This window comes from Halopenitus sp. POP-27, assembly GCF_029889855.1.
Lineage (GTDB): Archaea > Halobacteriota > Halobacteria > Halobacteriales > Haloferacaceae > Halopenitus > Halopenitus malekzadehii.
This window is the reverse complement of record NZ_JARANU010000007.1, coordinates 57,672-112,452: the sequence shown is the minus strand read 5'-3', so window position 1 is coordinate 112,452 and position 54,781 is coordinate 57,672. Positions and strand designations below refer to the sequence as shown.

The 54,781-nt window shown below is 67.7% G+C and carries 57 protein-coding genes (2 of these 57 only partly in view); 28 read left to right on the top strand and 29 right to left on the bottom strand.

The window, feature by feature from the left end; all coding sequences use genetic code 11:
- On the top strand, positions 1-214 hold the 3' end of the coding sequence (locus OQF70_RS06335; protein WP_280536523.1) for a metalloprotease. Its footprint begins 455 nt before the window's first position; only the last 214 of its 669 coding nucleotides appear in the window; its start codon lies off the left edge, out of view; the stop codon is at positions 212-214.
- A 112-nt stretch (positions 215-326) separates the two neighbouring features.
- A complete protein-coding gene (gene purM, locus OQF70_RS06330) occupies positions 327-1,349 on the top strand; it encodes a phosphoribosylformylglycinamidine cyclo-ligase (RefSeq protein WP_280536521.1) in 1,023 nt (340 codons plus the stop codon).
- 205 nt (positions 1,350-1,554) lie between these two features.
- On the opposite strand, the gene OQF70_RS06325 is transcribed toward purM, so the two are convergent.
- Both OQF70_RS06325 and OQF70_RS06320 read right to left on the bottom strand, forming a co-directional pair.
- Complete coding sequence (locus tag OQF70_RS06325) at positions 1,555-2,094, bottom strand: CBS domain-containing protein (RefSeq protein ID WP_280536520.1); 540 nt, start codon at positions 2,092-2,094, stop codon at positions 1,555-1,557.
- 130 nt (positions 2,095-2,224) lie between these two features.
- Complete coding sequence (locus OQF70_RS06320; RefSeq protein WP_092814398.1) at positions 2,225-2,584, bottom strand: DUF555 domain-containing protein; 360 nt, start codon at positions 2,582-2,584, stop codon at positions 2,225-2,227.
- 392 nt (positions 2,585-2,976) lie between these two features.
- Here OQF70_RS06320 and OQF70_RS06315 point away from each other — a divergent pair, with 392 nt between their 5' ends.
- Positions 2,977-3,150, top strand: coding sequence for a hypothetical protein (locus tag OQF70_RS06315; protein WP_280536519.1), 174 nt, complete (start codon positions 2,977-2,979; stop codon positions 3,148-3,150).
- A gap of 214 nt (positions 3,151-3,364) precedes the next feature.
- Positions 3,365-4,084, top strand: coding sequence for an archaeal proteasome endopeptidase complex subunit beta (gene psmB, locus OQF70_RS06310; RefSeq protein WP_092814401.1), 720 nt, complete (start codon positions 3,365-3,367; stop codon positions 4,082-4,084).
- Between the two features lie 87 nt (positions 4,085-4,171).
- Here psmB and OQF70_RS06305 read toward each other — a convergent pair whose 3' ends face one another.
- Positions 4,172-5,722 (bottom strand): hypothetical protein, encoded by a 1,551-nt coding sequence (locus OQF70_RS06305; protein ID WP_280536518.1) that lies wholly within the window; start codon positions 5,720-5,722, stop codon positions 4,172-4,174.
- Between the two features lie 174 nt (positions 5,723-5,896).
- Between OQF70_RS06305 and ligA the strand changes: the two genes are divergently transcribed.
- Both ligA and OQF70_RS06295 read left to right on the top strand, forming a co-directional pair.
- Complete coding sequence (gene ligA / locus OQF70_RS06300) at positions 5,897-7,777, top strand: ATP-dependent DNA ligase LigA (RefSeq protein WP_280536517.1); 1,881 nt, start codon at positions 5,897-5,899, stop codon at positions 7,775-7,777.
- 103 nt (positions 7,778-7,880) lie between these two features.
- On the top strand, positions 7,881-8,600 hold the full coding sequence (locus OQF70_RS06295) for an MBL fold metallo-hydrolase (RefSeq protein WP_280536516.1): 720 nt from the start codon (positions 7,881-7,883) through the stop codon (positions 8,598-8,600).
- Between the two features lie 36 nt (positions 8,601-8,636).
- On the opposite strand, the gene msrB is transcribed toward OQF70_RS06295, so the two are convergent.
- Both msrB and aroA read right to left on the bottom strand, forming a co-directional pair.
- Positions 8,637-9,101: a peptide-methionine (R)-S-oxide reductase MsrB gene (gene msrB, locus OQF70_RS06290; protein ID WP_280536515.1), complete on the bottom strand. Its 465-nt coding sequence runs from the start codon at positions 9,099-9,101 to the stop codon at positions 8,637-8,639.
- A gap of 104 nt (positions 9,102-9,205) precedes the next feature.
- A complete protein-coding gene (gene aroA / locus OQF70_RS06285; protein ID WP_280536514.1) occupies positions 9,206-10,549 on the bottom strand; it encodes a 3-phosphoshikimate 1-carboxyvinyltransferase in 1,344 nt (447 codons plus the stop codon).
- An 85-nt stretch (positions 10,550-10,634) separates the two neighbouring features.
- Here aroA and OQF70_RS06280 point away from each other — a divergent pair, with 85 nt between their 5' ends.
- Positions 10,635-11,177 carry a multiprotein bridging factor aMBF1 gene (locus OQF70_RS06280; RefSeq protein ID WP_280536512.1) on the top strand — a complete coding sequence of 181 codons (543 nt, stop codon included), beginning with the start codon at positions 10,635-10,637 and terminating at the stop codon, positions 11,175-11,177.
- Positions 11,178-11,234: 57 nt separating this feature from the next.
- Here OQF70_RS06280 and OQF70_RS06275 read toward each other — a convergent pair whose 3' ends face one another.
- Positions 11,235-12,002 (bottom strand): DICT sensory domain-containing protein, encoded by a 768-nt coding sequence (locus OQF70_RS06275; RefSeq protein WP_280536511.1) that lies wholly within the window; start codon positions 12,000-12,002, stop codon positions 11,235-11,237.
- Between the two features lie 119 nt (positions 12,003-12,121).
- Between OQF70_RS06275 and tpiA the strand changes: the two genes are divergently transcribed.
- Positions 12,122-12,766, top strand: coding sequence for a triose-phosphate isomerase (gene tpiA, locus OQF70_RS06270; protein WP_280536510.1), 645 nt, complete (start codon positions 12,122-12,124; stop codon positions 12,764-12,766).
- A gap of 31 nt (positions 12,767-12,797) precedes the next feature.
- Here tpiA and OQF70_RS06265 read toward each other — a convergent pair whose 3' ends face one another.
- The 3 genes from OQF70_RS06265 to OQF70_RS06255 all read right to left on the bottom strand — a co-directional run bounded on the left by OQF70_RS06265 (position 12,798) and on the right by OQF70_RS06255 (position 16,504).
- Positions 12,798-13,688, bottom strand: a complete 891-nt coding sequence (locus OQF70_RS06265; protein WP_280536509.1) for a rhomboid family intramembrane serine protease — start codon at positions 13,686-13,688, stop codon at positions 12,798-12,800.
- Between the two features lie 110 nt (positions 13,689-13,798).
- A complete protein-coding gene (locus tag OQF70_RS06260) occupies positions 13,799-16,084 on the bottom strand; it encodes an AAA family ATPase (protein ID WP_280536508.1) in 2,286 nt (761 codons plus the stop codon).
- A gap of 141 nt (positions 16,085-16,225) precedes the next feature.
- Entirely contained in the window at positions 16,226-16,504 is a 279-nt protein-coding gene (locus OQF70_RS06255; RefSeq protein ID WP_280536507.1) for a UPF0058 family protein, read from the bottom strand.
- Positions 16,505-16,693: 189 nt separating this feature from the next.
- On the opposite strand from OQF70_RS06255, the gene OQF70_RS06250 reads away from it, so the two are divergent.
- Positions 16,694-16,885, top strand: a complete 192-nt coding sequence (locus tag OQF70_RS06250) for a hypothetical protein (protein ID WP_280536506.1) — start codon at positions 16,694-16,696, stop codon at positions 16,883-16,885.
- 273 nt (positions 16,886-17,158) lie between these two features.
- Here the strand turns inward: OQF70_RS06250 and OQF70_RS06245 are convergent, their stop codons facing one another.
- Genes OQF70_RS06245 through OQF70_RS06235 form a run of 3 tightly spaced genes read right to left on the bottom strand, consistent with a single transcriptional unit; the run spans position 17,159 to position 19,954 of the window.
- Complete coding sequence (locus OQF70_RS06245) at positions 17,159-18,442, bottom strand: amidohydrolase (protein WP_280536505.1); 1,284 nt, start codon at positions 18,440-18,442, stop codon at positions 17,159-17,161.
- 56 nt (positions 18,443-18,498) lie between these two features.
- Entirely contained in the window at positions 18,499-19,242 is a 744-nt protein-coding gene (locus OQF70_RS06240) for a hypothetical protein (protein ID WP_280536504.1), read from the bottom strand.
- 1 nt (position 19,243) lies between these two features.
- Positions 19,244-19,954, bottom strand: coding sequence for a DUF5058 family protein (locus tag OQF70_RS06235; protein WP_280536503.1), 711 nt, complete (start codon positions 19,952-19,954; stop codon positions 19,244-19,246).
- Positions 19,955-20,285: 331 nt separating this feature from the next.
- Here OQF70_RS06235 and OQF70_RS06230 point away from each other — a divergent pair, with 331 nt between their 5' ends.
- Both OQF70_RS06230 and lpdA read left to right on the top strand, forming a co-directional pair.
- Positions 20,286-20,918 carry a TRIC cation channel family protein gene (locus OQF70_RS06230; RefSeq protein ID WP_280536502.1) on the top strand — a complete coding sequence of 211 codons (633 nt, stop codon included), beginning with the start codon at positions 20,286-20,288 and terminating at the stop codon, positions 20,916-20,918.
- A gap of 184 nt (positions 20,919-21,102) precedes the next feature.
- On the top strand, positions 21,103-22,524 hold the full coding sequence (lpdA, locus tag OQF70_RS06225; RefSeq protein WP_280536501.1) for a dihydrolipoyl dehydrogenase: 1,422 nt from the start codon (positions 21,103-21,105) through the stop codon (positions 22,522-22,524).
- Between the two features lie 9 nt (positions 22,525-22,533).
- Here the strand turns inward: lpdA and ilvA are convergent, their stop codons facing one another.
- The 5 genes from ilvA to gcvT all read right to left on the bottom strand — a co-directional run bounded on the left by ilvA (position 22,534) and on the right by gcvT (position 28,294).
- On the bottom strand, positions 22,534-23,769 hold the full coding sequence (gene ilvA, locus OQF70_RS06220; RefSeq protein WP_280536500.1) for a threonine ammonia-lyase: 1,236 nt from the start codon (positions 23,767-23,769) through the stop codon (positions 22,534-22,536).
- Positions 23,770-23,942: 173 nt separating this feature from the next.
- Positions 23,943-25,370, bottom strand: coding sequence for an aminomethyl-transferring glycine dehydrogenase subunit GcvPB (gene gcvPB, locus OQF70_RS06215; RefSeq protein WP_280536499.1), 1,428 nt, complete (start codon positions 25,368-25,370; stop codon positions 23,943-23,945).
- On the bottom strand, positions 25,370-26,752 hold the full coding sequence (gene gcvPA, locus OQF70_RS06210; protein WP_280536535.1) for an aminomethyl-transferring glycine dehydrogenase subunit GcvPA: 1,383 nt from the start codon (positions 26,750-26,752) through the stop codon (positions 25,370-25,372). The genes gcvPB and gcvPA overlap by 1 nt, the downstream gene beginning before the upstream one ends.
- A 2-nt stretch (positions 26,753-26,754) precedes the next feature.
- Entirely contained in the window at positions 26,755-27,135 is a 381-nt protein-coding gene (gene gcvH / locus OQF70_RS06205; protein ID WP_280536498.1) for a glycine cleavage system protein GcvH, read from the bottom strand.
- Between the two features lie 4 nt (positions 27,136-27,139).
- Positions 27,140-28,294, bottom strand: a complete 1,155-nt coding sequence (gcvT, locus tag OQF70_RS06200; protein ID WP_280536497.1) for a glycine cleavage system aminomethyltransferase GcvT — start codon at positions 28,292-28,294, stop codon at positions 27,140-27,142.
- Between the two features lie 210 nt (positions 28,295-28,504).
- On the opposite strand from gcvT, the gene OQF70_RS06195 reads away from it, so the two are divergent.
- The 4 genes from OQF70_RS06195 to OQF70_RS06180 all read left to right on the top strand — a co-directional run bounded on the left by OQF70_RS06195 (position 28,505) and on the right by OQF70_RS06180 (position 33,998).
- Positions 28,505-29,257, top strand: coding sequence for an IclR family transcriptional regulator (locus tag OQF70_RS06195; RefSeq protein WP_280536495.1), 753 nt, complete (start codon positions 28,505-28,507; stop codon positions 29,255-29,257).
- 792 nt (positions 29,258-30,049) lie between these two features.
- Positions 30,050-32,377, top strand: a complete 2,328-nt coding sequence (locus OQF70_RS06190) for a NosD domain-containing protein (RefSeq protein ID WP_280536494.1) — start codon at positions 30,050-30,052, stop codon at positions 32,375-32,377.
- Positions 32,374-33,132: an ABC transporter ATP-binding protein gene (locus OQF70_RS06185; protein ID WP_280536493.1), complete on the top strand. Its 759-nt coding sequence runs from the start codon at positions 32,374-32,376 to the stop codon at positions 33,130-33,132. Before OQF70_RS06190 ends, OQF70_RS06185 begins: the two co-directional genes overlap by 4 nt.
- Positions 33,129-33,998, top strand: a complete 870-nt coding sequence (locus OQF70_RS06180) for a copper ABC transporter permease (protein WP_280536492.1) — start codon at positions 33,129-33,131, stop codon at positions 33,996-33,998. The genes OQF70_RS06185 and OQF70_RS06180 overlap by 4 nt, the downstream gene beginning before the upstream one ends.
- 27 nt (positions 33,999-34,025) lie before the next feature.
- On the opposite strand, the gene OQF70_RS06175 is transcribed toward OQF70_RS06180, so the two are convergent.
- Complete coding sequence (locus OQF70_RS06175; RefSeq protein ID WP_280536491.1) at positions 34,026-34,526, bottom strand: ArsR family transcriptional regulator; 501 nt, start codon at positions 34,524-34,526, stop codon at positions 34,026-34,028.
- 202 nt (positions 34,527-34,728) lie between these two features.
- On the opposite strand from OQF70_RS06175, the gene OQF70_RS06170 reads away from it, so the two are divergent.
- Together OQF70_RS06170 and OQF70_RS06165 are read left to right on the top strand one after the other, a co-directional pair.
- Positions 34,729-35,052: a hypothetical protein gene (locus tag OQF70_RS06170; RefSeq protein WP_280536490.1), complete on the top strand. Its 324-nt coding sequence runs from the start codon at positions 34,729-34,731 to the stop codon at positions 35,050-35,052.
- Positions 35,053-35,253: 201 nt separating this feature from the next.
- Entirely contained in the window at positions 35,254-35,952 is a 699-nt protein-coding gene (locus tag OQF70_RS06165) for an SCO family protein (RefSeq protein WP_280536489.1), read from the top strand.
- Here the strand turns inward: OQF70_RS06165 and OQF70_RS06160 are convergent.
- From OQF70_RS06160 to OQF70_RS06150, 3 genes are all read right to left on the bottom strand, one after another.
- Positions 35,949-36,800: a sulfite exporter TauE/SafE family protein gene (locus tag OQF70_RS06160; protein WP_280536488.1), complete on the bottom strand. Its 852-nt coding sequence runs from the start codon at positions 36,798-36,800 to the stop codon at positions 35,949-35,951. The genes OQF70_RS06165 and OQF70_RS06160 overlap by 4 nt on opposite strands.
- A 4-nt stretch (positions 36,801-36,804) precedes the next feature.
- A complete protein-coding gene (locus tag OQF70_RS06155) occupies positions 36,805-37,389 on the bottom strand; it encodes a nitrous oxide reductase accessory protein NosL (RefSeq protein WP_280536486.1) in 585 nt (194 codons plus the stop codon).
- Positions 37,390-37,575: 186 nt separating this feature from the next.
- Positions 37,576-37,791 (bottom strand): cell surface protein, encoded by a 216-nt coding sequence (locus OQF70_RS06150; RefSeq protein ID WP_092814481.1) that lies wholly within the window; start codon positions 37,789-37,791, stop codon positions 37,576-37,578.
- A 172-nt stretch (positions 37,792-37,963) separates the two neighbouring features.
- Between OQF70_RS06150 and OQF70_RS06145 the strand changes: the two genes are divergently transcribed.
- Both OQF70_RS06145 and OQF70_RS06140 read left to right on the top strand, forming a co-directional pair.
- The gene (locus tag OQF70_RS06145; RefSeq protein WP_280536485.1) at positions 37,964-38,557 is read left to right on the top strand and encodes a sulfite oxidase-like oxidoreductase; all 594 of its coding nucleotides are present in this window, start codon (positions 37,964-37,966) and stop codon (positions 38,555-38,557) included.
- Between the two features lie 32 nt (positions 38,558-38,589).
- Positions 38,590-40,029 (top strand): isochorismate synthase, encoded by a 1,440-nt coding sequence (locus OQF70_RS06140; protein ID WP_280536483.1) that lies wholly within the window; start codon positions 38,590-38,592, stop codon positions 40,027-40,029.
- A 30-nt stretch (positions 40,030-40,059) separates the two neighbouring features.
- On the opposite strand, the gene OQF70_RS06135 is transcribed toward OQF70_RS06140, so the two are convergent.
- Positions 40,060-40,800, bottom strand: a complete 741-nt coding sequence (locus OQF70_RS06135) for a PAC2 family protein (RefSeq protein ID WP_280536481.1) — start codon at positions 40,798-40,800, stop codon at positions 40,060-40,062.
- Positions 40,801-40,943: 143 nt separating this feature from the next.
- Here OQF70_RS06135 and OQF70_RS06130 point away from each other — a divergent pair, with 143 nt between their 5' ends.
- The 3 genes from OQF70_RS06130 to OQF70_RS06120 all read left to right on the top strand — a co-directional run bounded on the left by OQF70_RS06130 (position 40,944) and on the right by OQF70_RS06120 (position 43,540).
- On the top strand, positions 40,944-41,894 hold the full coding sequence (locus tag OQF70_RS06130) for an RsmB/NOP family class I SAM-dependent RNA methyltransferase (protein ID WP_280536479.1): 951 nt from the start codon (positions 40,944-40,946) through the stop codon (positions 41,892-41,894).
- Positions 41,891-42,463 (top strand): hypothetical protein, encoded by a 573-nt coding sequence (locus tag OQF70_RS06125; protein WP_280536478.1) that lies wholly within the window; start codon positions 41,891-41,893, stop codon positions 42,461-42,463. Before OQF70_RS06130 ends, OQF70_RS06125 begins: the two co-directional genes overlap by 4 nt.
- A 186-nt stretch (positions 42,464-42,649) precedes the next feature.
- Complete coding sequence (locus OQF70_RS06120; RefSeq protein ID WP_280536477.1) at positions 42,650-43,540, top strand: cation diffusion facilitator family transporter; 891 nt, start codon at positions 42,650-42,652, stop codon at positions 43,538-43,540.
- Positions 43,541-43,559: 19 nt separating this feature from the next.
- On the opposite strand, the gene OQF70_RS06115 is transcribed toward OQF70_RS06120, so the two are convergent.
- Positions 43,560-44,288, bottom strand: a complete 729-nt coding sequence (locus tag OQF70_RS06115; protein ID WP_280536475.1) for an SOS response-associated peptidase — start codon at positions 44,286-44,288, stop codon at positions 43,560-43,562.
- Between the two features lie 100 nt (positions 44,289-44,388).
- Here OQF70_RS06115 and OQF70_RS06110 point away from each other — a divergent pair, with 100 nt between their 5' ends.
- Both OQF70_RS06110 and OQF70_RS06105 read left to right on the top strand, forming a co-directional pair.
- Positions 44,389-45,165, top strand: coding sequence for a ribonuclease H-like domain-containing protein (locus OQF70_RS06110; RefSeq protein ID WP_280536474.1), 777 nt, complete (start codon positions 44,389-44,391; stop codon positions 45,163-45,165).
- A 110-nt stretch (positions 45,166-45,275) separates the two neighbouring features.
- Positions 45,276-47,066, top strand: a complete 1,791-nt coding sequence (locus tag OQF70_RS06105) for a flippase activity-associated protein Agl23 (protein ID WP_280536473.1) — start codon at positions 45,276-45,278, stop codon at positions 47,064-47,066.
- A 53-nt stretch (positions 47,067-47,119) separates the two neighbouring features.
- On the opposite strand, the gene OQF70_RS06100 is transcribed toward OQF70_RS06105, so the two are convergent.
- Both OQF70_RS06100 and tcuA read right to left on the bottom strand, forming a co-directional pair.
- Positions 47,120-48,070: a transcription initiation factor IIB gene (locus OQF70_RS06100; protein WP_092814512.1), complete on the bottom strand. Its 951-nt coding sequence runs from the start codon at positions 48,068-48,070 to the stop codon at positions 47,120-47,122.
- Positions 48,071-48,166: 96 nt separating this feature from the next.
- The gene (gene tcuA, locus OQF70_RS06095; protein WP_280536472.1) at positions 48,167-49,573 is read right to left on the bottom strand and encodes an FAD-dependent tricarballylate dehydrogenase TcuA; all 1,407 of its coding nucleotides are present in this window, start codon (positions 49,571-49,573) and stop codon (positions 48,167-48,169) included.
- A 133-nt stretch (positions 49,574-49,706) separates the two neighbouring features.
- Here tcuA and OQF70_RS06090 point away from each other — a divergent pair, with 133 nt between their 5' ends.
- Together OQF70_RS06090 and OQF70_RS06085 are read left to right on the top strand one after the other, a co-directional pair.
- Positions 49,707-50,108: a hypothetical protein gene (locus OQF70_RS06090; RefSeq protein WP_280536471.1), complete on the top strand. Its 402-nt coding sequence runs from the start codon at positions 49,707-49,709 to the stop codon at positions 50,106-50,108.
- A 3-nt stretch (positions 50,109-50,111) separates the two neighbouring features.
- Positions 50,112-50,744, top strand: a complete 633-nt coding sequence (locus tag OQF70_RS06085; RefSeq protein ID WP_280536470.1) for an METTL5 family protein — start codon at positions 50,112-50,114, stop codon at positions 50,742-50,744.
- Here OQF70_RS06085 and OQF70_RS06080 read toward each other — a convergent pair.
- Both OQF70_RS06080 and OQF70_RS06075 read right to left on the bottom strand, forming a co-directional pair.
- On the bottom strand, positions 50,741-52,567 hold the full coding sequence (locus OQF70_RS06080) for a rhomboid family intramembrane serine protease (RefSeq protein WP_280536469.1): 1,827 nt from the start codon (positions 52,565-52,567) through the stop codon (positions 50,741-50,743). The two genes, OQF70_RS06085 and OQF70_RS06080, sit on opposite strands and share 4 nt — an antisense overlap.
- A 95-nt stretch (positions 52,568-52,662) precedes the next feature.
- Entirely contained in the window at positions 52,663-53,169 is a 507-nt protein-coding gene (locus tag OQF70_RS06075) for a halocyanin domain-containing protein (RefSeq protein WP_280536467.1), read from the bottom strand.
- 118 nt (positions 53,170-53,287) lie between these two features.
- Here OQF70_RS06075 and OQF70_RS06070 point away from each other — a divergent pair, with 118 nt between their 5' ends.
- Positions 53,288-53,743, top strand: a complete 456-nt coding sequence (locus OQF70_RS06070; protein ID WP_280536466.1) for a DUF5799 family protein — start codon at positions 53,288-53,290, stop codon at positions 53,741-53,743.
- Between the two features lie 98 nt (positions 53,744-53,841).
- On the top strand, positions 53,842-54,135 hold the full coding sequence (locus tag OQF70_RS06065; RefSeq protein ID WP_280536465.1) for a hypothetical protein: 294 nt from the start codon (positions 53,842-53,844) through the stop codon (positions 54,133-54,135).
- 47 nt (positions 54,136-54,182) lie between these two features.
- Here the strand turns inward: OQF70_RS06065 and OQF70_RS06060 are convergent, their stop codons facing one another.
- Complete coding sequence (locus tag OQF70_RS06060) at positions 54,183-54,332, bottom strand: hypothetical protein (protein WP_177167411.1); 150 nt, start codon at positions 54,330-54,332, stop codon at positions 54,183-54,185.
- Positions 54,333-54,402: 70 nt separating this feature from the next.
- Positions 54,403-54,781, bottom strand: the 3' portion of a protein-coding gene (locus OQF70_RS06055; RefSeq protein ID WP_280536464.1) for a metal-dependent hydrolase. 119 nt of this gene lie beyond the right edge of the window; 379 of the gene's 498 nt are visible here — the last part of the coding sequence; the start codon falls outside the window, past its right edge — the gene reads right to left on this strand; its stop codon occupies positions 54,403-54,405.

The following is a 54,781-nucleotide window of genomic DNA, read 5'->3' as shown; positions in this document are numbered from 1 at the left end:
TCTCGTGACCCAGTCGACGATCGTCTCGGTGCTTGGCGCGCGCGGCGTCGCGATCAACCTCTTTCTCGCGGCGTTCAATCTGATCCCGTACGGTCCCCTCGACGGGAAGACCGTGATCGGCTGGAACAAGCCGGTTTGGGCGGTCTGTTTCGTCGTCTCCGCGCTCGCGACGGTCGGGTTCCTGCTCGGCGGTGCCGGCGCGTACGCGTTCTGACCAACTGACCGTCGTCGGGGATGGAGCGCCACCGGACCTCGACGCCGACGACCCGGAACCGCTGCGGCCGGCAAGCGGTGTCCTTTTGGACCGGCGAGCCGCCTGCACGAGTATGACCGACGAGGATTCCGGACCGGACGCCGCGGCGGACGATGTGGCGGATGGCGACGGCGACGACGCGGAACTCACCTACGCGGACTCGGGCGTCGACATCGACGCGAGCGAGGCCGCGACGGCGGCCCTCATCGGAGCTGTCGGCGACTCCGAGGGCGACTACGCCGGCCTGCTCGACATCGGCGACCGCTATCTCGCGCTCGCGACCGACGGGGTCGGGACGAAGCTGCTCGTCGCCGAGGCGCTTGGCGACTACTCGACGATCGGGATCGACTGTATCGCGATGAACGTCAACGATCTCGTGGCAGCCGGGGTCAGACCGGTCGCGTTCGTCGACTATCTCGCCGTCGAGGATCCCGACGAGGACGTCTCCGAGCAGGTCGGACGCGGACTCGATCGCGGTGCCGACCGCGCCGACATCGAGCTGGTCGGCGGCGAAACGGCGGTGATGCCCGAGGTGATCCAGGGACTCGACCTCGCCGGAACGGCCGCCGGGCTCGCGGGGAAGGACGACGTCTTCGAGGGGGTCGCTCAACCGGGAGACGCCATCGTCGGGTGGCGATCCTCGGGGATCCACTCGAACGGGCTGACCCTCGCCCGGACGGCGGCGACGCGGACCCACGAGTACACCGACCCGTATCCGTACGACGACTACGAAACGATCGGTGACGCGCTCCTGGAGCCGACCCGGATCTACACGGACCTGCTTGACCCCCTGCACGCCCACGGTGTCCACGGGGCGGCCCACGTAACCGGCGGCGGCTGGACCAACCTCGAGCGGCTCGGCGACCATCGGTACGTGATCGACGATCCCTATGAGGCGCAGTCGGTCTTTGGGTTCGTTCAGGAGGAGGGGAACGTCTCGGACGAGGAGATGCACCGGACGTTCAACATGGGGACCGGATTCGTCGCCGCCGTCGATCCGGATCGGGCGTCATCGCTCGCCGACGCGAGCGGTGGTCGCGTGATCGGGCGCGTCGAGGACGGCGACGGCGTCGCGATCCGCGGGCTGGAGCTGTAGGCGATCGGGAGCGGTGACTCCGGATCACTGACGGACCGTCGATGGATCTTGATGGCGAACAGGGTACGCGTCGCGTGGATCCACTCCGGCGCGTACCGCACCCGTCCGGACCGGGAGTGGACGGTTCTCACCGCACAGGTGCGCTGGTTCGTACTGGCTTTTAAACGACGGGGCGATCCCGGATCGTGGGCTGGAGGACGGATCGCTATGAGAGATGCGCCGCGATGTCGGCTTCGGTGATGATGCCGACGGTCTCGCCGCCGTCGGTGACCATCACGGCCTTGTAGTGGTCGAGGAGGTTGCGCAGTTCGTCGACGGTGACGTCGCGGGCGACCGTGGGGAACGACTCGCTCATCACCTCGCTCACCGGATAGTTCCCGACGTCCTCGCCGGCCTCGTTGATGTCCGAGAGGCTGAGGGATCCGACCGGGATCCCGTTTTGGAGCACCGGGACCTGCGAGTACGCCTCCTCGTCCATCAGATCGAAGGCGTCGCTGACGCCGTCGTCGGGTGCGACGCTGACCACGGTTTCGTGCATCAGGTCCTCGGCACGGACGACTTCGCCTTCGGCCTCCTCGAGCGCATTGACGATCCGACGAAGCGTCGAGAGTCGCGGGTCGACGTCGCCGCCCTCGATCCGGGCGATGAGGGGCTGTGAGACGCCGGCCGACTCCGCGAGGGCGCTTTGGGTCAGTCCCAGGGAGGTGCGGCGTTCCCGAAGGTCCTGTGGCGTGGGTAGGTCCATAGGGGGGATAACTATGGGTTATACGAAAAGGTTTCGGCGCCGGTCGATCTCGCCCGCGAGATGGGTCAGATGGGCCGGCGATCGGGACTCCGTCGGCGATCGGGGATCGGTCCGCGATCGGCGTTCCCAGCTACTCGTCCTCGTCGGCCTCGGTCTCGACGATCTCGATGACCTCGAGGGGAACGTCACGGAGCGCGCCGCCGACCTCGCTTTTCGCGATCCGGGACGCGTGCTCCTCGCTGTCCGCGTTGAAGATCTCGATCTCCAGAAGGAGGCCGACGAGCGCGGTGCTGGCGGCGATGAACGCGGAGTCAAAGGGTTCGCCGCAGGCGGGACAGGGGGTCGCGCCGACCTCGACCTCCACGTACTGTTTGTCGGTCTCGTTGAGTCGCTTGCCGGCCTCACTGACCGCGACGCCGATGGCGTCATCGATGTCCTCGACGTCACGAACCAACCAGGCGGCCTCCATCGCGACCAGGTAGTTGCTCATACCCGTAACTGGATGCGGGAACACACGTGCTTTGCGGTTTGGGCTCGCCGTTCCGGCGGGGATCGATCGTCGGTACAGCAACGAGCGAGACCGACCGCGGAGTGGTCTTCACGACGATCGGAACGTGTCAGAAACACCCACGATGGAAGTGAACATATAAAATACACTTACGATCGGATCCGTTGATACGCGCACGACTCGACGTGCTTTTTCATACGTTATGAGAATAATACGAGGCGCCCAACCGTTCTATCGGCGTGGATCCGCCCACGGAGTGGTCGCGCGATCATCGTCGCGGTCAATCCGATAATCGACAGACTGCGGCGTGATCCGGCCGACCCGCCGGTGGGAAGGTTTATATATGTCCTCCGTCTGGTCCGGAGCGAAGATCGATGCTCAGCCGCACCCGACACGCCATCCGATTCGGACTCCATCAGCTCACCATCACTCTCGGTATCGCTCTGTTCCCGATCATCCTCGCGGCCCGCCAAGCCGGGATCCCGATCCCCATCGCGATCAGCCGGCTCGTCCGCGCAACGGGTGCGGCATCGGACGTGGCGAAGTGACGCCACCGATCGGTCTGCCGGACCGCTTCGGCGATCGACGATCGGCGCTCCCCGCTCGATTCATCCGCATGGATTCTGCTCCATCTAGCGTCGGCTGTGCCCCGCCATCGGCGCCGAATCGTTCTCCAGCTGTGTCGGACCGTGGTCTCGCCCGGCGTGGTCGCAGGGGACCGAAGGGTTGCCTTTATCAGCGCCCGTGGCGAACCGGTACCTAATGCGAACACCGACAGGCGACCTCTCGATGGAACCGTCGAGCGACCAGCCGGTCTTCGGTCCTGAGCTCGGCGAGTTTACCGATCGTGAGCAGCGAGCCGCCGAGGCGAACGACGGCGAAGGGATGAAGACCGGAACGACCACGGTCGGGCTCACGACCGACGAGGGCGTCGTGCTGGCGACGGATATGCGCGCCTCGATGGGACACATGGTCTCCTCGAAGGACGTCCAGAAGGTCGAGCAGATCCACCCGACCGGCGCGTTGACGATCGCCGGGTCGGTCTCGGCCGCCCAGTCGCTCATCTCGACGCTGCGTGCCGAGACGAACCTCTATGAGGCGCGTCGCGGCAAGGAGATGTCGATGCAGGCGCTCTCGACGCTTACCGGGAACCTGCTCCGCTCGGGCGCGTTCTTCATCGTCCAGCCGATCCTCGGCGGCGTCGACGAGGAGGGTGCCCACATCTACTCCATCGACGCCCTCGGCGGAACCACCGAGGAGGAGTACACGGTCACCGGCTCGGGATCGCAGTACGCGCTCGGTGTCCTCGAACAGGAGTTCGAATCGGGCCTCTCGATCGACGGCGCAAAGACCGTCGCCACGAAGGCCATCAAGTCCGCGGTCGAACGCGACCTGGCCTCCGGTAACGGGATCAACGTCGCGGTCGTCACCGACGAGGGCGTGGAGATCACGCGCCACAAGGACATCGACGGCCTGCTGTAGGTCGACAGTTGCGTCGGCGACGAGTTTGCTGTACAGCCGGGTTATGACTCAACCGTGATCGACGGGCACTACCCGTGAGCGACGGCGTTACCACTCCGTGAAGCTCCCGTCAACGAGCGTCTCCGCCTGCTTTTGAATGTACTCCCGTTGCGTCTCCACGACGGCGTCCTCGAAGGACGCGCCGTCGTCGAGTCGGTTGCGAACGCGCTCGCGCTTCCAGCGAGCCGGCGTCATCCGTTCGGTTGCCCGCCATCGGAGCGGTGCGATCCATCGTTCGGCAGTCGAGGGCGAACAGCCGGCCGACTCCAGGCCCGCGACCGCGTGGTCGAGGAGGTCGGTGAAGAGCTCCTCGTGGTCGTGGGTGAGCTCCCCGTGGTTGCCGATCCACGTCAACTCCGCGTCGATTCCGTCGGCGACGGCGGCGTCGAAGTTCTCGCGGGCCCGTTCCCACGGGAGATCGATGACGGGGTGTTCCCGGCGGGGCAGTTCCTCGAGCAAGCCGGCAAAGGCGGCCTGAAACGCGATCGAATCGCCGACGGTCGGCTGTGCGGGGATCGGACGGAATTCGATCCGCGCGTTCGCCGCCGATCGCGTTGCGCCGTCGAAGACTGGCCGAACCCACCGCCAGTAGGTGCCGTGTTTGCTCCGGAAGGTCGCGAAGTCGTCGTCGAATCTGGTTCCCGTCTCCGGATCGACGGGAACGAACGACTCGTCGGCGGCGATCCGGTCGACGGCCTCCTCGACCGTGTCGAAATCGCGCGGGAACCGGACCTTGGGCTCGACCGTGCGGCTGTTCAACACCGACTCGAAGACGTGGATCCGATTTTCGTGTGCGCCCTCGGCGAGCACCCGATCGCCGTCCCAGTCCTCGTCGTACAGCGACGGCGGGAAGAACGGCGAGTTGACCCCGAGCGCCAGCAGCGGTCCCGCGATCCGCAGCGCATACCTGAAGTGCACCGGCAACATCGCCGCCTGCGAGACCTGGTAGTGGGGCTGGATCGAGGTGATCAGACTTTCCGGCATCACCGTTTTCGTGGTCAGCGAGACGCCCGGCGCTTCGAGTTCGGTCTGCCGGCCGCTGGATCCGTCGGCGGTCGCGTTCGCCATCGCGTGATACCGGACCGCGTTGCTCATGTTCGTCGCGATGTGGACGCCGTCGATCTCCACGCTGTCGGTGAGATACTCGGTGGCGGTTTCGCCGGTCGGCGGGATCGTCCACAGACCGTCCGAGACCAGCCGCATCCCCTCGGCGGAGGCACACTCGAGTGCGGCCTGCAGACGGGCGCGCACCTCCGAGAGCTGCGCCTCGAGCCCGTGGTTCGAAAGCGGCTGCGGGCTCGTGGACATCTCGGCGTTGTGGAGGCCGAGCTCCTTTTCGAATCCCATCAGCTCGAGCAGGCGTCGCGGCACGCGCATCAGGGAGAACTCGCCGTCGTGGGATTCCGCGTTCCATCGGCCGTCGCCGACTGCGTAGAACTCGTACTCGAAGCCGACGATCGACTGATGATTGTCGAAGGCGCCGTCGCGGAGCCGCTGTTTGACGACCTCGGCGTCGGCCTCCGCCCGTGCGTGAAACGCCTCGATGTCGATGTCGAGGGCCTCACGGACGTGTGCGGAGAGCTCGTGGTCGGTGTCCATACAGGGTCCACACGCCCACGACGGTATAAATGTCCACGACCCGCGGCTCCCATCCCGTCCGACACTCGTGACGGCCAGCCACCGAGCTTGCCGAGTCACCGAGCCGCCGAACCACCGAGCCTCCGAGTCGTCTCCCATCGGCGTGTTTTTCACCGGGACCGGCGGATCCGGCGTATGGAGTTCGCCACGTTCGCCACCCGTGCCGAGGCGATCGAGAGGACCGAAGCCGACCACGCGACGACCCGGATCGTGGCGGATCTGCTCGCGGACGCCGACGAGGACCTCGAGACCGTCGTCCGGTTTCTGCTCGGTCGTGTCTTCCCGGCTCACGAAACGCGCACGATCGACGTCGGTCCGGCTCTCTGTCGGGAGGCGATCGCCAAGGCGGCCGGCCCGAACGTGGACACCGCCGACGTCGAGGACCGACTCGCCGACCGTGGCGAGATCGGTGCGGTCGCGGCGTCGTACGATATGGGTGGGCAGCGTGGTCTCGCCGCGTTCTCGACGGACGGGGCCGACGCGACCGTGGCCGTTGCCGACGTCGACGACACGCTTCGGGAGATCGCCGCCGTCGAGGGCGACGGCAGCGAGGGGACGAAACTCGACACGCTGTTCGGCCTGTTCAACCGACTCGACCCGCCGGAGGCCACGATCCTCGCCCGGCTCGTGCTTGGCGAAATGCGGCTCGGCGTCGGCGAGGGGACGATTCGGGACGCGATCGCGGAAGCGTTCCTGGCGACGGAGACGGAATCGGGATCGGCCGGTGAGGCGCCCGGCGATGTCGACGGAGCAGCGTCCGGTGACGGCGAGGCGGAGGCGACGGAGGATGGCGAGGATGTAGTACGCGAGGAGAACGACGTGCTCGCCGCGACCGAGGCGGACGTCGCAGCGGTCGAACGTGCCCTCCAGGTGACCAACGACTACGGGCGCGTCGCGACGATCGCTCGCGATCGCGGCCGGTCCGGGCTCGCGGAGCAACGATTGGTCGTGGGTCGGCCGGTGCAGGCGATGCTCGCGCAGGCCGGGACGGCCGCCGACGCGCTTTCGGAGTGGGACCGGGCGGCGGTGGAGACCAAGTTCGACGGTGCGCGCGTGCAGGTCCACTATGCGCCGCCGGCGAACGGCGATCCGCCGACGGACGAGAACACGCCGTCAAACGGCGACGTCGGCCCGAAACTCTACTCGCGGAATATGGACGACGTCACCGGACCGCTGCCCGAGGTCGTCGAGCTGATCGAGGACCGCGTCGACGTCCCGGTCATCCTCGACGGCGAGGTCGTCGCGGTCGACGCGGACGGCGATCCGCTCCCGTTTCAGGAGGTGCTCCGGCGGTTTCGCCGGAAGCACGACGTCGACCGGATGCGCGAGGAGGTCGACCTCCGGTTTCATGCCTTCGACTGTCTCCACCACGACGGCGAGGACCTGCTCGACACGTCGCTTGCGACGCGTCACGACCGGCTTCGCGAGGTGGTTCCCGACCTCGCGGCGACGCTCACGCTCGCGGACGACGTGGAGACGATCGAGGCGATCGAACGCCGGGCGTTGGAGGCGGGCCACGAGGGAATCATGCTCAAAGACCCCGAATCGCCGTACACGCCGGGGGATCGGGGCCGAAACTGGCTCAAGCGGAAGCCGGACGTTGAGACGCTCGATCTCGTCGTGACCGGCGGCGAGTGGGGTGAGGGACGGCGGGCATCGCTGTTCGGCACGTTCGAGGTCTCGGTCCGCGTCGACCGTGACGACGACGGGAACGGAACCACACACACGGACCGGCGGTTCGAGCCGGTCGGCAAGGTCGCCACGGGGATCACCGACGAGCGGCTCGCGTCGCTCACGGACCGGTTCGAGCCGCTCGTCCGGTCCGAGGAGGGGACGACGGTGGCGTTCGATCCGCGGGTCGTCTTCGAGGTGGGCTACGAGGAGATCCAGCGGTCGCCCACCTACGGGTCCGGCTACGCGCTTCGGTTCCCGCGGTTCGTCGGCGTCCGCGAGGACAAGGACGTTGGCGATGCGGATACGCTTGCGCGCCTCGAGCGGCTCGCCGACGCGCAGTGATCCGCGATCGACGTTGACCGATGCGGTCGACGACGATCCGTGCCTCGACTCCGGTGCGTCCCGTGACGGTAGCCTCAAGGCTGCGGCCCGCCGATCGCGACCAATGACGGTTCGGTACGGCGACCTGACGGTGGAGTGGCTCGGCTACGCGACCGCACGGCTGGAGACGGCCGACGGACTCGTGACCTACACCGACCCCGGTCGATACGGGGTGCTCGACGACTACTGGGCGCGGGACGGCGACCTCGTCGTGGTCACCCACGACCACCACTACGACCCGGACGGGATCCGGTCGGTCGCGGCCGCGGACGCGACGATCGTGGTCTACGACGGCGTCGACGCGGACCGGATCGACCGCAACGTCGAGCCGGTGGCCGATCTCGCGGCCGACTACGAGGTCGTCCGCGTCGACGAGACCGACCGGGTGATCGCCGGGGACGCGACGGTCTGGTCGGTGCCCGCCTACAACGAGCCGGACGGTCCCCGTGCCCGGTCGGACGGGACGGTCCCGCACCCGGAGGGGTTCGGCTGCGGCTACCTGCTGTCGCTTGCGGGGACAACCGTCTTCTGGCCGGGTGATTCCGACGCACTCGATGGATTCGCCGAGCTCGACGTCACGGTATTCCTCGCGAACATCGGCGGCGGGGTGGTCGCGGACCGCCACGAGGCGGCCGACCTCGCTGAGCGGCTGGATCCAGAGCTGGTCGTGCCGATCCATTACGACACGATCGAGACGCTCGCGACGGACGGGGGCGCCTTCGCCGCCGACGTCGCCTCGCGGTCGATCCCCGTGGCGCTCGACGAGCGCTCGGCGAACCAGTAGCGGGCGAATTCGCCGCTTTCCGGTCCTATAAACCTCCTACTCGGCGTCGTCGTCGAACGCCATCGCGACCGAGTTGATACAGAACCGCTTCCCGGTCGGCTCCGGCCCGTCCTCGAAGACGTGTCCGAGGTGGGAGTCGCAGTTCGCACACCGGACCTCGGTGCGGTGCATCCCGTGGCTCGTGTCGCGGTGGGTCGTGACCGCGCCGTCCTCGGCGGCGTAGAAGGCCGGCCAGCCGCAGCCGGAGTCGTATTTCGTGTCGGCATCGAACAGGGTCGTCCCGCAGGCGCCACACCGGTAGACGCCGTCGGCATCGTGGTCGACGTACTCGCCGGAAAAGCGCGCCTCGGTGCCGGCTTCCCGGAGAATCCGGTACTCCTCCTCGGAGAGCCGGTCGCGCCACTCCTCGTCGGTCAGCTCGTTCGGGTCAACGGTCTCCGTCGGGTCGGACTCGGTCGGCTCGGGATCGGTCCGATCGGGGTCGGCAGCGGAATCGCTCATACCCATCGTACTCGTCGGACGCCGAAGGGCGTTTCGGCGCTCGATGCCAGTTCGTGGCGGCTGCCGGTCGCTACTCCGGATCGACGATGACCTCGGATCGGCGGCTACTCCAGATTGACGTCGACGCCCAAATCCGCAAGCGTCTGGAAGAAGTCCGGGAAGGAGACGTCGACGTGTTCGGCGCCCTGAACGGTCGTCTCCCCGTCCGCGACCAGCGCCGCGACCGAGAGGGCCATCACCAACCGGTGGTCCCCGCGGCCGTCCACGGTCGCGCCGTGGAGGTCGCTCTCGCCGCCGTGGATCGTCAGCGTGTCCGGGTCCTCGGTGACGCTTGCACCCATCGCCGAGAGCTCCTCGGCCATCGCCGACACGCGGTCGGTCTCCTTGTACCGGACGTGTTCGCAGTTCACGATCCGGGTCTCGCCGTCGGCGACCGCGCCGAGCGCCGCGATCGTGGGGAGCAGATCGGGCGTGTCGCCGACGTCGACCTCGACCCCGGAGAGGTCGCTGCGGCGGGCGTGGATGGTCGCGTCCGCGCGGTCCCACTCGATGTCGGCCCCCATCCGGTCGAGAACGTCGACGATCGCCGTGTCACCCTGTGCGCTCTCGACCGCGCCCCGGACCGTGACGGCGTCGTCGGGGGCTGCCGCGACGGCGCCCGCCGCGGCGAGGTAGGAGATCGACGAGAAGTCCCCCGGAACCGTGTACGTCCCGTCGTCCGGGGCGTATCGCTGGCCGCCGGCGACTCGGAACCCGTCAGCGCCCGCGGCCGTGTCGCTGCCGATCGGCTCGGCGTCGACGCCGAAATCCGCGAGCACCTCCAGGGTGATGTCGACGTAGGGTGCCGACTTGAGGTCGGTCGTGAGGTCGATCGTGATCCCCTCGTCGCTTGCCGCCCCGGCAAGCAGCAGCGCGGTGATGTACTGCGAGGAGACGTCTCCCGGGATGGCGACGTCGCCGCCCGATATGGGGCCGAACACCACGAGTGGCGCCTGCCCGTTCCCGCGGGTCGAGTCTGCTCGCGCACCGAGCTGCTCGAGCGCGTCGAGGAGTGGACCCTGCGGGCGCGACCGGAGCGACGCGTCGCCGGTGAGGACGCTCCCACCGTCCGCGAGTCCGGCGGCGCCGGCGACGAGTCGCGTCGTGGTTCCGGAGTTGGCACAGTCGATGACGTCGTCGGGGACTGACGGGTCGCCGGCGAACCCGTCGATGACGAACGCCTCCTCGTCGGCCCCACCGGATGCGTCGGCGTCCGGGTCGCGATCGACCGTGCCGCCGAACGCTTCGACCGCGCGGGCAGTCGCCCGCGTGTCGGCGCTGTCGAGCGGGGACCGAACGATCGCCTCGTCGCTGTAGCCCGCCGCGAGGATCGCCCGGTGGGTGTAGCTCTTCGAGGGGGGTGCCCGGATGGTCCCGCCGACGTCGCCGGGCGTGATGTGTGCGTCCATATCCGTCCGTTCGCCCCCGGCCGTATCAGCGTACGGTTTCGATCGCAGCGTACGGTTTATAACACCGGACGCGTTAGCCGGAGGTATGCCACAGTGTGAGATGTGCGGCGCCGAGCAGGCCTCGCTGACGACGACGAAGGTCGAAGGCGCCGAACTGGAGCTCTGTGACTCCTGTACGGACTTCGGGACGGAGGTTCGCCAGGAGCCCGACTCCACGACCACGAGCAAGTATTCGACGTCTTCCAGCTCGGGCAAGTCGTCCGGCTCCTCCGGATCCAGCTCCGGCTCCGGTTCGGGGTCCGGCTCCGCCGGCTCCTCTGGCGGCGGTCGCCGTCGGGACATGTTCGACGAGATGGACGAGGTCGCGGCCGATTACGACGATCGGATCCGGAAGGCTCGGGAGGAACGCGGACTCAGCCAGGAGGAGCTCGCCGACCAGCTCAACGAGAAGGCGAGCCTCATCCGCAAGCTCGAGCGCGGCGACATCCTTCCGCCGGACGACGTCCAGCGGAAGCTCGAACGGACGCTCGAGATATCGATCGTCGAGGGGACCGACGTCGACGAGGAGTGGGACTCCGGGGACTCCTCGTCGATGACGCTCGGCGACGTCGTCAAGCGAAAGGATTGATCGACGGCGGACGATCGGACTGGAAGCAGACTGGAAGCGGGTCGGGTCCGGACCGGGTCACTCGTCGGCGCCGCCGGGTGCGGTGACGCCGTACGTTTCCGAGACGTGCGCGATCGCCTCGTCGACGGTTTCGTGGTCGTAGGTCCAGAACCCGAAGAATCGGTTCGGTTCACGCTCCTCGGCAAGCAGTAGACACGCGTTCTCCTCGAGACCGCCGCCGTCGTAGGCCACGAACCACGTCTCCCGGATCTCGGGTGCGCGTTCGACGTGGACCTCGAAGTCGGCATCCGGAACCGGCCCCTCCGGCGCGGCGTAGGCGTTGACGGCCAGCCCCTCGCGCTCCGCCAGTCGGTTGTACGTCTCGACGGTCCCCCCGAGCGTCGCAAGCGTCTGAAAGCCCGCGTGAAGCTCCCCGGATCCGACCCGCCACGCGCGGTCCTCGATCTCCCGGGAGGCCGCCACCATCTTCCGCTTCGAGTAGGAGGTGAACGTCGTCTCATCGAGCGCGTCGAGGACCGAGGCGTACGATCGCCGATCGAACTCCGGGGCCGTTTCGTCCGATGACGGGCCGCCCGATGACGAGTCGTTCTGCGAGGTCCGGGACGGGGACAGGAGGTCGTCGATCGCCACCGCGGTGACGAACTCCCCGTCACGAGCGAGCACGGCGAACCGGTCGGGTGCTCCGGGGAGCGTGGCCTCGGTCACCACGAGGTTGCGGTCGGCGAACGTCTCCGCCAGCTCCTCGCGTGCCGTGGCGTTCGCATTGACGACCAGCAGGGTTGCTGCGGTCGCCTCCACCCGGGCAATGAGTTCGATGAGTGACATACGGACGGTACGTATACGCCGACAGGGCAGTCGAACGCTTGTAGTTTTCGGCGATGCGGTTTCGGCGACCGTCGATGCCGAGTATCAAACTATTTGCGCGGGCACCGTCGACTGCGGGTATGTTCGTTCTCGTCAACCTGAAGGCGTATCCCTGTGACCCGATCGCGGTCGCGACGGCCGCACGAGACGTCGCCGACGACGCCGGTGTTCGGATCGCCGTCGCCCCGCAGGCGGCCGACCTCGCGCGCGTCGCCGACACCGGCGTCGAGACGTGGGCCCAACACGTCTCGCCGATCGACCACGGGTCCCACACCGGATCGACACGCCCGGCGACGGTCGCCGACGCCGGCGCGGTCGGCACCCTGATCAACCACTCCGAGCGCCGGCTCACGCTCGCGGACATCGACCGCGCCCGCGAGGTGGCCGCCGACAACGGTCTCGAGACGATCGTCTGTGCCAACAACCCCGCCCAGGCCGGCGCCGCGGCGGCGCTCGGACCGGACGCGGTCGCGGTCGAGCCGCCGACACTCATCGGCGGCGACGTCTCGGTCGCGAGCGCCGACCCGGACATCGTCACGGACGCCGTCACGGCGGTGAACCAGGTCGACGACGCGGTCGACGTGTTCTGTGGCGCCGGCGTCTCGACCGGGTCGGACGTCGCGGCGGCCGCCGACCTCGGCGCCTCGGGCGTCCTGCTCGCCTCCGGCGTCGCGAAGGCCGACGACCCGAGCGCGGCCCTCACGGACCTCGTCTCGAAGATCTGAGTCACGACCGCGGCGCACGGCGGGTGGCTGGCTACCGTTCGACACCGACGAGTGGGAGCGCCGCCGCCAGCCCGACGAGATAGCCGGCCAGGTGGGCCCAGACGTTCGATCCCGGCGGGACGAGGAGCATCGATCCGACGATCCCGGAGACGACGACGCTCGCGCCGAGGACGAGGAGGAACTCCCGAACCGGGTCGATCGGGGCGGAAGACGTCGGGGACGCGACCGAGTCCCGACGGCCGGATCCCGCCGACCGTCGCAGCCGGATCCGGGCGAACGCGAGCGCGCTCACCCCGGCCGCGACCGCCGCCGCGGCCGGATACTGGGGGAAGTACCACACCGACGAGGGGGTCGCAAGGATGACGGCGACCGACGCCGGCGCCGCAACCGATACCCACTCCCGCGGGATCCGGCCGTGGGTCGACCGATCGGCGGCGACGAACCACACGACGAGGAGGTACCCCAGGAGGGCGGTATTGACGTCGGAAAACCCGATCGACGGCGCGTCAGTGATCGGGCCGAGTGCGGTCAGCGTCGCCCACGCCGAGACGAGCGGAACCACGAGCAGGCACGCGATCGTGACGCCGGCGAACCGGGATCGCCATCCCGCCACCGCCGACAACGGGTACGCCACGCCGACGATCATCCAGTAGACGGCCACGTTGTGAAGCAGGTGGTTCACGTCCGCGTGGACGTAACTCGAGGCGAACGCCGTCCAGAGCGTCCATCGGCTCGTGAGGACGCTGTCGTTCGCGAGCGAGAACGCCCACGCGTCGCTGCCGGGCAGGAGGTGTGCGACGACGAGCACGCCCGGGACGACGAGAAACACCGCGGCGAGTTCGCCGCCGCCGACGGTGCGCGCGCCGTCCATCGCCGTGGCCACGATCCGACGGGCGACCTCCCGGGCCCCGGGCCGGTCCATACCGACTGCAGGCACGCGATCGACAAAAACGATCGTTCCCCGGGAGCGGAGTGCACGGGATCGCCCCCCGGGAGCGGACCGCACGGGATCGTCCCCCGGGAGCGGACAGCTCAGGATCGGGACTCGACGACCCGCTTCACCGCCGTCCGGTAGTGGTCGGCGGTGATCCGAACCGCATCGGAGTGGTCGACCGCGGACTCGCCGTAGGTTTCGGTCACGTCCTCGATCGCGGCGAGGGCGGCCTCCCGACAGATCGCGGCGAGTTCGGCGCCCGAGAGCCCGGCGGTCTCCGCGGCGATCGCGTCGAGGTCGACGTCCGCGGCGAGGGGCTGGTCGGTCGTGTGGACCTCCAGGATCGCGACGCGGGCCTCCCGGTCCGGGTTCGGGACCTCGACGTGGGTCTCGAGCCGTCCCGGACGCAACAGGGCGGGGTCGAGGGCGTCCCGCCGGTTAGTGGCAGCGATCACCACGAGCGATGGGTTCTCGGCGGCGCGGTCGAGTTCGGTGAGCAGCTGGGAGACGACACGCTCGCCGACCGCGGATCCGCCCCCGGAGCTTCCGGCTGCGCCGCCTCCGCCTCCACCACGCGCCGTCGCGATCGCGTCGATCTCGTCGAAGAAGACGATCGTCGGGGCGGTCTGGCGGGCGCGCTCGAACACCTCGCGGACGGACTTCTCGGACTCGCCGACGTAGCGGTCGAGCAACTCGGGACCCGCGACCTGGATGAAGTTGACCCCGCTTTCGCCCGCGATCGCCCGCGCAAGCAGCGTCTTGCCGGTTCCTGGTGGCCCGTGCAGGAGGACCCCGGTCGGCGGATCGGCCGCTGCGGCCTCGAAGAGGGGCCCGTACGAGAGCGGCCAGGTGACGGCCTTTTCGAGGGCTCGTTTGGCCGGTTCGAGCCCGCCGACGTCCGCGAAGGTGGTTTCGGGCGTCTCCGCGACGTACTCGCGCATCGCGCTCGGCTCCACCGCGGTGAGGGCGTCCTCGAAGTCGCCCCGCGTCACCGTTACCTCGGTGAGGTCCGCGCCGGCCTCCCGCGCGCGCCGCAGCGCCGTCATCGCCGCCTCCTGGGTGAGGCTCTCCAGGTCGGCGCCCACGAATCCGTGGGTGCGAGCGGCGATCGTCTCGAGGTCGACGTCCTCGGCAAGCGGGGTGCGCCGGGTGTGAACGTCGAGGATCTGTCGCCGCCCGGCCTCTCCGGGGACGCCGATCTCGATCTCGCGGTCGAATCGACCGCCGCGGCGCAGGGCGGGATCGAGCGCGTCGACGCGGTTCGTCGCGCCGATCACGATCACGTCCCCGCGGGCATCGAGCCCGTCCATCAGCGAGAGCAGCTGACCGACGACCCGGTTCTCGAGATCGCCGCCGTCGTCCCGCTCGCCGGCGATCGAGTCGATCTCGTCGAAGAAGACGATCGCCGGGGATGCCTCCCGCGCACGCTCGAACACCTCACGCAGCCGCTTTTCGCTTTCGCCCTTGTACTTCGAGGTGATCTCGGGGCCGTCCACCGTGATGAAGGTGGCGTCGACCTCGTTGGCGACCGCGCGGGCGATCAGCGTCTTCCCGGTCCCGGGTGGGCCGTACAGCAGAACGCCCTTCGGCGGGTCGACGCCGAGCCGGGTGAACAGCTCCGGCGAGGAGAGCGGCAACTCGATCAGCTCCCGAACCAGATCGAGTTCCTCGTCGAGGCCGCCGATGTCCTCGTAGGTTGCGCCGGCTCGAAGGGGCTCCTCGGTGCGGACGGACTCGGGACCCGACGCTCCGGTGTCGGGTGCTCCGAGATCGGACGCTCCGGTGTCGAGTGTCCCGGGCTCCGACGTCCCGGAGCTGCCCTCCCCGGAATCGGGCGTGGTGTCGACGTCCGTCTCGGCGGTCGATCCGCCCGATCCCTCGGCGGGGACGACCGAGACGTCGGTCCGATCGGTGAGGCGGACGGTTCCCTCGGGATCGGTCGACGTGACGGTGAACCGGAGCCCGCCCAGGCGCTCGACGTGGACGGACTCCCCGGCCGTGAGCGGGCGGTCCCGGAGGTCGCGGGCGATCGACCGCTCGATCGTCTCGCGGTCCACGTCGACGGTCTCCAGGCTTCCCGGGGCCTCGAGGGTCACGGCGGCGGCGTCCGCGACCGCGACCGGCGAGACACGAACCGTCTCGCCCACCTTGACGCCGGCGTTGGCACGGGTGTCCGCATCGATCCGGACCGCGCCGTCGGGGACGTCGTGGCCGCCGGGCCACACCTTCGCGACCGTCGCTCGGTCACCCTCGATCCGAACGGTATCGCCGCTGAGGACGCCGAGGCGTGTACGAGTCGACTCCGAGAGACGTGCGATCCCGCGGCCGGCATCGCGCTTCTCGGCGGCGCGGACCGTCAGGTCGACGTCCGCGGTGTCGTTCATACCCCCCGTTTCGTCCGGGACGCCTTGAGGGTTGCTTGCGGGCCATCCCGCCGGAGGACCGGATCGAACGAACGGAGATGACGGCGTTCCAGTGCTGCAGCTCACGCTCGTGGCGACCGGTGCACAGCAGAATCCTCGTCGTCAGATCTTGCTTTCGGCGTCGTCGGCGAGCTCCTCCATCCGTTTGCCGACGCGGCCCGCCGCCGAGAATTCGTCCTCGCTCATCGCCGTCGCCAGCGCGTTGCCGAGGACGAACACCGCGTGTTTGTGCTCGCTCTTGGACTTATGAACGTGTGACGGATCGATGTCGAGTTCCTCGTAGGGATCGAACAGCACCGATCGGACGTCCTCGCGCTCGCGAAAGTGCTCCATGATCGTTACCATCTGTTCGTGGAGTTCGAGGAGTTCGTCTTTATGCATAGGTATGGGTACGTTCGAGACGCTTTTAAGGGTTTTTGCGATCCGGTCTCCAACATATCCGGTCGCCGCGGTCGTGGGGTCGATCGACGGGATCTTCACTCGGTACGAGGCGTCCCCCCTACGTCGATCCGTCACCCCACGTGGTCTTCTAAAATCGTGTTTAATACATTATATGATATGTAATTATATATGACTGTTCGTCTAGATTTACATCCGGACGACCCGCAGATCTGGTCGATCATCGGACACAGGTTCGTCGACGTCCGGCTCGGCATCCGGGACGGAACCGGGGACGGAATCGAGGGCGGAATCGAGGGCGGAACCGGGGACGGAATCAACGATGGAATCAACGACGGAATCGGGAACGGAATCGGGGACTGAATCGGGGACTGAGTGGCGGTGGGATGGCGAACGGAACGCGACTGGGTTTGCAACGAGCCATCGCCCTCTGGATCGGAACGACCGTGTGAACGTATCGAACGCGGATCCACGATCGGGAGTCAGCCGAGAGGCTCCTGGTGTGGTTATATAATGGATCCGAGAGAGGATCCGGATCGTATCAAATATATTTAGAAATCGTCCGACTCAGCTGCAGCGATCGAACCGGCCGCCAGCCGCGGCGCGCGGCGTCAGGCGACGGCCGTTCGATCGGTGCTAGGCGAGGAGCGTCAACACGGAGTCGGACAGCACCGACACGCCGATCGAGAGGCTCCGCTCGTCGATGTCGAAGGCGGGGGTGTGGTGACCGCTCGGGTTGCTGGCGCCGATGCCCAGGTACGTCGCCGTGCCGCCGTTCTCCGAGACGGCCTGCATCAGGTACGTGGCGTCCTCGCTCGCCGCCAGGGCGTCGCGGCGGACCAGCGAGAGCGAGTCGGGGTGGTCGGTCACTATCCCGCTCACCAGCTCCACGAGCTCCTCGTCACTGTCCTGCCGGATCGACTCGCCGGTGAGCTCGACGGTGGCCTCACACTCGTGCATCTCCGCCGCCGTCTCGACGTACCGATCGACGGCATCGCGCATGTACTCCATCAGCTCGGTGGATTCGCCGCGAACCTCGACCGACGCGGTGACGCGATCGGCGATGACGTTGGCGGCGTTGTCGGCGTGAATCCCGCCGACGTTCACGCGCGTGTTCCCCTCCCGATGGCGCGGGATCGCGTAGATGTTGTCCGCGGCGGCGATGAACGCCTGCACCGCGTTCCGACCCTCGTTCGGCGCCAGGCCGGCGTGGGCTGACTCGCCCTCGAAGGTGACGTCCATCCGGGAGAGGGCCAGCGCCTCGTCGAGCCCGGCCACGACCGTTCCCACCGGCGTGTCCAGGCCGACGTGGGCGCCGAACAGGTGGTCGACGTCGTCGACGTGCGGACCGGCAGCCATCGCCTTGCCGCCGCCCAACAGCTCCTCGGAGGGCTGGAAGAAGACCTTGAACGTCCCCGAGAACTCGCCGTCAAGCACCGTTCGGAGGACCCCGAGCCCGAACGTGATGTGGGCGTCGTGGCCGCAGGCATGCATATACCCCTCGTTCGCCGACCGGAAGCCCTCCGCGGCGGGTCGATGGTCGTCGTCGGTCGACTCGGTGATCGGCAGCGCGTCGATGTCCACACGTAGGCCGACGGTCGGGCCCTCGCCGTTCTCGACGACGGCGACCGCGCCGGTGTGACCGCCTTCGAGCCGTTCGAGAACGTCCGTCCGGTCGGTCTCCGCGGCCGCCTTCTCGAACCACTCCGCGAGGACGTCGTCGTCAGGCACGCCCAGCCGCTCCTCGGAATCGAGGGCGTCAGGGCCGACGTGGATCTCGTCGACGCCCATCCGTTCCAGTTCCTCGACGATCCGCACCGTCGTTCGGAACTCACACCACCCAGGTTCGGGGTAGCGGTGGAACTCGCGTCGCAATTCCGTCAACTCCGCGTCCGATGGGATCGTCGTTTGGGTTGTCATGGGGTGTCGGTCGTTGTTTATAGATTCGCTCGCAACCTCTTGATTCTTGCTGCTTTTCAGGAGTCGTCGGGGGCCTCGATCATCCCCTGTTCCCACATCCATCGGGCGATCAGGATCGTTCCGAAGACGGAGACGATGATCACCACGTACAGCGGGTAGCCCGGGAGGAAGTTGAGCAGGCCCTGCTCCAACAGCAGCGTCATCGCCAGCGCGAGCACGAACCCGACGGCGGCGACCTTCGGGTAATCGCGTCCGAACTGCGCGAAGATCGCCCCGAACACCGCGGGAACGAGGTAAGATTCGAGCGCGTTCTGCCACAGATCGGGCATCGCCTGGAACGCCGACACGAGCGCGAAGGCGCCGACGCCAAGCAACGTCGTGTTCACGACGATCGACGCCCCGATCGCGATCGTCGAGATGATGCTCCCCTGCGGCGTGCCGGTTTGGACGTCCGCGCTCTCCTGGGCCGCGGCGGCACAGGGCAGCCGGAGGTTCGAGATGTTACCGGAGAGGAACGCCATATAGGTGCCCGGGATCCCCAGTACGGGGTAATACGAGATCGGCTCGACGACCCAGAAGATGCCGAACGTCGCCGCCACCGAGACGAACGCGCCGATGACCGCCTGTGACGGCGGCACGATGTCGAAGACCGTGAGGAGGACGACCGCGGGCCCCAACGACAGCAGCACCGCCAGGAGGTTCGTCCGGCGCCCCCACGTGTTGATGTACGGAATGAAGCTGTCCTGGTAGACGTCCGAACCGGCGTCCGATCCGTCGGCTGCGGCTGATTGCTCGGACATCTTACCACCCTCCCCCCACGGTGACCTGCAGCGCGACGCCGACGAAGAGGCCGACGATCATCGCCACGCCGAGCGCCCACTCGCGTATCCACTGGAGGTCACGCTCGTCAGCGATCCGCAACAACACCAACATCACGAGCCCTCCCACGGCGACGGACCCGGCCTCCGGGGAGCCCGTGGTGACCTCGCCGGTCAGGAAGTAGGCGAACGCGCCGAGCATCGCGGCGGAGCTGATGATCGGGATGAGCTTCTCCTTGCCGTTCCCCAACTTCTGTCGCGCCTTCTCCATATGCGGCGTTCCGAGCGCCGAAACGAGCAGCCAGCCGGTGCCGCCCAGCGTCATCGACCAGACCGCCGTGGCGTACGCGGTCTCGGTGATCCCCTCGTCACCCAGCCCGTAGCCGAACTGGCTGACGCCCAGCTCGGCTGCCGGGAGCTCGAACGCGACCGACCCGATGACCGACAGGCGCATCCAGGCGACGGGACCGCCGACGGTCGCGATCAGCGCCAACATCCCGACCAGGACGGCGACGGCGGGGCCGATCGCCGAGATGAATCCGGTCTTGAAGCCGGAACGAAGCTGGTCATCGGAGAGTCCCATCTCCTTCCCGTCGTTCCAGGCCCGCCGGAGGAAGATCGCCGCCTGCAGCAACACGACCGAAACGACGGGCAACGTGGAGAGCCACAACCATCGACTGTTAGCGATATCCATATATGCTGGAACGACTGTTAAACTTTCATACCATACCATGGCTGGTACTCCCTCTCTCATTTCTATATAAAAATCCATCGGTGGCTGATCGGGGATCCATCGGCAGCTGATCGGGGATCTATCGGCGATCGTTCGAGACGTGACTCCACGCGATTGCGGCCGACGGCGTCGACTGGATGACCGGATCGACGGAATGGCCGGATCGGCGCCCAGTCGACGACCGAACCACTCGGACCCCCCGAAACCACAGCGTTCAAGGGTGCTTCCCGCCAAACCGTATCCACAGGTGTACGAGTCGCTTCGAGCCGTCCTGGGTGATCCGTTCGCGATCATGAACTCGATCGGCCTGATCGCGTTCGCCCTCGTCGGGGCCGCGAAGGCGATACGCGAGGAGTTCGACCTGTTCGGGATCACCGTCGTCGGCCTCACCACGGCGTTCGTCGGCGGCGCGACAAGGGACGTGATCGTCGGCCGGATCCCGCTTGCGCTCAGTTCGATGGGTGAGATCTCGCTCGGGATGGTCGGGGTGAGCCTCGCCGTGGGGCTACACCTCGTGTTGGACACCCCGGACGACCACCCGATAACCGTCGTTTCGGACGCGGTCGGGTTGGCGGCGTTCACGACCACCGGCGCCATCGTGGCGACCGAAACCGGAGTGTCGAGCTTCGGCGTCGTCGCCATCGCCACCATCAACGCGGTCGGCGGCGGCGCATTCGCCGACATCCTGCTCGATCGATCGCCGTTCATCCTGGTGACCGACTTCTACGCCAGCTGTGCCGTCCTCGGTGGGACGACCTACTGGCTCCTCGCCGTCGCGCTCGGCGCCGGCAACGTCGCCGCCGCGCTGTGTGCAGCGGTCACCGTCGGAACCCGACTGTATGCCGTCCGGTTCGGGTGGCATCTCCCGACCGCTCAGTCGGTCAATACGGCGGTCGACGATCGGTTTCGCAAGGGCTCGGAGTGACCCACGCTGGCCCGATTGGGAACGTATAAACCACCTCGCGAACCATTGACGATCGGACGATACGGACGATGAGCGTGAGCCCCCACCGAACGGACGGGACTCGCGCGTTCACCTCACGTGGTCGCACCGTCCCTCCCGGAGACGGGTGGGTCGTCGCCGCGATGCCGCGTGATTCACCACCACAATGAGCACCACCGACGCACACATCGACACGGACGTAGCGGTCATCGGCGCCGGACCCGGCGGATACGTCGCCGCGATCCGCGCCGCACAGCACGGTCTCGACGTGACGCTCGTCGAGAGGGACGCCTACGGGGGCGTCTGTCTCAACGCGGGGTGTATTCCCTCGAAGGCGTACATCCACGCGGCCGACCTCGCCCACGACGCGACCCACGCGACCGATCTGGGTCTTCGGGGCGACGTCGAGGTCGATATGCCGACGCTGCAGGAGTGGACCGCCGGCGTCGTCTCCCGGATGAGCCGCTCCGTGGAGAAGCTCTGTAAGGCGAACGGCGTGACCCTCGTCGAGGGAACGGCGACGTTCGCCTCCGAATCCGAGTTGGACGTCGCCGGCGCGGACGCGACGCCCGAGACGATCGCCTTCGAGCACGCGATCGTGGCGACGGGAAGCCGGCCGATCGAGGTTCCGGGCTTCCCGTTCGCCGACGACGCGGTGTGGTCCTCGAGGGACGCGCTCGGCACGGAGACGGTTCCCGACCGGCTCGTGGTCGTCGGCGCCGGCTACATCGGGATGGAGCTCTCCACGACCTTCGCCAAGCTCGGCGCCGACGTCACCGTCGTCGAGATGCTCGACGACATACTCCCGATCTACGAGGACGACGTGAAACGCGTCGTTCGCTCGCGGGCCGAGGAGCTGGGGATCGACTTCTCGTTCGGCGAGGGCGCACGCGATCTGCGCGAGACCGACGACGGGATCGAGATCGTCACCGAGACCGAGGACGGCGAGGAGTCGGTCTATGGGGCCGACCGCGTGCTGGTCGCGGTCGGTCGCGAGCCGGTCACGGACACGCTCGAACTCGAGGCTATCGGCCTCGAGCCCGACGAGAACGGCGTCCTCGAGACGGACGCGCAGGGCCGGACCGACCTCGACCACGTCTTCGCGGTCGGCGATGTCGCCGGCGATCCGATGCTCGCCCACGCCGCCAGCCACGAGGGCATCGTCGCCGCCGAAACCATCGCGGGCGAACCCGCTGGCGACGCCGACGGGCAGGTCGTCCCGAACGCGGTGTTCACCGACCCCGAGATCGCCACGGTCGGACGCACGGAGGCCGAGGCCGCCGAGGAGGGATTCGACCCCGTCGTCGGCGAGATGCCGTTCCGGGCGTCCGGGCGCGCGATGACCGCCGACGCGACCGACGGCTTCGTTCGCATCGTCGCCGACGCCGACGGCCACGCCGTGCTCGGCGGGCAGATCGTGGGACCCGACGCCTCCGAACTGATCGCGGAGATCGGCCTCGCGGTCGAGACGGGTGCGACGCTCGAGGACGTCGCGACGACCGTTCACACCCACCCCACGCTGGCGGAGGCCGTGATGGAGGCCGCCGAGAACGCGATGGGGCAGGCGATTCACACGCTCAACCGGTAGGTCGGTTGGCTACTCCTCGGGTTCCCCGGTCGGAACGACGCGCTTGATCGTGTATCCCGCCGCCTCGATATCTTCGATGATCCGATCGATCGCCGCGGTGCCGGGCGTGGTCATTCTGATGACGAGGTCGGCCTTGCCGACGGGGAGCCCCTCCTCGGACCGGTCGTGGCGAACGCTTCGCACGTTGGTGTCGTGATCGCCGATGATCTCGGCGACCTCCCCGAGTACACCCGGTCGGTCGTCGATCCTGACGGTGAGCGTGACGAACAGTCGTCGATCGACGAGTGCCCGCGTGAGGATGTCCTGGAGGGTCGCGACGTCGATGTTCCCGCCGCCCAACACGGGGACGACGGTCTCGCCGCGGCAGTCGATCGCCCCGCTGAGAAGCGGCGCCACGGCCGCCGCGGCGGCCCCCTCGACGAGCTGTTTCGTCCGTTCGAGCAGGAACAGCGTCGCCTGTGCGATCTCGGTGTCGGTGACCGTCACGACCTCGTCGACGCGCTCGGAGATGATGTCGAAGGTGAGATCCGAGACGCTCCCGGTCGCGATCCCGTCGGCGATCGTGTCCGGCGTCTCGTTCGCGACCGGATACCCCTTGTCGAGGCTTTGGGGCACCGTCGCCGCCGACTCGGCCTGGACGCCGACGATCCGAACGGAGTCGTCGATGGCCGTCACCGCGGTCGCGATCCCGCCGATCAAGCCCCCACCGCCGATCGGGACGGTGAGGAGGCTCATGTCGGGCACCTGCTCGAGCAGCTCCAGGCCGATCGTTCCCTGCCCGGCGACAACGTCGGGATCATCGTAGGCGTGCACGAACTCGGTGTCCGGCTCCGTGGCCGCCGAGCGCGCCGCCGCCATCGCCTCGGCGAAGGTGTCGCCCTCGAGCCGGACCGTCGCGCCGTATCCCTCGGTCGCGTCGACTTTCGCCTGCGGTGCCGTCTCGGGCATCACGATGAGCGACTCGAGACCCAGCTCGGTCGCCGCGTACGCGACGCCCTGGGCGTGGTTGCCCGCGCTCGCCGCGACGACCCGATCGGCGTCGCCCTCGGCGATCCGGTGGATGGCGTTGAACGCGCCGCGTGGTTTGAACGATCCCGTCTTCTGGAGGTGCTCGGCCTTGAGCCGGACGTCCGCGCCGAGCCGGTTGCCGAGCGTCGTGCTCGTTTGCACCGGGGTCCGTCTGATGCCCGCTGCCTGGTCGATCCGCTCTTCGGCCGCCGTGATGTCCTCGATGGTGATGGTCATATGAATGGCTGTGGGAGGTCGGAAGGTCCATCGGTCGATGTGGTCGGTGTCCGTGATTTCGCGGATGCCGTCGGTGTGGCCGCTGTGACTGGTTGCCGCTGTGACCGGTTGCCGCTGTGACCGGTGTAGCCGATGCCGTCGTGACCGGTGTGGTCGACGGCGGGGGACGCCGGTTACTCCGACAGCTGCTGCCAGCTCAGCGTCGGATCCCTCGCGGCCGTCGTCTGGTCGATCCGCTTTGCGGCCGTCGTTTGCGGGGCGTCCGCGATCGTGTCCGCGTCCTCGTCGCTGACCGCGTTGAAGGCCGCAGCCAGCTGCTCCAGGGAGCGTTTGCTCTCCGCCTCCGTCGGTTCGGTCATCAACGCCTCGTCGACGATCTCGGGCCACTTCGTCGTCGGGGGATGGACCCCGTTGTCGAGCATCGCCTTGGCGAAGTCCGCGGCGTCGGTCTCGCCGGCGCTGGCCACGAACTCGTGGTGGAAGGGCTCGAAGGGCACCTCCAGGTCGATCTGTTCGGCCAGGTAGTTCGCGTTCAACACCGCCTTCGCGCTGGTGTCGGTCAGGCCGTCGTCCCCGAGCCGGGAGATGTAGGCGTGCGCCTTGAGCAGGACGAGCCAGTTCCCCATCGACCCGTGCACCTTCCCGATCGATTCGTCGGGCTCGACGAGCGTGTACTCGTCGCCGTCCGCCCGAACCTGGGGTGTGGGCAGGAACTGCTCGAGCCCCTCCCGGACGCCGATCGGTCCGGCACCGGGACCCCCGCCGCCGTGGGGCGTCGCGAACGTCTTGTGGACGTTGAAGTGCATCACGTCGAAGCCCATGTCGCCGGGGCGGGCCCGCCCGAGGAGGGCGTTCAGGTTGGCGCCGTCGTAGTACAGCAGGCCGCCGGCGTCGTGAACGATGTCGGCGATCTCCTCGATGTCACGCTCGAACAGGCCGAGCGTGTTCGGGTTGGTCAACATCAACGCCGCGGTCGTCTCGCCGACCGCCTCCGTGAGGGCGTCGAGATCGACCCGACCGTCGTCGTCGGCCGGCAGCTCGACGATGTCGTAGCCCGCCATCGCGGCGCTGGCGAAGTTGGTTCCGTGGGCGCTTGCGGGCACGAGGATCTCCTCGCGCTCGTCGCCCTCGCCGTTGTGTTCGTGGTAGGCCTTCGCGATCAGGATCCCGGTCAGCTCGCCGGCCGCTCCCGCGGGCGGTTGCAGGGTGACGGCGTCCATCCCGCCGATCCGGGACAGGTAGTCCTGTAGCTCGTGATAGACCTGCAGCGTACCCTGTGACAGCTCCGGGTCGCGGTCGGGGTGGATCGCCGCCGCCGTCGATCCCGCGATGTCCTCGGTGAACTTCGGGTTGTACTTCATCGTACACGACCCGAGCGGATACGGCCCGTCGTCGATCCCGTAGTTCATCTGCGAGAGTCGGGTGTAGTGACGCACCAGTTCCGGCTCCGACAGCGAGGGCAGTTCGATACCGTCACGCGTCAGATCGTCCGGTAGATACGTGTCCTCCGGCTCGTGACGGGTGCTGTCCTTCTCGGACAGCAGCGGTTCGTGGCCCTCGGAGGTCGTCTCGTCCCATTTCGTCTGTCGGTGTCGTTGCATCAGGCCATCACCTCCCGAACCTGCTCCAGGAAGTCGTCGACGTGCGCCTCGTTCGCCTCCGTGACACAGACCTGGATCGCGTCCTCGCCACGCTGATGGACCGCGAACCCGCGGTCGGCCAGCTCCGAGACGACCGCCTCGGCGTCGCCGTCGATCTCGGCGGTGAACTCCCGGAAGTGGTAGGCGTCGTTCGCCGGCGCCGACACGCCCGGAACCTCGTCGAGTTCGGCGGCGAGGCGCGCGGGCAGGCGCGTACAGCGGTCCGCAAGGTCAGTGAGTCCCTCGGGACCGAGGTACGTCGCGTGGATCGCCGTCCGCAGCGCGACCCACGCCTGGTTGCTGCAGATGTTGCTCGTCGCCCGTTCGCGGCGGATGTGCTGTTCGCGCGTCTGGAGCGTGAGCGTGTAGGTTCGGTCGCCGTCGGCGTCCTCGCTCGCGCCCACGAGCCGCCCGGGCACCTGTCGGAGGAACTCCTCGCGGCAGGCGAACAGCCCGATGCCCATCCCGAAGGCGTTCGGCAGCCCCAGCACGCCGGCGTTTCCGACCACGACGTCGGCGCCGACCGTGGCCGGATTTTCGAGCAGCGACAGCGCCAGGAGGTCCGAGCCAAGACAGAACAGCGTCTCCCGGTCCTCGAGGAGCGATCCGACCGCCCCGAGGTGCTCCTCGATGACGCCGTCGGTGGTCGGGGTCTCGACGTACACCAGGAGGACGTCCTCGTCCAGAGCCGTCTCCAGCGCGTCCGGGTCGACCATTCCGTTCTCGGTCGGGAACTCGCGGATCGACAGCCCGGGACCGTCGGTGTAGTTCTCGAGAACCGCCCGTCGCTCCGCCCGCAGGTAGTCCGGCACGAGGATCGTCGATCCGTCCGCGGCTCGCACCCGGTCCGCCAGGGTGGCGGCCTCGCCGAGGGCGGTCGCGGCGTCGTACATCGAGCAGTTCGCGACGTCCATCCCGGTCAACTCAGTCACGAGCGACTGGAACTCGAACAGAACCTGGAGGAATCCCTGTGAGATCTCCGGCTGGTACTGCGTGTAGGACGTGATGAACTCCGAGCGCAGCGAGAGGGAATCGACGACCGACGGCACGTAGTGGGCGTAGTGGCCGCGACCGAGGAACTCTGTGACGTCGGCGTTGGCGGCAAGCGTTCGTTCGAGGCGTCGGCGGACGCCCTGCTCGGACTCGCCCTCGATCCCGAAGGACCCGTCGTAGCGGACCGGATCGGGGATGTCGAACAGCTCCTCGACGTCGTCTGCGTCGATGGCGGCCAGCATCTCCGCCACGTCGTCCGCGTCGTGCGGCGTGAACGGGCTCCCCGATTCGGCCTGCGCCAGGTCGTCTATCTGGGGAATCGGTTCACGCGTGGGGTGGGCTCGTTCCATCGTCATATCTGCTCCTCGTACTCCTCGGCCGTGAGGAGGTGCTCGACGTCGTCATCGGTGCGTATCTCGACGAGCCAGCCGTCGCCGTGTGGGTCCTCGTTGATGAGCTCCGGCTGGTCCGTGATCGCCTCGTTGACCGCCTCGATCGTTCCCGAGACCGGGAGGTAGATGTCCGAGACGGCCTTGATGCTCTCGACGACCGCGAACTGGTCGCCCCGGTCGAACGTCTCGCCCTCCCGCGGCAGCTCCGCGAAGACGATATCGCCGAGCTCGTCCTGCGCGAAGTCGCTGATGCCGATCCGGAGGACGCCCTCCGCATCGGTCTCGTGTACCCATTCGTGCGATTCTGCGTACCGCCGGTCGGTTGGTATCTCGTGGTCCATGGCGTTATTCGTCGGTTTCGTGGGTTTCGTCGTCGGCGTCGTCGGCGTCGTCGGTTTCGTCGGCGTCGACAAGGGAGTCGAGGAACCGCTGGCCGACGATCGTCGCCGGCACCTGCCGCCCGCGTACGTCGACCGCGATCGATGTCCCGGTCGAGGCGTAGTCGGCGTCGACGTATCCGAGCCCGATCGGCTCCGAGAGCGTGGGACTCATCGTCCCGCTCGTGACGTGGCCGATCCGCTCGTCGTCGTGGTGGATCTCGTACCCGCTTCGTGGCACTCCGCGTCCGTTCAGGTGGATGCCCACGAGCAGTTCCTCGGGGCCCGTTTCCGCCTGGATCGAGAGCGCCTCCTTGCCGACGAAGTCGTCCTTCGAGTCGTCAACGACGAACCCGAGTTTCGCTTCGAACGGCGTTCGGGGTTCCGTTTCGGGGTCGAAATCCTGTCCGGACAGCAGGAGGCCGGCTTCCAGCCGCAGCGTGTCCCGGGCGCCGAGGCCGCAGGGCTGGACGTCCTCAAACGCTCCCCAGAGCTCCCGCGATCGGTCGACGTCGACGAACACCTCGACGCCGTCCTCGCCGGTGTATCCCGTCCGTGCGACGAGACACTCGACGCCGTCGATCGTGGTTCGGACCGCGGAGAATCGGCCGACGTCTGCGATCGAGCCGGCCGCGTTCGCGTCGACGGTCTCGATCGCGTCGGGGCCCTGGATCGCGAACAGGCCCAGATCGTCGGTCACGTCCGTGACCGTGACGTCCGCGTCGATCGACGCGGCGTGCGTCCTCCAGCGGTCGGTCATCTGCGCTCCGTGGCCGGCGTTGGGGACGAACAGGTACGCGTCCTCGTCCGGGTCCCGATAGACGACCGTGTCGTCGATGATGTGGCCGTCCTCGTTCAGGATGCACGAGTACTGTGCGTCCCCGGGATCAAGGTCCCGCACGTCGTTGGTCGTGAGATGATTCATAAGCGCCGTCGCGTCGGGACCGCGAACCTCGAGTTCGCTCATGTGACTGACGTCGAAGATCCCGACGGACTCCCGAACTGCGGAGTGTTCCGTGCTGATCCCCGCGTACGAAACGGGCATCTCCCACCCTCCGAAGTCGGTGAACTCCGCCCCGGAGTCGCGGTGTACCTGATACAGTGGTGGTGTACGTAGCGACACACGTATATCTGGCCAGTAGAGCGACAAAAGCCTTTCTGTGCTTGCGACGAGGACGCTCGACGCCGCCGAGAGTTACGCCGTCGAGGGCCATTCCGCCGTTGGGGCGTCATCGTTGGGGCGTCATCGTTGGAGCGCCATCGCTGGAGCGTCATCACTGGGTCGTCATCGTCGACCGAGTACCTTTATCAGCCTCCAACGGCCTTTTCCAATATGGGAAACCAATCGCGAAAGACGTCGAAGACGTCTCTGGAGGCCATCGAGGCGATCCGGGACCTCGAGGGCGCGACGCTGTCGGAGATCGCCGACCACACGGACGTGCCGGTGAGCACGCTGCACACGCATCTGCAGACCCTCCGTGAGATGGAGTACGTGATCCGCGACGACGGCACCTATCGGCTCGGGATGAAGCTCTTTCACTTGGGCGAGCGCGCGAGATGGCGCGATGAACGCTATCATATCGTGAAGGAACACGCGTGGAACCTCTCGAATCGGGTCGGTGAGGAGGTGAGCTTCGCGATCCGGGAGAACGACCGAATGGTCATCCTGCTGGACGAAACCACCGTCCCCTCGGAGGACGGCTTCCAGGTCGGTCGGTACTTCGACCTCCACAGTTCGGCATGTGGAAAAGCGACGCTGGCGAAGCTGTCCGAGTCCTGGGTCGACGACTACGTCGATCGACACGGGCTGCCGGCGTACACCGACACGACGATCACCGATCGCGAGGCCCTCCACGACGAGCTCGAGACGATCCGGAACCGTGGCTATGCGGTGAACGAACAGGAGGAACTGGAGGGATTGCGGGCCGTGGCCCTCGCGATCGAGGACCCGGACGGCGGCGTCTTCGGAACGCTCGACATCTCCGGGCCGCCGTATCGCCTTCCGGAGGCCGACGTCGTCGCTGAACGACTCCGATCGGCAGTGACGGAGATCGAGACTGCACTCGAGGATTACACGCGGTCGTGACGGTCGATCGGCTTCGGTTTCCCAGACTGGGAAACCCAGTCGTCGTCGGTCGCGACGGACGGGGGTGGTGCGTTCGCCGTGACCCGATCTCGGCTGATCCGAGATACAACTGACAAATATATGTGTGTAATGGATCGTCAACTTTCCTCACGGATCGACTCGGCGTCGGCGTCCGCTCCGTCGCGGAGCGCCGACTTCCGCGACCGGGGACTGATCGACCGGGGACTGATCGACCGCGGACCGATCGACCGTGGATCGTTTCACGGAATCCGAACCGACACCGCCACCGCCGATCGGCAGTCACTTCGGCATATTGAAAGATAATATAAACTATGTTACTGGTGTTTATTTGTATATCTGAATGGTTTGGCTCGACGTCTCTCCGATCCACCACCGTCGATCGGCGTCACCGACGTCGTGTCCGAAGACGCCCGGTTTGTGGGATGAATCGATGATCTCGGAGAGACGTTTACCGCCGCCCCTTGATGCTCGGAGCGTCCCCGACCGTGTTTGAGCTGAAACGGCACGATCGGTCGTATGAGGCGACTTGATCGGGCCGTTGTGAAATAACTACTTCATAAATATAAAATAATATATAAATATAATCAATGTATTAATTTTATTTGGTGTTTATCGACCGATCCGGCGTTCGACATCGGGATTTGCCGATGCAGTCTCGCCCGTCCGATGGCGACGACGATACAGGCCCGACGCGCTCCGGTTCCCGTCATCGTGGTCCCGTTCGACCGATGTACCAGACGGCCTATATCGTCGGGTGGCGTTGTGTCATCCGTGTCGCGGATCGATCCGTACGACGATGGCTCGCGTACCGTGGTCCGCCTGGCCTGGCTCACGGTCGCGGCGCTCGTCGTCGTCGCCACGGCTGCGTTCGTCGTCGACGTCGGGACGGCAGCGCCCGACCCGGTCGCGTACGATCGCACCGCGGAGCTCGGCGTCTCGGCCGAAACGGACGCCGTTATGGCCGGTGCGGTCGAGGTACCCACGGCACAGGTGTTTTACTCGCAGTTCCAGTACGTCGTCGGCTATGCAGGGATCGAGACGATGGTCGCCGATATCGACGACCCCCGGACGGAGCGACAGCTCGGCTCCCCGATCGCCGCGTACGTCCGGACGTACGACAACGCGGAACCAACCGTCGACGATCGTGGCCGCCTGACGACGGCCGGATCGCCAGCCTGGACCCCGGCTGCGGAGGCGGTCTACGTCGTCGGGAGCGACGCCCGGACCACCGCAGGGAAGACGGTCGTCCCCTTCGCGACCACGGATGCGGCCGAGTCGTTCGCGTCGGACGAGGGCGGAACCGTCATCGCGTGGTCGTCGCTTCGCGAGCGCCCGTTCGACGTCGCGACGGCGGCGACGGTTCGAGGGCTCGTTCCCGAACGATGGGCCCGTGCGAACGAGCGGATCGATCGGGCGACCGACCGAACGGACCGACCGGTGTCCGTCGTCGTTGAACCGGATATGGATTCGGCCCGGCAGGAGGATACAGCCCGGCAGGAGGATTCGGCCCGGCAGGAGGATTCGGCCCGACAGTCGGATCCGGTTCGACGAGCGGGCTCGATCCAGGCGGCGATCGACGCCGCGCCACCGAACACGACGGTTCGGGTCCCTGAGGGGACCTATGCGGAGCAGATCACCGTCTCGAAACCGATCACCATTGCGGGCCAGGATGCCCGTCTTCGGGGGAACGGAACCGGATCGGTGATCACGGTCGAGTCGGCGAACGTTTCGATCACGGGGGTTCGGATCGCGGGCACCGGGAACCGAACGCGGAACGACGAGGCGATCAGCCAGCCGCCGGGAGCCGACGGGGAGGGGCCCGATGACACGAACGCGGACTGGGACGAACAAATCCGAACCGGCTACGGGTACGGTGACGCCGCCATTCTGGCGGCCGACTCGCCGGGTCTCGTGGTCGCACACACGACGATCGAAACGAACGCCAGCGGCGTCCTGCTTCGGGAGGGATCCGACGCGGTCATACGGGACGTCCGGGTGACCGGGACGGACGGTTGGCAGGCCGGGTTTATGGGAGTCACCGCGTTGAACTCCCGGGTCACGGTCACCGAGAGCACGTTCTCGGGAGGGCGGGACGGGATCTATATCCACCGAGGTGACGGGTCGGTGGTCCGAAACAGCACGTTCCGGAACAACCGATACGGGATCCACCTGATGTACACGAGCGATACGCTGCTCGCCGACAACGTGATCCGCGATCAGGAGTTCGGCGGGATCACGGTGATGACGCGTCCCGAAGGGAACGCGATCGTCGGCAACGACATCCGCCGGACGCCGACCGCGATCCAGCCCTCCGGCATCCGGAGCTATATCGGCTACAACACGCTCGTCGACAACGAACTCGGGCTGTCGACGACTGCCCGCGAATCCGTCTACGAGTACAACGTGATCGCCGACAACGGGATGGGCGCGCGATCGACGACCGTCATCCCCTCGAGCGTGATCGCGCGAAACGACTTCGTCGGGAACGACCGACACGCCTCCGCGGGATCCGGGCCGTTGCGGATCTGGGCGGACGACGACCGCGGGAACTACTGGCAAGGAGCGTACGAGTCGCCGTTCTTCGTGGGCACGGCGTCGACGGATTCGGACGTCATAGACGGTCCGAACGCTACAGACGGCCCGGACGGCTCGGCGTCGAAGCGATCGACGACGTTCGATCGACCCTATCGACCGAGTTCACCGGTCGATGCCGCGCTCCACCGGGACCCGGCCGCCACGACGCTCGCGGAATCACCGGCGCTGCGCGCGCTCACCGCGTTTCGGGGATCGGTCCCCGGCGCTCGCACCGGAAGCGTGATCGACCCCGAACCGGCGCGGGAACCGTATTCGCCGGCGCGGGTCGATCGGGCGACGACGTCCGGCGATCCAGCCCACACGGACTGGCGGCGGGACCTGCTCAACCGCACGCGCGGTTCCCCCGATTCGGCCGACAGCACACTCCTGGAGACCGAAATGACCAACGACACGGCCGACAACGGCGGCACGGACAGCTCCGCCGACACGAACAGCCACGACACGAACAGCACCGCCGACACGGACGACATCGAGGACGGAACCGGCGCGGGTGCGACGCAATGACCGAGACACGGCCACTCATTCGGGTCGACGGTATCACGCGAACGTACGGCGGCGTCCCGGTTCTCGCCGGCATTTCCGCCGACATCCATCCCGGCGTGACGGCCGTGGTGGGCCCGAACGGGTCCGGAAAATCGACCCTGTTGCGCCTCCTCGTCGGCGAGATCTCACCCATCGATGGAACGGTTCAGTACGAGGGACCGAACGCTCCAAAACCGATCGGCTATCTCCCCCAGCGGGCGTCCTTCCGGGAGTCGTTCACCGCTCGGGAAACGCTCGCGTTCTACGCGCGACTGCTCGGCAAGCGCCCGGACGGACATCTCGAGCGTGTCGGCTTGTCCGATGCAGCCGATCGATCTATCGGGGATCTTTCGGGCGGGATGCGTCGATTGTTGGGCATCGCGCAGGCGACGATCGGTGATCCGCCCGTTCTCGTCCTGGATGAACCGACGAGCGGTCTGGACCCCGCAATGCGTGATCGGATATTCCGGTTGGCGGAGGAGTACGCGACCGCCGGCACCGCGGTCGTCGTGAGCACCCACGACCTCGATCTGGTCGACCGCTATGCGGACCGCGTGCTCTGTCTGCGACACGGGTCGGTTGCGGCGTCGGGGTCGCTCTCGGATCTCTACGCCGCTCACGACGTGGAGACCGCAACCGACCTCTACCGATCGATCGTTCACGACTCGAGCATCGAGACGGACCCATCCGAAGAGTCCACCGGGTCGGTCCACGTTACGGGGGTGTCGGACCGATGACCGCGTCACGGTCGCGCGTCTTCGGCGCCGTCCTCCGCCGCGAGCTCGCGACGGTCGTTCGAACCCCCGGTTACTGGCTCACGGTTTTTGGACTCCTCGTCGTGCTTGGCGGGGTTCTCGCCGTCGGTGGCGGTGGCGAAACGGGATTCATACCCACGATCGTCGACCTGCTGATGCCGACCGAGGTAATCGTTCCGGTCGTTGCGGTCGTGCTCGGGTACCGCGCCTTGCTCGCCGACGCCGAGGAGCTGGCGATGATCCGGACGTATCCGGTCTCGATGGCTACGTACGTCTGTGGCGTCTTCGTCGCTCGCGTTGCCGCACTCGTGGGATCGATGGTCCCGTTCGCGCTGATCGGCGGGGTCGTCTGGCTCACCGCGAGTCCGGACACGACCATCTACGCCACCCACACCGGCGTCGATTCGCCGCTGCTTTTCGTCCGGTTTCTCGTCCTCGTCGTCCTGCTCGGGATCCCGTACCTGTCGATGTCGATGGTCGCCGGCGTGGTCGCGAGCAGTCGTCGCGGGGCGATCGCGATCGTCGCCCTCCTCCTCGTGGGCGGCGTGTTGGGCGGCGACCTCGCCGTGGTCGGATCGCTGGGCGGTGACGCCGGCAGCGGGTCGCTTCCGACCCGCGTCGCGATCCCACCCAACGGCGCCTTCCGGGGGCTCGTCTTCGAACACGTCGTCGGGGTCGCGCTGCCCCCCGACTCCGGATTCGTGTCGTCCCGGGCGGCGATCGGGAGCCTCATCGGCTGGACGGTGGTGGGCGTCGGGAGCGCGGTCTGCACCCTGACGGTCGGCGGCGCAGTCGGCGATCGCCTCGAGCGGCTTCGAGTGCGGATCGCGGACGCCCGTGACCGGTGAGTCAGGGCGGGCGGAAGCGATCGTGTGTCACAGGAGTTCGTCCACGCTTCGGAGGAAGCGGTCGACGAGCCGGTCGGACACCGAGGGTGACACGGTGTCGACGAGCTGTGCGGTTCGTGCCGGGCGCGTGAGCGAGACCGTCATCGGCGACGACGGCGATTTCTCGACGATGTCGTGTTCTGCAAGCGTCGAGAGGTGCCACGAGACGGTGCTCTCGGCGAGATCCAGGTCGGCCGCGAGCGTGCCCGGCCGTCGGTCCCCGTCCGCCGCGAGGCGAACGACGATGCCGCGTGCGGTCTCCCGACGGAGGAACGCGATCGTCCGTCGATCCCACGGATCGAACGACGGCGCGAAGTAGTGGGTCTTTCCGCCGACCGGCTCCTTGACGACCGTTCCCTCACGGGTGAGACGACGGAGATGGTACTGGACCTGCCCGGTCGCGAGATCGAGGTCGCGACCGATCCGCCGGAAGTGGAGCCCGGGCGTGGCGTGGACGTGCCGACGGATCCGATCCCTGGTGTCGGACATTGCATACTGGTCGCGTCCCGATCGTGGTTAATCGTGTGCCGGTTTTCAGCGCGTGGGAACGGCGATCGGGACGTGGCTCCGCGTCACTGACCAGCCGTTCGATCCGGGCGAACACTGGGCGGCTGTTCGATCCGGGCGATCGCTCGTCGACCGGTGTCCTTCTTATCCCGGCGCCCGTACGTCCGCCGTGATCCGGACAGTGATGGGGCAGGTGACCTGGGGCGTTGACGCCGCGGTTCCGATCCTCGTGGTTATTCTGTTGGCGTCGGTTGGAACCGGCCTGCTCTTCGTGGTGAGCGTGGTCGCGTACCGCCGCCGTCGACGGCCACAGTACGGGCTGATCGCGGTCGCGATCGGGGCACTGTGGCTTCGGTCGGTGGTCGGCGCCGGGACCGTTCTCGGCGTCGTGCCGATGCCCGCACACCACTTCATCAGCCACTCGCTCGATCTGTTGACCGCCGGCACCGTGCTCTATGCAGTCTATATGTACGCACCGGGATCGGTCGCCGCGTCCGACGATCGGTGACGATCTCGCTTCGGCGGTCGGGATCGACGATCGGCCCCTGCGGCGTGTCGGTCCCTACGGCGTGTCGGCCCCTGCGGCGTGTCGGTCCCTACGGCGTGTCGGTCCCTACCGCGTGCCGGTCCCGACCGTGTCCCCATCCAGTCTGGTGCGTTCGTCGAACGCGCCAGATCGACTATGGCCGGCGTGGTCGTGGCGATCACCATGCGACGACGATCACTGCTGTGTGGGATCGGGGGCGGAACGGCCATCGCGGCGGCCGGCTGTCTCTCGGCCGTTCGCGACGAGACACCCGCGAACGTGGTCCTCGATCCACAGTCGGACCAGCGAGCCGACAGCGCGGACCTGGCGTATCCTGCCTACGGCGAACCGCTTCCGTCCGTCGAACTCCCCGACCCACTGACCGACACCCGGATCGATACCGGTGATCTCGATCGAACCGCGATCGTGACGGCGTTCTTCGCGACCTGTCCCGCCGAGTGTGGGGTCCTGCTCCGTCGACTGGCCGACGTGCAGGCGACGATCGCAGAGCAGGGAGTCACCCGATCCGTCGTGTTCCTGCCGATCACCTTCGACCCGGAGCGTGACGATGCCGACGCGCTTCGGGACCACGCCCGAATGGTCGATGCGGATCTGGACGCCGGCAACTGGCACTATCTCCGTCCCGAGTCGCCCGCTGCCGCCGAGCGCGTCGTCGAGGACCGGCTCGGGATCGGGTTCGAGCGGGACACGACGAGCGATCGCGTCTCGGGATACGACTTCACACACGCCGTCGTGACGCTGCTCGTGAACCCGGACGGGATCGTTGAACGGGCCTATCGCGGCGAGGCGATCGATCGCGATCGCGTCGCCAACGACGTCGAGGCAGTCGTGGTCGGCTCCGAGGGGAGCTCACAGCGCTAGTGAGCCATCCCGGTTCCCGAGAGGGGGTTCCAGAACGGGAACATCGGATGCGGAACGTGGATGCCGACGGCCATTAGTCCGTGCGCGAGAAGCACGTATCCGAGCACGACGAACACGACGCCGAGTATGCGGTGGAGCTGCCGACGTCGTCGAACGCCCAGTCCCTGGATCACCGTTCCGTACGCGAACACGGCCGGAACCGTTCCGACGCCCAGCGCGGCGAGCGCGATCCCGCCCGCAGTCGGTGACCCACTCGCGAACGCGTAGAGGTACGCCGGATAGAGGATCGGGCAGGGCAACAGCCCGTGGAGGCCACCGAGAAGGACGATCCCCGGGCCTCCCGCGAGGCCATCGATCCGGCTCGTCAGGACGCTCGTCACGCGTTCTACGCCGGGAAGGTGGATCCCCGCGGAGACGCGACCCAGAACGTATGACACGCCGATCGCGATGACGAGGCCGCCGATGAGGACGCCGACGATCCCCCGAAGGAGCTGTGCCGCGGCGGTGATCGCGTCGAGGCCGAGAAACACCGTCCCGCCGAGTGCGCCCATCGCGGCGCCGATGAACGTGTAGCTCACGGTTCGCCCGAGGTTGAACAACGCGTGCTGTCGAACTTCGTACACCGAGAGGTGGTCGCGGCGGGATGCCGGCTCAGTCCGCGATCCACGCTCGGCTTGTGGACCGGCTCCCGTGACCGGTTCGCCGCCGTCGGGTTCCGGCGTCGCCGTCATTCGGGTGCCGTAGATTGTGACCAACGGCCCGCACATTCCGATGCAGTGGGCCCCACCGAGGAGTCCGATCGTGAGAAACAGGACGACGTCGACGCCGAGGACTGCCGGGAGCGCCATCGTGCTATTCGCCCTCGCGGAGCCCCTGGACGAGCGCCCGATCGATGTCGTCGAACCCGATCGGTCGCCCGCCGTGGTCGTCGACGAACGCTGCGGCCTCGTCCGCCTCGGAGAAGGGGTGGAGGCCGGGACCCATCCCGCCCCGAACGTCGCTTTCGACCACGTAGGTGAGCGCCGTCGCATCGGCGAACGTCTCCGGCGCGGTCGGGGAGGGCATCGTCGGGCCGGCATCCCGGTCCTCGATCGTCCAGTCGACGGCCGAGAAATCGGTCACGTAGATGACGTCGGCCTCCCAGCCCCGGTCGAGTCGGTCGAAGTGGAACGGAAACAGGCTGAACACGAGCGTGTGGAACCAGAACGGGCCCTCCTCCCGGTCCGGCGGCGTGTGCTCCGCGTAGTAGATCTGTCCGTTCGCGCCGCCGTGGGGACCGATCTCCATCCCGTGATCGTCGTCGAACTTCCCACCGGAGAGATCGACCGGTTCCGGATCCGGACCGCCCGATCCGGGAGCGAGCCGATCGAGACACCCGGCTGTCGATCCGATTCCACCGATCGCCGTAGCCGCCGTGAGAAACTGCCGCCGGTTCATCGTGTCACCCTACACACCGTCGCTACAAGCCGATTCTGGTGCGATCGTCGAACGTCGCGGCACTCGTCCGACACCGTCGATCGATGGCCTCGCTTTCACCGCCCGTTCACAACCGATCGTGGTCGCATCTGCCGCCACACGATCGGGTTTGGATGCCGACGTCGATGACGCCGCGGTGGGCCAAGCTTAAAAGACGTATTCGTCCTCGTGGCCCATCATTCCCTCCTCTTCGAAGCCCGGTCCCTCTTCTTCGTCCATCGGTCCGCTGGTCTTGTACGCCTTGATCCCCGTCGACAGGAGCTCCTCGATCGCCTCCTCCCGGTTGAGGAACTCGCCCTGCTCGACCATCTGAGCGATCTGCATCTCCTGGTGTTCCGGGACCGTGATCTCGACTTTCGGCATTCTCTACCCCGTCGTAATTCGAGGGGATATATAAACCTACTGCCAAACTCTCGGGGATACGAAAAGACGATTCCGTTCGAGAGAACGTTTAGTTGAGTATTCTGAAAGAATAGTTTAAAAATTCCAAGGACCGACCCGACACCCATAGGTGGGTTCGGCTCCGATCGACGGTATGGTCGAGGACGTTACGGATCTGTACCGCGAGTTCGGGGAGAACCGGCTCCCGCCTGGCCAACGGCAAACCGACCGGTTTCCGGTGCTTTCCAAGAGCGGGACTCCCGATTATAACCCTGCCGATTGGCGGTTCGAGGTGTACGGCGCCGTCGACGAGCAGCTCACCTATGATCTCGACTCCTTCGCGGCGCTGCCGCACGTCCGCCAGCGCCAGGACTTCCACTGTGTGACCGGCTGGAGCCGGTTCGACTGTGAGTTCGCCGGCGTCCCGTTCACCGAGATCGCCGACCGGGCTGGCGTCGACGCCGACGCCGAACACGTCCTGTTCCACGCACTCGACGGGTACACGACCGACCTGCCGCTGTCGGCGTGTCGTCGTGAGGAGGTGCTGTTCGCCGACGGACTCGACGGCGAGGATCTTCCCGCGGATCACGGCGGCCCGGTCCGGGTCGTCACGCCGCACAAGTACGCGTATAAAGGTGCGAAGTGGGTAACGGGCGTCGAGTTCCGTACCGAACCGCAGCGCGGCTACTGGGAGAAGCGCGGGTATTCGGAGACGGCGAACCCCTGGAACGAGGAGCGGTATAGTTAGCGTAAAGGGTGTCGCTCACCGATCCCGTGTCAATGGACCCGTTCGCGCTGACCGATTCGTCGCGGCTCGTCAGCCGTGCCCGGCGGATCGACGATCCGTCGTTCCGCGCGGCCTTCGAGGCGATCGAGACGCCGCGCGTCGTGTGGGGTGCCCCCGAGGAGTCGACGGTGATCGGCGGCGGCGCGGCCGCGACCCTGACGGCCAGCGGCCCCGATCGGTTCGCCACGATCCGCGATGGCGCCGACCGGCTGTTCGCGTCCGGCGACGTTCACGCCGGGACCGAGGCCGCCCGTCCGCGACTGTTCGGCGGGTTCGCGTTCCACGAGGCGGCGACGGACGGGGAACCCTGGGCGTCGTTTCCCGAGGCGCGATTCGTCTTTCCGCGCGTTCAGGTCACTGCGGCCGACAACGGGACGTGGGTAACGGTCAACGCGGTGGGTCCCGACGTCACGGCGACCGACGTCGAACGCCGCCTCGACGAGGCGGTGGCGACCTTCGACGGGCTCGGCGCGGCCGACCGGGGAGCCGACGATCACGGCACCGACGCGTCGGACGGAACTGCCGATCCGGATCGGAATCCGGACCGTCCCGGGATCGTCTCCCGCCACCGAACGACGACGCGCGAGGAGTGGCGGACCGGCGTCGAAGCCGCCGTCGATCGCATCCGGCAGGGCGATCTCGAGAAGGTCGTTCTGGCACAGGCGCTTGCGGTCGAACTCCGGGATGATGCGCCACGAGGCGCGATGATCGATCGACTGCGGCACCGGTATCCGAACTGCTACCCGTTCCTCATCGAGACCGATGCGGTCGAAAAACCGGATACGGCCGGAACGCCGGATGAGACCGGCACACCGGATGCGGCTGGCGCGGCCTTCGTCGGCGCGACCCCGGAACGGCTCGTCTCGATGCGCGGACGAACGGTCGAGACCGACGCGCTCGCGGGCACCACGGGACGGGGTGAGACGCCCGAGGAGGACGAGTGGCTCGCCTCGGAGCTGGCCGCCGACCGGAAGAACGGACACGAACACGACCTCGTCGTCGAGGCGATCCGCGACCAACTCGAGCCGTTTACCGCTTCGATCTCGACCGGCGATCGGCGCATCAAGCGGCTGGCGGAGGTCCAACACCTCCACACCCCGATCACGGCGGATCTCGCGGCGACCACCCACGTGTTGGAGCTCGTGGAGGCGCTCCATCCGACGCCGGCGGTCGGCGGGCTCCCGCCCGCGGCCGCGCTCGAGACGATCCGCGAGACGGAGCCGTTCGACCGCGGCTGGTACGCCGCCCCGGTCGGCTGGATCGACGCGGCGGGCAACGGAACCTTTACCGTCGGCATCCGGTCCGCCGTCCTTGAGCGGCGCCAGGCGACGCTGTTCGCCGGCGTCGGGATCGTGGCCGACTCGGACGCCGACGAGGAGTGGGACGAGATCCAGCTCAAGTACCGGCCGATCCTGAACGAACTCGAGGACTAACCGTTCGGACCGAATCCGGATGCCGTTCGATCACTGATACATCCGGAGCGGGCGCGCCTCGGTGCTCTCCTCATCCACGTTCTGCATCCGCATCGCGAGCTGTTCTTTCGCACGCTGGATCTCGTCGGCCCGATCGACGAGCGCGTCCGTCGGGATATCGACGTCCGTGACCGGTTTGAGTCCATGTGTGATGAGTGCCCGCGACGCCTCCGGGTCCGGGAACTGCGGATCGGACTCGACGACCAGTCCGACGGCCGTTCGATCGTTCTCCAGCGCGTGAGACAGGAGGGCGCCCGTCGGGCCGGTGACGAGCCCCATCTCCGAGGGCGCGTCGATGCCGGCCCGGTCGAGATGTGTGTCGCCCTCGCCGGTCGCGATCCCGTATAGCGCGGGCGGGGCCGCCTCCTTCTCCGCCGGGCGGCCGGAGAGATACAGCGGGGTGACGTCCTCCTCCTTGAACCAGCCGGCGACGCAGTCGGCGAACTCGGTCGCCGCGGCCGGCGATATCGGCACGTCGCTTTGCAGAACCAGCAGATCGCGTTCGGCGTCGGCGTAGATCCGCACCGGCGTCGACAGCCGCGAGTCGTCCTCGGGATAGGTCACGACCGGCGGGATCCCCTCACAGTGGACGTTCGCGTAGTGAACCATGTCGAACGCCTCCACGATGTGGTCGGCGGCGATCTTCCCCACGAGCCCGACGCCGGGGAGCCCCTCGATCAGGAACGGGGCATCGAGTTCGACGTCCTCGGCGAGTACCTTGATCTGAGCCATACGCGACGGTTCGACGGCCAGCCACTTATAACGCCGCGCGGCCCCGAGCCGATGGGTGCCGTCGGTTCGCGACCGACGATCGTCGGTTCCGGACGCCGGCGTGGAGTCGAAATCGACAAACCGACCCGCCGCGAACCCGACGTATGAACCCACTCGAGCGGTACCTCCCGCTCGTCGACGACGAGGACGCGTTCCTCGCGGCCTGCGACCGGCCGCTGCCGTCGGTCGTTCGCACGAACCCGATCGCGGCGACGCCCGAGCGTGTGCGTCGGGCCTTCGACGAGGAGGGGATCGACTACGAACCGGTCGATTGGCACGACGGCCTCTTCCGGCTGCCGGCGGGAAGCCCCGGCACGAACTGGCCGTACGTCCACGGCTGGATCCACGGCCAGGAGGAGGTCTCGACGCTGCCCGGACTCGCCCTCGACGCGCAGCCGGGCGAACGCGTGCTCGATACGTGTGCGGCGCCGGGCAGCAAGACGACCCAGATCGCGGCCGACATGGACGATCGCGGCACCCTCGTCGCGAACGACAACAACCTCGGCCGGCTCTCGGCGCTGCGCCACAACGCCGAACGGCTCGGGGTGACGAACGTGGCCGTCACGAACCAGGACGCACGGAACCTCTCGCTGCGGCCGTTCCCGTTCGACGCGTTCGACCGGGCGCTCGTCGACGTCCCCTGCTCGTGTGAGGGGACCTGCCGGAAGAATCCCGACGTCCTCGACGAGTGGACGCTCGACCACGTCCACGCGATCGCCGGCGTGAGCAAGGGGATCCTGACCCGCGCCATCCAGGCGACTCGACCGGGCGGCGTCGTCGTCTTCTCGACGTGCACCTTTGCACCCGAGGAGAACGAGGCCGTCCTCCAGCACGTCCTCGAGTCGGAGCCGTGCGAGCTGGCGACCTTCGACCTCCCGCTCCGGAGCGAGCCCGGGATCACCGAGTGGGATGGAGAGACGTTCGACGACGCGATGAAGCGGGCACACCGGATCTATCCCCACCACAACGACACGGGCGGGTTCTTCTGCGCGAAGCTTCGCGTGACGGCGGAGCAGCAGGACGGGTCCGGAACCGACGGAGTGACTGCCCGATGAGCGACGACGAATCGGACTCCCCGAGCAACGATGGCTCCGACTCCCCGAGCAACGACGGCCAGCGCTTCGATCGACTCCCCGAGACAGCCGCGGACCGTGTCGTCCCGGGCCGGCCGACCCGCGAGGAGGTCCTCACGTGGTGGGAGGACCGCTTCGGCATCGACCGGTCGGTTCTGGAGCCGTACACCTTCCTCGAGAAGGGCGCCGGAAAGGTCTGGATCTATCGCGGGGAGGCGACCGACCCGTGCCGGATCGAGGCGCTTGGAATGACGTTCCTGCGGACGCGCCAGGAGCACTGGAAGCCGACGACGCGGGCCGTCTCCCGGTTCGGCCGGCACGCGACCCGTAACGTGGTCGAGCTCGACCCCGCCGAGGCGGCCCGGTTCGTCGCCGGCGAGGACCAGCCGATCGACCGCTGGAACGGCGACTGGGGGTACCTGATCGCCGCCCACGAACTGGCCGGCGATCGGGAGCCGATCGGCGTCGGGCTCTATCTCCACGGCGAACTCCGATCGCGGGTCCCGAAGGGCAGCCGGACCGACGTCGGACGGCAGGACGGTGAGGAGTAGCGCGGGCGTCGATCGGAGTCGACACCACCACCGAGGCCGACACCACCGCCGAGGCCGACACCACCGACGCCACCGACGCCACCGACGCCACCGACGCCACCGACGTCACCGCCGCCGCCGCCGACACGACCGCCGACACGACCGCCGAGTCCGGCGCTTTATGGGTGATGCCGACCGAGTGTGCGTATGACCGACGAGGGACGGCGGTTCAAGCGCGCGGCCGGGGTGAACGTCCTCGGGAACGCGATCAAGATCCTGGTCGAGGGTGCCGCCGGGATCGCGTTCGGGAGCGTCGCGCTCGTGGCCGACGCCGCCCACTCGGTCGCCGATCTCGTCGCCAGCCTCGTGGTCTTCGTCTGGGGCGGCGCCGCCTACACCGACCCCGACGAGACGCATCCACACGGGCACCAGCGCATCGAGCCGCTGACGGCCCTCTTCGTCGGCGCCGTCATCGTCCTGCTCGGCGCGAACCTGCTCCGGGAGTCCGCGCTCGCGCTGATCGAGGGGCCGGGGGTCGTCTTCGATCCGCTGTTGCTCGGCGCGCTCGGGTTCGCGATGGCGGACATGTATCTGCTGTACTGGTACACGATGCGGGTGAACGCCGATCTGGGTTCGACCGCTCTCGACGCGCTCGCGGTCGACTGCCTCAACGACATCTACACGACGATCGCCGCCATCGTCGGCGTCCTCGGCGTTCTCCTCGGCCATCCGGTCCTCGATGCCGTCGCCGGCGGGTTGGTCAGCCTGCTCGTCGTCTACCAGGGCATCGAGATCGCCCGCGAGAACGTGACCTACCTCGTCGGCGCCGCACCGCCGCCCGAGGAGTACGACCGCGTCCGGACCACTCTGCGTGACCACCCCGACGTCGAGGGGATCCACGACCTGCGGGTCTTCTACGACGGCACCGACATCGAGGTCGAGGTCCACGTCGAGGTCGACGGCGAGATGACGCTCCGGCAGGCTCACGACCTCGAGACCGAACTCATGGACCGACTCCGTGGACTTCCCGCGGTCGGCGACGCCCACGTTCACCTGGATCCCTCGGGCGTGGGCGAGTGGAAGGACGCCCTCGAGTGAGTCGACGGCTGCGACCGACTCACACCGGCTCGATCAGTGAGTCGTCGTCGTTCGACGGGTCGTTCACGCGCTCGGAAACCGGATACGCGTGTAGTCCGTCGGGATCGATCGGGTCAAGCAGCGACGCCGCCGTTTCGGCATCTCCGTGGAGATACCGCTCCTCCTCGTCCGGCTCGAGGATCACGGCCATCCGATGGTGGAGGTCGGCGACGAGGTCGTTCGGCTCGGTGGTGACGATCGAGAACGTCTCCACCGGCTCCGGCTCCCGTGCGTCAGGGCCAACGTCGCTTCCTCCCCCGTCTCCGGCACCACCCGCGAACCGCTCGAGCCCCGTCTGGGTTGGCCCGTCGGGCTCGGGCGGCGTCCAGCGTTCGTAGACGCCGGCCATCGCGAACGGACGATCGTCGTCGAACGCGACGCGATACGGGCGCGTTCCGGACTCCGTCTCGACCCACTCGTAGAAGCCGTCCGCCGGGACCAGACATCGGCGTCGCTCGAACGCCTCCCGAAAGGCGGGTTTCTCCCGAACGGTCTCCGCACGCGCGTTGATCAGGTCCATCCGGTCGTCCGCCCAGGCGGGCGTCAATCCCCATTTCGTCGGCCTCGCCTCGTCCGGGGAGTCGGCAGGGATCACTGGGAGATCCTGGCCGGGTGCGCAGTTGTACCGCGGCGTGAAGTCGGGGAATGCGGTGTCGAAACGCGCCTCGAGGTCCTTGCGCGGGGTCGACAACGAGTACCGGCCACACATATGTCTCGATAGAGCGGCCCCCGCAAAAACGCTCGCGGTCAGCGGTCGGGCACCGACGCATCGCGAGAGGTTCAAGGGGACGGAGCGCCCCGGTGGGGACGTGCGCATCGAGAACAGCTTCATCCCGGTTCGGGGCGTCGGAGAACGGACGGAGCGGCGCCTCTGGGAACACGGGATCACTCAGTGGGACGACTTCGACCGGTCCGTCGACGTGCCGGGAGTCGGATCGACGACCGCCGAACGGATCGACGCGTTCATCGACCGGGCCCGCGACCGACTTCGGGCCGGTGACGCCGCGTTCTTCGACGACGCCTTCCCGAGCGACCAGCGCTGGCGCCTGTACGAGGATTTCCGGGCGGAGACGTGCTTTTTCGACATCGAGACGACCGGCCTCGACGAGCACGCGGACCGTGTGACGACGGTGAGCTTCCACCGCGACGGCGAGACGTCGACGCTCGTCGCCGGCGAGGACCTCACCGCGGAGGCGGTCCGCAACCGGCTGACCGACGCCGCCGTGATCGCCTCGTTCAACGGCGCGCGCTTCGACGTGCCGTTCCTCGAGACCGCCCTCGGAATCGAGATCGACACCCCTCACCTCGATCTGCTGTATCCCTGTCGACGGCTGGGGCTCTCGGGCGGGCTCAAGGCGATCGAGTCCGAGATCGACATCGAGCGTGACCGCCCGGACATCAGCGGACGCGATGCGGTCCGGCTCTGGCGGGAGTACGAACGCGGCGACGAGGACGCCCTTGAGACGCTCGTCTCGTACAACCGGGAGGACGCGCGGAACCTCGAGACGCTGGCCGACGTCGTCTGTGACTCCCTCCACCGCGACGTCTTCGGCGACGTCGCCGGATCGACGGGCGCGGATCGCTGATCCGGTCATACCGGCCACTTCGACCGCGCTTGCCGATCCGACTCGCTCCGACGTCCAACCACCTCGACCGAACCGAAACGTTCCTACGCCGCCGCCGAGACGCCATCGATATGTCGTCTCGTGCGGACGATCGTCGCGTCGACCGTTGGTCCCGGTTTCGCGGTCTCGATCCGCGAATATGGACGCGGGCGGACCGGCGCACGCGCGCCGCCGTCGCGATCATCGTCTGCTGCTCGCTGCTCGTCCGGATCGTCGCGCTGGGCGACCGACCCTTCCACTGGGACGAGGCCCGGGTCGGGTACTGGACGCTGCGGTCGCTCGAGACCGGGCAGTACGAGTATCGGCCTGTCGCCGGCGGACCGGTCGTGTTCCACCTGGCTCGCCTCGCGCTCTCGGTCGCGCCGCCGAGCGACGCCCTCGCCCGGCTCCCGTTCGCGATCGCCGGCGGACTCCTTCCCGTGACGGCGCTCGTCTTTCGCGGCCGGCTGCGTGACGACGAGACGGTCGCCGCCGCGGTCGTGCTCGCCTTCGCGCCCCCGCTCGTCTACTACGGACGGTTCCTCCGTGGCGACGTGATCGCCGCGGGAGCGGCGCTCCTGGCGGTTGGCCTGTGTCTCCGATGGCTGGATGCCGCGACCGGGCCCGAGTCCGACCCGCGTGATCGGGACCTGTACGGGGGCGTCGTCGCCTGGGCGGTGGCGCTCGCCGCGTCCGGGTTCGCCGTCGCGACGCTCGTCATCGTGATCGTCGCCGCCCTCGTCACGCTTGACCACCCGCGCGTTGCAGGGACCCCCACCCGCCTCGGCGAGTCGATTCGGCGGGGCTGCCGCCGGGCGATCGGGCAGGCAACCCCGCTTGCGCGCGCGGCGTTCGTGTTCCTCGGAACCTGGGGCGTGCTGTTCGCGCCGCGAGGACCGGGCCCCGCCGGCGGGCTGAGCGGGCTCGGTGCGGATCCGGTCGGGATGGCTGTGCGGACGTACGTGGATCCGGTCACGGCCTTCACCGGCGTTCGGGTCGAGGGGCGTGCCGGCACGCAGCTGCTCCCGTTCGTGACCGACGCGGTGTCGACCGTCGTCGCGACCGCGGCGCCGATCCTCGCCATCGCCGTTGCCGGGTTCCTCGCCGACCGGTACGGGCTGCTCCGGACTCGGTCGGGGGATACCTCCGTGGGCGGACGGCCGTTCGTGCTGTTCGCGTCCGTGTGGGCCGGGATCGGCCTGGTCGGGTACCCCGTCGTCGCCGAGGTCGTCGCGCCTTGGACGCTCGTGCACGTCCTGGTTCCGCTGGCCGTTCCGGCCGGAGTCGGGATCGCGGCCGTGTACCGATACGGACGGCAAGCCGCCGGAGCGATCGCCGGGTTTGAGGGAGCGTCGGACGGAGCTCGCGAGCGTGTCGGCGACGCGGCGCGGGTGGCGGCGGCGGGGCTCGTCCTGTTCGCGCTCGTCGCACACGGGGGGATCGTCGCCCTCGATGGCGTCGCCACCGATCCGTCCCCCGAGTCGACGCTCGCACAGTACGGCCAACCCGCAGATGATCTCGAGCCGCTCGTCGGGGAGATGGAGGCGGCGCTTTCGGCTGCCGATGGCGGGAACGCGCGCGTCGTCTGGGTCGGCGACCGGTTCCATCTCTCGGCGGAGACGGTCGCTGACCGTCCCCCGATCGCCGCGGAATCCGACCGCGAGGCGTGGGGCGAACGGCTGCCGCTCCCGTGGTATCTCGAGCGGACCGGCGCCGACGTCGAGAGCGTGACTGACCCGGACGCCATCGAGGATGAACCGGCGGTCGTGATCGCGGACCCGAACTACGAGGGGTCGATCGACGCGTTGCTTCCGGCCCACGAGTCGCGAACCCTGCGGCTCGGGCTCTGGAACCGGGAGGTCGTGGTGTTCATCGCGACCTGACGGTCAGGGCGGGAGCGGGTCGGATTCCGATCGGGAGCTCGATGCCGACGACGTCACCGGAAACCCATCGCCTCGATCTGCTCCTGGTAGCGGTTGCGAATGGTGACCTCGGTCACCTGTGCCACCTGGGCGACTTCCCGTTGGGTCTTCTTCTCGTTGCACAAAAGCGAGGCCGCGTAGATCGCCGCCGCCGCGAAGCCGGTTGGCGACTTCCCGGAGAGCAACCCCTGTTCAGCCGAGACGTCGATGATCTCCGTCGCCTTCGTCTGGACCTCCTCGCTGAGGTCGAGCGCGGAGGCGAACCGCGGTACGAACTGCTTGGGATCGACGGGCTTGAGTTCGAGCCCGAGTTCCTGTGAGATGTACCGATAGGTTCGACCGATCTCCTTTTGCGGGACTCTGGAGACCTCGGCGACCTCGTCGAGCGAGCGGGGGATCCCCTCCTGGCGGCAGGCGGCGTACAGCGCCGAGGTGGCGACACCCTCGATCGACCGGCCCCGAATGAGGTCCTCGGCGAGCGCGCGCCGATAGATGACGGAGGCGACCTCCCGGACCGATCGGGGGACGCCCAGCGCGGAGGCCATCCGGTCGATCTCCGAGAGCGCGAACTGCAGGTTGCGCTCACCCGCGTCCTTCGTCCGAATGCGCTCCTGCCACTTGCGCAGCCGATGCATCTGGGAGCGCTTCTCCGAAGAGAGCGATCGTCCGTATGCGTCCTTGTCCTTCCAGTCGATCGTCGTCGTCAGCCCCTTGTCGTGCATCGTCTCGGTGATCGGCGCACCGACCCGGGACTTCGACTGCCGTTCGGAGTGGTTGAACGCCCGCCACTCCGGCCCGCGATCGAGCTGCTGTTCGTCGAGCACCAGCCCGCAGTCGTCACACACCAACTCGTGGTCCCCGTCCGCCACGACGTCCGCGGAACCACACTCCGGACAGGAGACCGTTTCGCCCGCCTCCTGGTCGGCCTCCCGTTCCTGCTCCCGCTGCCGGCTCGGACGTTCCATATAAGGTTTGTGGCTAGTGGTATATTTAAAAGTTGGTGTCAGATCGGGAATAACTTACTCGATCGGCATAGCGAATCGCCTCGCCCGCCCGCGATTTTACTCGAGATCCTCGACGGCGGTCTCGGCGGCGATCCGTCCGTAGACGGCGGCGTTCGTCAGGCCGGTACCGCCGGGATAGTTGTTGTAGAACAGCCCGCCGGTCGCGTTGCCGGCGGCGTAGAGGCCGGGGATCGGATCGTCCCGCGTGTCGAGCACCTCGGCGTCCGGCGTGATGGCGACGCCGCCGAACCCGAACGTCATCCCGCCGGTGACGGGATAGCCGGTGAACGGCGGCTCATCCAGCGGGAGCGCCCAGTTGGACTTCGGCGGGTCGATGCCGGGCGCGTCGTTGCCGTCGAGGACGTTCGGGTCGTACGCCTCGATCCCGTCGCCCTCGACCGTACAGGCCTCGTTGAACCGGTCGACAGTCTCGACGGCCGTCTCCGGGTCCTCGATGTCGAGACGCCGGACGAGCGACTCGATCGAGTCGGCCGTGACCGCCCGTCCGGGGCCCATGTGTGCGACGTCGTCGACGGTCTTCGAGTCGACGATGATGAACGCCTCGTGATAGGGCTGTTCGAAGATCTCCCGGCCGAACTTCGCGTAGGTGTGTGCGCGAGCGTCCTCGCCCTCGTCGACGAACCGCTCGCCGTCGTGGTTGAGAATGAGGCCGTACTGATAGCCGTCGATGCGGGTGATCCCGCCCTCGACGTCCGGGGATTGCACGTCGATGATCGCCATATGGGCGTCACCCCACTCCCCCTCGGATTTGGCGCCGACGTCCATCGCGGCATCCAGCGCCTCGCCGGTGTTGTATCGGCTGCCGCGAACCTTCATGTTCCCGTATCCGGGGCCGTAATACCGGGTTCGGCGCTCCTTGCTCGAGCCGTAGTCACCAGCCGCGAGGATCACGGCGTCGCCCGTAAAGAGCGTCCGGCGTCCTTCGTGGCGGGCTTCGACGCCCGAGACGTCCCCGTCGTCGTCGCGTCGGAGGGATCGGGCCTCGGCCTCGTAGAAGATCTCGACGCCGCGGTCCTCGACGATCTCGACCAGCTCGTCAACCATGTCCTCGCCGTGGAGCCAGACCCGACCCGCGGTGTACCCCGGATGTGGCGCCTGGTACTCCCAGCTGACCCCGTGGTCGGTCAACCACTCGAACGTGTCCGGCGATTCGGAGACCAGCCGATCGACGAGGTTCTCGTCGGCCCGATAGTTCGTCACCTGCATGATGTCCGAGTAGAAGTCGGCCGTCGAGTAGTCCTCCACGTTGAACGTCGCGTCGCTGTCGATGTCCGCGGTCGGGATCCGGAACGACTCGGTAAAGCGGGTGTGACCGCCGCGGTGTTCCTTCGGACTCTTCTCCAGGAGGCAGACGGACTGATCGAGTTCGGCCGCGCGAAGCCCCGCGGCGAGACCGGCGATGCCACAGCCGATGACGACGATGTCGAAGGAGTGTCGGTTCATTGGGTGTCGCGTGTCGGATTTCGGTTGTATGGGTTGGTACTTAACGATTCTCACGGTGGATGTACCCGTCCCTCACGAAATTACTACTAAGCATTTACAAAGATATTTGTATAACCAGGGAATATGTGGTTGTATGAGCACCACCGAGTCCACGAACGTCGACGGCCCGATTTCGGGGTGTCGACCCGCCGACATCGATCCCGTCGTCGTCGACGGCGCCGACCTCGAAAGCACCGCTCCCGAATACCTGCGTGACCTCAAAGCCGAACTGTCGCGGCGGGGCTACCAGCCCGCGGCGCTGGCGGTGACGGCGTGTTTCGCCGAGGACTGCTCGCTTGCCACCCAGGAGGAGGCCGATCGGCTTCGCGGGTTCGTCCGCGCCGCCGCGTTCCTCGGTGCCGGCCGGATCGAGATCGCGGTCGACGACGTCGCCGAACCGGCGAAGGTCGATCCCGCGCTGTCGGCCCTGTCGGAACGAGCCGCTCGTGAGGGCGTGACCCTCCGGATCACCGGCGACGCCGAGATCGCCGGGTGATCGATGGCGTCGCGGCGTTCCCTGGCGACGAAGCTCGGCGTCGTCGCCGGGTTCGAGCAGCCGACCGCGTCCCTCGAACAGTACCCGACGCCTCCGGGACTGGCCGCCCACGTCGTCCACTTTGCCGACTTGCAGGGCGATGTCGAGGGACGAACGATACTCGATCTCGGGACCGGAACCGGTATGCTCGCGCTTGCGGCCGCGCTCCGCGGCCCCGCTCGCGTGGTCGGTCTCGAGGTCGATCCCGGCCCGCTCGGGACCGCCCGCGAGAACGAACGTCGCGTCGGCACGAACGCGCCGGTTCATTGGCTGCGTGCCGACGCGACCCGCCCGCCGATCCGAACCGCCGAGCCCACGACCGTCCTGATGAACCCCCCGTTCGGCGCACAGGACGGAAACCGCCACGCCGACCGCGGATTCCTCGCGGCCGCCGGTACCCTCGCCGACGTCTCCTACTCGGTCCACAACGACGGCAGCGAGGCGTTCGTCCGCTCGTTCGCGGCCGACAACGGCGGCACGGTGACCCACGCGTTCGCGGCCGAGTTCGATCTGGAGAACCGGTTCGATCACCACACCGACGACTCGACGGCGATCGATACCGAGGTGTACCGGATCGAGTGGTCGGATGACGGCTAGGGATCGAGGACTCCTTCGGCGACGGTCCTTCCGGTGGCGACCCCTCCGGCGTCGGTGCTCCCGGTGACGACCATCCTGGAGTCAGCGTCCCCGGTGACGGCCCTCCTGAAGTCGGCCGCACCGAGGTCGATCTCCCGTGCTCGTTCCCGTCCCTCGTACCGCTCGGTCTCGAGGACCCGCACCCGTGTCCCGTTCGTCTCGGCGTATATCCGCCGATCCTCGCGAACGAGCCGGATCCCGGCAAGCTGCACCGACTCGTTCTCGGCCGGGAGCGGAGCGGTCGCGGCGTCGGTGCCGTTCGCGACCGTCACCTCGAAGACGCCCTGCCGAGCGGACACGGTGACGTTCCGTCCGGCGATCGTCGGCCCGGCCGTCGCCGAGTCCGAGACGTGGACGGTCCGCCGGTCGCCGTCGTGCTCGAGATCCACCCGGTAGCTCACTCCCGCCCCGACCGCCCGCCAGCCGGTCCGGTGGGCCGTGACGGTCTCGCGCCAGCCGATGCCGCCGACGGTGACCTCGCGGGAGCCCCAGTAGGCGAGGTTCCCACGGGAGACGGCCGTGATCCAGACGTCGCGCTCCGCGTTTTTGACGATCACCCCGGAGGTCGTGACGTTCGTCGCGCCCTCGAAGGCCTCGACGTCGATCACGTTCACGAGCTGGTTCGGTACGTCCTCGGCGTAGGTCACCTCGTAGCCCTCGATTTCGACCGGATCGCCGGGGAGGGGTTCCTCCGCGGGAACGGTGACGAGGTTCGGGACGACCGAGGGCCCAACGAGGATCCCGAACGCCGCCACCACCAACACGATCCCGACGATCCGCGGCGTGGCGGACCGGAGGGCCTCACGCATCGTCTCCGGGTTCGGAACGGCGTCCGTCGGGCGGAGGGGCCGATCGCTTCCGGCCACCGCGAGCGTCACGATCGCTGCAAGCAGCGCGACGAGCGCGACGCCGGCCGCCCGATAGAGGACGTATCGCTCGTTCCCGAGGTACCAGTAAACGGCCCACAGCGACCGCGAGGACGCGAACAGGAGGACGCCGGCGAAGACGACGACGGCGGAGCGTACGTCCGTCTCACGACGACGCAGCAGCACGATCCCGACCAGGACGCCGAGCAGGAACCCAACCGCATGTCCCTGGATCGAGATGTTTGCCCACCAGGGACCGCCGTAGGAGGGGCTGGCGGCGGCCCGCGTGACGGGGCTCGTGAACGCCGAGTACAGCAGGTTCACGAGCGACGTCCCGGCGAGCGCGACGATAGACCCGAGCGGATAGTGGACGATCGCGACCCCCCAGAGCGCGAAGACGACGCCGGAAAACCCGATGACGGGACCGACAGCGAGCACACTCGAGAGGACCGCGCCGCCGACGATCGCGGCCGGAACGACCAGGAACGCTCGCACGTAGGGGTTCGACCGCCACGAGGCGAAGGAACTGGCGCCGCGAGCGCGTGGATAGTGGCCATAGGCGTACTCCGCGAGCGTCCCCGCGGCGAGCGTCGCCAGGAGGTTCCCCGTGAGGTGGCCGCGGCTCGCGTGTGACAGCCCCGAGAGGAGCAGTCCGTCGAGCGAGAAGTACGACCAGGCACGAAACGGGATCACGACCGGCGAACTCGGGTCGTCGATCCCGCGCTGGACGAAGAGGTAGACGAGGAGGACGATGCCGACGGCGACGAGCGTCCCCCAGGGAACACCCCGGAGCAGCCGGGAGCGGACCCGCCGCCCCCACCGGCCACGCGGGCGGTCGATCGCCCACACGATCACGAACGAGAGGAGGAACGCGACCGGGATACTCAGGCGGTGGAACGGGACCCACTCCGGAAGCATACCTCGGGTTCGATCGTGATCGGTAAAGAACCCGCGGGTCAGAGATCTCGACGACCTCGATCAGTCGTGCTTCCGGTCCCGTCGGCGATCTCGGCCTACTCGACGACTTCGATCGCGCCGCGCATTCCGCTTGCCTGATGCGGGGTGCAAATGTACCGGTAGGTTCCAGACGCCTCGAAGACGTGGGCGAACGACGCTTCGGCCTCCCGATGCAGGTCGCTCTCGAACCGTCCCGCCTCCTCGACGACGTTGTGTTGGCCGCCCTCGCCGGTCCATTCCCAGACGACCTCGGTGCCGGCGCTCACCCGGACCGCCGCGGGTTCGAACGCGAGCCCCTCGGCGGCGCCGACGCCGACCGTCACGGTCGACTCGCCGGTGCGATCGACCACGCCGTCGTAGTTGTTCGCGCTCGCGATCCAGTCGTCGGTGTCGGAGGCGGATCCGTCCTCGTCACCGGTTCCGTCCTTACTGCCGTCCTCGCCGCCCTCGCCGCCGGTGCCGCCCTCACCGCCGCCCACACAGCCGGCTCCGAGCGTCAGCCCGGTCGATCCCACCGCTGCGAGTACGGCACGTCGAGAGGGTCGGTTCCGGTGTCGCGTCATACTCGTCCTCGGGGTGATCGAGCCAAAACGGGATCGATCCAACCCCGGATCGATCCGGCGGGACGGCGGAACAGCACCGAGCACAACGCTCTTTGGAGCGGTCCGCGTAGCCACCGCTATGAGCGATTGGACGGACGCGATCGTCGGCGACAGAATGGCCGTCGATCAGGAGTTCAACGACCGCGTTATGAACTCCCAGTTCAGCAACCAGGAGTGGGGACTGATCATGACCGCAACCGAACTCGAGATCGAGAATCCCGAGGATCCCGACCGGGCGCGGATCGTCGCCGATACCTCCAAGCTCCCGGAGATGATGCCGGAGCTCGACTCGCTACGCGAGCAGATGCCGGGCGCGGCCGGTGGTGGCAGCGGAAGCGGCGGTCGCGGCGGCGGTAGCGGCGGCTTCCTCGGGTCGGTTCGCAGCGCACTCGGTCTCGACGGCGACGACGGCGAGGCCGACGCGGAGCGCCTGGAAGCGGCCGAAACGATGACGCAGGAGTACGCGGAGCAACTCCAGCAGCGCCTCGAGGACAACGGGAAGTTCGAACGCGCCCGGACGTCCTATCTGGAGTAGGTCTCAGGACCCGTTCCAAACGGAATCGGCGTCGAACGTCCGGTTGTGAACCGGTAGGGGAACCATTACTATGGGATTTCGAGCCCGTTTCGTCGATCATGTCCCGTTCCTCACACGGTACGGCCGTCGTCGACGCAGAGCTCCCCCGGACCGAACAGATCCAGCGTGCCGCCGATCGACTCGGTGGCGTCCTGCAATCGCTGGATCTCGAAGAGGATGCGCGGCTCGCCGACGAACTGATCACGGCGATCCGGGCGGTTGACCGGGCGTACGACCTCGAGACGACGGTTCGAGACGCTGACCGAAAAACGGGTCGAGACCGCGATCGGGAAGCCGACGGATTTCGGTTTCCGTCGTCGCTCGCCGACGAGCGTCTCCCCCGCAATCGGTAGGGACGCCGCCTCAGTGGCACCGTCACCGGCGTTGATCGGTGACGCTTTCACTCGGCGTCGCCGCTGTGGAACAGCGTCAGCTCCTCGGCCTCGTAGATGTTGATGAGCTCGTTGATGAGGTCGTCGTACTCTTCATCCTCGATGCGGAGTCCGTCGAGCCGTTCGATCGTCTCCTCGTCGATATGGATCTGTGGCATACTTCCCGGTTTGCCGGCCCGATTCATAAGTTATCGGGAGCGAAACGACGGCGGGTCCTCGTCCGCGGCATCACCAGCCGACGAGCCGACCGGCCAACGCGAAGGTACCGACCGCCATCGCGACGCCGACGACGAGCAGCCCGTAGTTCGCGACGGTGTTGTCCGCCCGCCAGAGTGACAGCGAGTAGGTCCGTCCCGAAAGCGGCCACAACAACGGGACGCCGGCCGGCGTCAACGCGTCGGCGAGCAGATGTGCGCCGACCGTTGCGATGCCGAGCACGAGGCCGAAGGCTCCCAGTCCGACGGCCGCGGTCACGCCGAGCTCGCTCGCCGCCAGCGATCCCGCACCGCCGAAGATGCCGCCCACGGCCAGCGCGAACAGCAGACTGTGTGTCGGCCCGCGGTGGGGAACGATCGGCAGTCGATGGTCGATGTCGGGCAGCATCGTG

Bases quoted from the DNA above. Each gene is read 5' to 3' on its own strand.
- OQF70_RS06065 (WP_280536465.1), top strand. From the start codon at position 53,842: ATGTCCCGTTCCTCACACGGTACGGCCGTCGTCGACGCAGAGCTCCCC.
- OQF70_RS06250 (WP_280536506.1), top strand. From the start codon at position 16,694: ATGACTGTTCGTCTAGATTTACATCCGGACGACCCGCAGATCTGGTCG.
- purM (WP_280536521.1), top strand. From the start codon at position 327: ATGACCGACGAGGATTCCGGACCGGACGCCGCGGCGGACGATGTGGCG.
- OQF70_RS06245 (WP_280536505.1), bottom strand. From the start codon at position 18,442: ATGACAACCCAAACGACGATCCCATCGGACGCGGAGTTGACGGAATTG.
- OQF70_RS06230 (WP_280536502.1), top strand. From the start codon at position 20,286: ATGAACTCGATCGGCCTGATCGCGTTCGCCCTCGTCGGGGCCGCGAAG.
- OQF70_RS06060 (WP_177167411.1), bottom strand. From the start codon at position 54,332: ATGCCACAGATCCATATCGACGAGGAGACGATCGAACGGCTCGACGGA.
- OQF70_RS06150 (WP_092814481.1), bottom strand. From the start codon at position 37,791: ATGCCGAAAGTCGAGATCACGGTCCCGGAACACCAGGAGATGCAGATC.
- tpiA (WP_280536510.1), top strand. From the start codon at position 12,122: ATGTTCGTTCTCGTCAACCTGAAGGCGTATCCCTGTGACCCGATCGCG.
- OQF70_RS06235 (WP_280536503.1), bottom strand. From the start codon at position 19,954: ATGGATATCGCTAACAGTCGATGGTTGTGGCTCTCCACGTTGCCCGTC.
- OQF70_RS06260 (WP_280536508.1), bottom strand. From the start codon at position 16,084: ATGAACGACACCGCGGACGTCGACCTGACGGTCCGCGCCGCCGAGAAG.
- OQF70_RS06140 (WP_280536483.1), top strand. From the start codon at position 38,590: ATGGACCCGTTCGCGCTGACCGATTCGTCGCGGCTCGTCAGCCGTGCC.
- OQF70_RS06075 (WP_280536467.1), bottom strand. From the start codon at position 53,169: ATGACGCGACACCGGAACCGACCCTCTCGACGTGCCGTACTCGCAGCG.
- OQF70_RS06185 (WP_280536493.1), top strand. From the start codon at position 32,374: ATGACCGAGACACGGCCACTCATTCGGGTCGACGGTATCACGCGAACG.
- OQF70_RS06240 (WP_280536504.1), bottom strand. From the start codon at position 19,242: ATGTCCGAGCAATCAGCCGCAGCCGACGGATCGGACGCCGGTTCGGAC.
- OQF70_RS06195 (WP_280536495.1), top strand. From the start codon at position 28,505: ATGGGAAACCAATCGCGAAAGACGTCGAAGACGTCTCTGGAGGCCATC.
- OQF70_RS06135 (WP_280536481.1), bottom strand. From the start codon at position 40,800: ATGGCTCAGATCAAGGTACTCGCCGAGGACGTCGAACTCGATGCCCCG.
- aroA (WP_280536514.1), bottom strand. From the start codon at position 10,549: ATGGACGCACACATCACGCCCGGCGACGTCGGCGGGACCATCCGGGCA.
- OQF70_RS06255 (WP_280536507.1), bottom strand. From the start codon at position 16,504: ATGCATAAAGACGAACTCCTCGAACTCCACGAACAGATGGTAACGATC.
- lpdA (WP_280536501.1), top strand. From the start codon at position 21,103: ATGAGCACCACCGACGCACACATCGACACGGACGTAGCGGTCATCGGC.
- gcvPA (WP_280536535.1), bottom strand. From the start codon at position 26,752: ATGGAACGAGCCCACCCCACGCGTGAACCGATTCCCCAGATAGACGAC.
- OQF70_RS06145 (WP_280536485.1), top strand. From the start codon at position 37,964: ATGGTCGAGGACGTTACGGATCTGTACCGCGAGTTCGGGGAGAACCGG.
- OQF70_RS06105 (WP_280536473.1), top strand. From the start codon at position 45,276: ATGTCGTCTCGTGCGGACGATCGTCGCGTCGACCGTTGGTCCCGGTTT.
- tcuA (WP_280536472.1), bottom strand. From the start codon at position 49,573: ATGAACCGACACTCCTTCGACATCGTCGTCATCGGCTGTGGCATCGCC.
- OQF70_RS06315 (WP_280536519.1), top strand. From the start codon at position 2,977: ATGCTCAGCCGCACCCGACACGCCATCCGATTCGGACTCCATCAGCTC.
- OQF70_RS06180 (WP_280536492.1), top strand. From the start codon at position 33,129: ATGACCGCGTCACGGTCGCGCGTCTTCGGCGCCGTCCTCCGCCGCGAG.
- OQF70_RS06115 (WP_280536475.1), bottom strand. From the start codon at position 44,288: ATGTGTGGCCGGTACTCGTTGTCGACCCCGCGCAAGGACCTCGAGGCG.
- gcvH (WP_280536498.1), bottom strand. From the start codon at position 27,135: ATGGACCACGAGATACCAACCGACCGGCGGTACGCAGAATCGCACGAA.
- OQF70_RS06175 (WP_280536491.1), bottom strand. From the start codon at position 34,526: ATGTCCGACACCAGGGATCGGATCCGTCGGCACGTCCACGCCACGCCC.
- OQF70_RS06120 (WP_280536477.1), top strand. From the start codon at position 42,650: ATGACCGACGAGGGACGGCGGTTCAAGCGCGCGGCCGGGGTGAACGTC.
- OQF70_RS06160 (WP_280536488.1), bottom strand. From the start codon at position 36,800: ATGGCGCTCCCGGCAGTCCTCGGCGTCGACGTCGTCCTGTTTCTCACG.
- ligA (WP_280536517.1), top strand. From the start codon at position 5,897: ATGGAGTTCGCCACGTTCGCCACCCGTGCCGAGGCGATCGAGAGGACC.
- OQF70_RS06070 (WP_280536466.1), top strand. From the start codon at position 53,288: ATGAGCGATTGGACGGACGCGATCGTCGGCGACAGAATGGCCGTCGAT.
- gcvPB (WP_280536499.1), bottom strand. From the start codon at position 25,370: ATGCAACGACACCGACAGACGAAATGGGACGAGACGACCTCCGAGGGC.
- OQF70_RS06320 (WP_092814398.1), bottom strand. From the start codon at position 2,584: ATGAGCAACTACCTGGTCGCGATGGAGGCCGCCTGGTTGGTTCGTGAC.
- OQF70_RS06295 (WP_280536516.1), top strand. From the start codon at position 7,881: ATGACGGTTCGGTACGGCGACCTGACGGTGGAGTGGCTCGGCTACGCG.
- OQF70_RS06085 (WP_280536470.1), top strand. From the start codon at position 50,112: ATGGCGTCGCGGCGTTCCCTGGCGACGAAGCTCGGCGTCGTCGCCGGG.
- OQF70_RS06280 (WP_280536512.1), top strand. From the start codon at position 10,635: ATGCCACAGTGTGAGATGTGCGGCGCCGAGCAGGCCTCGCTGACGACG.
- ilvA (WP_280536500.1), bottom strand. From the start codon at position 23,769: ATGACCATCACCATCGAGGACATCACGGCGGCCGAAGAGCGGATCGAC.
- psmB (WP_092814401.1), top strand. From the start codon at position 3,365: ATGCGAACACCGACAGGCGACCTCTCGATGGAACCGTCGAGCGACCAG.
- OQF70_RS06170 (WP_280536490.1), top strand. From the start codon at position 34,729: ATGGGGCAGGTGACCTGGGGCGTTGACGCCGCGGTTCCGATCCTCGTG.
- OQF70_RS06155 (WP_280536486.1), bottom strand. From the start codon at position 37,389: ATGAACCGGCGGCAGTTTCTCACGGCGGCTACGGCGATCGGTGGAATC.
- OQF70_RS06125 (WP_280536478.1), top strand. From the start codon at position 41,891: ATGAGCGACGACGAATCGGACTCCCCGAGCAACGATGGCTCCGACTCC.
- OQF70_RS06165 (WP_280536489.1), top strand. From the start codon at position 35,254: ATGCGACGACGATCACTGCTGTGTGGGATCGGGGGCGGAACGGCCATC.
- OQF70_RS06275 (WP_280536511.1), bottom strand. From the start codon at position 12,002: ATGTCACTCATCGAACTCATTGCCCGGGTGGAGGCGACCGCAGCAACC.
- OQF70_RS06080 (WP_280536469.1), bottom strand. From the start codon at position 52,567: ATGCTTCCGGAGTGGGTCCCGTTCCACCGCCTGAGTATCCCGGTCGCG.
- OQF70_RS06325 (WP_280536520.1), bottom strand. From the start codon at position 2,094: ATGGACCTACCCACGCCACAGGACCTTCGGGAACGCCGCACCTCCCTG.
- msrB (WP_280536515.1), bottom strand. From the start codon at position 9,101: ATGAGCGATTCCGCTGCCGACCCCGATCGGACCGATCCCGAGCCGACC.
- OQF70_RS06130 (WP_280536479.1), top strand. From the start codon at position 40,944: ATGAACCCACTCGAGCGGTACCTCCCGCTCGTCGACGACGAGGACGCG.
- OQF70_RS06100 (WP_092814512.1), bottom strand. From the start codon at position 48,070: ATGGAACGTCCGAGCCGGCAGCGGGAGCAGGAACGGGAGGCCGACCAG.
- OQF70_RS06090 (WP_280536471.1), top strand. From the start codon at position 49,707: ATGAGCACCACCGAGTCCACGAACGTCGACGGCCCGATTTCGGGGTGT.
- OQF70_RS06265 (WP_280536509.1), bottom strand. From the start codon at position 13,688: ATGGACCGGCCCGGGGCCCGGGAGGTCGCCCGTCGGATCGTGGCCACG.
- OQF70_RS06305 (WP_280536518.1), bottom strand. From the start codon at position 5,722: ATGGACACCGACCACGAGCTCTCCGCACACGTCCGTGAGGCCCTCGAC.